The sequence below is a fragment of the Flavobacterium petrolei genome, assembly GCF_003314435.2.
GTDB classification, from domain to species: domain Bacteria; phylum Bacteroidota; class Bacteroidia; order Flavobacteriales; family Flavobacteriaceae; genus Flavobacterium; species Flavobacterium petrolei.
Genome location: NZ_QNVY02000001.1, coordinates 346,029 through 403,699 on the forward strand (window position 1 = coordinate 346,029; position 57,671 = coordinate 403,699).

The following is a 57,671-nucleotide window of genomic DNA, read 5'->3' on the forward strand; positions in this document are numbered from 1 at the left end:
ACCCTCGAACATTCCATTTTTCACAAACCTTTTTACTAATCTATCTTCTAGTGAATGGTAGGATATAACACTTAATCTTCCTCCTGGATTCAAAATTTCTAAGGATTGCTCCAAGAACTCTTTCAAAACATCCATTTCCTGATTTACTTCAATTCGGATGGCCTGATAGATTTGTGCCAATATTTTATTTCTGATCCTTTCTGGCAGGAATCTTGCCAAAACTTCTTTTAGTTCATCTGTTGTCTTGATTGGCTTTAGCTCTCTCTCTTCAATAATTGTTCTTGCTAAAACCGATGCATTTTTCAATTCTCCATAATCCAAAAACACTCTTTTCAAATTCGCCTCATCGTATTCATTAACAACTCGGTACGCATTCAAATCATTTTTTTGACTCATTCGCATATCCAAACCTGCATCAAAACGAGTAGAAAAACCTCTTTCCGGAACATCAAATTGATGTGAAGACACACCCAAATCAGCTAAAATTCCGTCCACACTTTTCACTCCGTAAAAACGTAAAAAACGTTTTATGAATCTGAAATTCTCGTTTATCAGCGTAAATCTTTCGTCTGGCAAAGCATTCGCTAAAGCATCTTCATCTTGATCAAAAGCAAACAACTTTCCATCAGGACCAAGTCTTTTCAAAATTTCTTTTGAATGACCGCCTCCACCAAAAGTTACATCTACATAAATGCCGTCAGGCTTAATATTTAAACCATCTACTGATGCGTGAAGCAAAACCGGATTATGATATTCCATTGTCGTCGTCATTTAAATTCCCCATTACTTCTTCGGCTAAATCTGCAAAATCCATGTCTTCGCCGCTTATTGATTTTTCGTATAAATCTTTGTCCCAAATCTCAACAATATTCACCGCTGAGGAGAAAACCACTTCTTTTGAAATACTAGCGAAACCCACTAAATCTTTCGGCACCAACAATCTACCTAAAGCATCAATTTCAACCACTTTAACACCAGCCGTAAAACGACGGATAAAGTCATTGTTTTTCTTTACAAATCGATTTAGTTTATTGATCTTTTGCATCATCAAATCCCATTCTTTCATCGGATATAATTCCAGACAAGGCTGAAAAACGGAACGCTTCAAAACGAATCCGTTTTGAAGTGAAGCGGCCAACTGCTTTTTTAAGGGCGCTGGCATAAGCAGCCTTCCTTTAGCATCGACTTTACACTCATATGTTCCGACAATTGTATCCAAGAAAAAATTATTAAATGATGTAGAGCAAAAATATAAAAAATATTACCACAATTTACCACTATATACCACTTTGTTAATAAGTTTAACCACTTTTAGCTAAAAACCCTTAATTTATGCACAGTCAGAACATTAGCTGATTTTTGTTTTATTTGTAAGAAACATAATGTTATATAAAAAAGGGTTTCAAACTCCAGGAAAAGTGAATTTTAAATAGTAAGAATAAATGTGAAATATTCAGAAAAAGCGTCTTTAATTTTTAAAAAAAACATAGTATTTTTTTATCAATCCCGATAATTTTACAATTAAAAATTGTTGTAAAAATTCATTTTTATATATTAAATCCTATATTTGTCAAAATTGAAATCCGGATTCAAAAAAAATGGAAAAACACTATAAAAAAGAAGGTAGATACAGCTATTATGAGGCTGGCGAAGGAACTCCAATTGTCATCTTGCACGGACTTATGGGAGGACTCAGCAACTTTGACGCTGTTGCTAGTTACTTTTCTTCAAGAGGATACAAGATAATTATTCCAGACTTACCGATCTATACTCAGAATATTTTGAAAACGAATGTAAAAAGTTTTGCAAAATATGTGAAGGATTTTATCACATTCAAAGGCTTAGAACGCGTCATACTTTTAGGAAATTCTTTAGGCGGACACATTGCTTTATACCACACTAAAATGTATCCTGAAAAAGTTGCAGGCCTAGTTATCACAGGTAGCTCAGGACTTTATGAAAGCGCCATGGGTGACAGTTACCCAAAAAGAGGTGATTATGAGTATATCAAGAAAAAAGCCGAAGATGTATTTTATGACCCTAAAGTAGCTACCAAAGAACTTATTGATGAAGTATACGAGTCCGTAAATGACCGAATAAAATTGATAAAAACACTGACAATTGCAAAAAGCGCGATTCGTCATAATATGGCAAAAGATTTGCCAAAAATGCATGTTCAAACCTGTATCATATGGGGAAAAAATGACAAAGTCACTCCTCCAGATGTAGCAGAAGAATTCCATAAATTATTACCTAATTCTACATTATACTGGATTGACAAATGTGGCCATGCAGCCATGATGGAACATCCTGATGAGTTTAACCGTTTGTTAGAAGAGTGGTTAACACATACTCATTTAGCCGTACATTAAACCTAAAAGTAGAATTTTACACCCCGAGAAAATGAAAATTAATACCGCCGAATTTGTTATCAGCAACTCTGATGTAAGCAAATGTCCAAAAGACTTTTTGCCGGAATATGCTTTTATAGGCAGATCAAATGTTGGAAAATCTTCCTTGATAAACATGCTGACCAATCATAAAAAGTTAGCTAAAACTTCCGGAAGACCAGGAAAAACACAATTGATAAACCATTTTCTGATTAATAACAATTGGTTTTTAGTCGATTTACCTGGATATGGATATGCCAAAGTTTCTAAAAAAACGAAATCTATTTTTCAGGAATTCATTACTGATTATTTCGAAACTAGAGAACAATTGGTTTGTGCTTTTGTTCTGATTGATATCCGTCATGAAGCACAAACTATAGATATTGAATTCATGTCCTACATGGGCGAAAGTGAAATTCCTTTTTGTATCGTTTTCACCAAAGCGGATAAGATAAGTAAAGTAAAGATCGATTCGCATATTGCTGCTTACAAAAAGAAAATGTTCGCCAATAATTGGGCCGAAATGCCTCATTATTTTGTAACGTCAGCAACAGAATCAACCGGGAAAGAAGAATTACTTTCTTATATAGATGAAGTAAATCAAGAAGTTTTTAAGAACAACAGCCAGTTTTAAAAGCCCCCTATTAAAGCATAAAAAATCCCAAAACTTAAAAACGTAAGTTTTGGGATTTTTTTTAGAGAGAAATCTACTCTATTTTGTTAACTCTAATTTCTCGGCAAAATAATCACAGAAATCTTTCATGGTATCAGCCATTTTTTCGTCATCTGTAGCGCGTTTGAATGTTTCGGACATTGCCACCAAAGTTTGGTGAAAGAAAATTTTCATTTCATCAACTGGCATATCTTTTGTCCATAAATCAATACGCATACTTTCTTTGGCTTTGCTGTCCCAAATAGACAACATAATTGCTTTTGCCTCTTCCTGTTCTACTCCACCGTCTTTAGCAGACCACAGTAATTTTTCCGGAACACGGTTTTCATCTAACTCAATTAGAAATTTAATTTCTGATGTATTTTTATTTGACATTACTTTTTGGGTTTGTATTTTGATTTCACAAATATTTCTTTTGCACTTGTTTTTAGCAAATCAGCGACAGGCACTTCATTATTTTTCATATAGGAACGGACCATTTGCCATCCAATCCAAGCTCCAACTTGTCCCGGGGATTCGTTATCAATTTCCAAATAAAACTTAGAAAATGGAGCCGGATTAATAAATCGCGGAATTAACTTTTGGTCGTTACTGTAGAGCATTTCTTTTTCAATAAAATAACGCCACATATAACTTTCATTTTCCTGACACCATACTATTTGTTCCGGTGTATATCCCATTTTTTCGGCATCAGTGTATTCAGGCAAAAGTAGGTCCTTTAAGTACAATTGCTTTCCGTAATAAATCATTTGACTCAGTAAATCTTTCTCTAGAACAGGAGGGATTTTACGAGCCGAAAAACTCGAAACCACATCGGGAGCAATTTGTCTTTGTTCAAAATTTTGCTTTAAATAATTGGGAAACTGATAAAACTTGTGCCCTTTTCCTAAATAAAGTTCCAGCGAAACAATCACTAAACTATCCGCATAAATAGCTTTATTATTATAATCCATTTCAGAGATTATGGTAATTACTTTTGGCGTTTTTGTTTGCGGAAAATAATATTTAATATGTTTAAAAAGTGTCTCCAATTCTAATTTGACAGGTTCAAAATCAGCATATTTTTTTTGAACTTCCGCGTATAATTCTCTCCACATCGGATCTTGCATTTTATTTAACCAAACGCTATTATCGTTTCCTGCAGGAAAAAAAAATGGGAATTCCTTTTTTACTTTTTCTAAATCCTTTGGAGGCGTTTCAAAAAATATTTTATCAAATCGCACCACTTTTAATTCCAAAGGAATTGCTGTAACGGCACTTTCAACTTTAGTTTTCTTATTACAAGAAAAAAAAACGAGACAAAAGACTACAAGAAACAGATATTTTTTCATATATATTAATTAAATTTGTTTCCAAAGAATCCTAGGAAACGAATGCATGACGAAATGATTTTGCAAATATACATTCCTGCTTTTTAAAACGTAAACTATTATGACTAAAAAAAGTGCAATCCAAGTTGAAAAAGTAAATACTCAAATTGTAAACTGGTTAAAAACATATGCTGAAAATGCAAAAGTAAATGGATTTGTAATAGGTATTTCCGGCGGAGTAGATTCGGCAGTGACCTCAACATTATGTGCACAAACAGGATTAAAAGTTTTATGTGTTGAAATGCCTATTCATCAAGCACCAAGTCATGTAACCAGAGGACGCGAACATATTGAACAGCTAAAACAAAGATTCCCTAATGTTTCCAGCACTGAAGCTGATTTGACTGGCGTTTTTGAAACGTTTAAAAAAGCAGTTCCTGATGATTCAGATACAGCAAAAGTTCACCTAGCACTTGCAAATACAAGAGCACGATTAAGAATGACCACGCTCTATTACTTTGCAGGAATCCATGGTTTACTAGTTGCAGGAACAGGCAATAAAGTAGAAGATTTTGGCGTAGGTTTTTATACAAAATACGGAGACGGCGGAGTAGATTTAAGTCCAATTGCTGATTTGATGAAATCAGAAGTCTATCTATTAGGCCGTTATTTACAAATACCGGAATCTATTTTAAAAGCTTCTCCAACAGACGGATTATTTGGTGATGACAGAACTGATGAAGATCAATTAGGAGCCAGTTATGATGAATTAGAATGGGCAATGCTTGAAAATGAAGCCGGAAAGTCAGCGGAAGACTTTTCAGGACGAGAAAAAATTGTTTTCGAAATTTATAAGCGATTAAACAATATTAATCAACATAAAATGCTAGCAATTCCAGTATGTTTTATCACAAAATGATAAAGAAGTAATATTTTATATTGATTTACAATTAATTACAGAATTTATTTATTAATTTTACATTTCCAATTACAAACAATTCTAAAAATTTAAAATTATGATTAAAGTATGTATAGCCGATAATTATCCTGTTGTGCATTTTGGAGTGAAATCTTACTTTAAAGATAATGCAGACATCTCAATAGTTGCCAATGTCGGCAATTTCTTGATGGTAAGGGATATTCTTCAAACTAAAGACATTGATGTATTAGTATTAGATTTGGAACTGGAAGGTCTTTCCAGTATTTTTGAGGTCAAAGCGATCTTAAAAAACTTTCCAAAAACAAAAATTATTATATTTAGTGGGCTTTCAGAACAGATTTATGCGCCAAATGCCATAAAAGCCGGAGTATCTGGCTTTGTGCATAAATCAGAAAAGTTAGAAACTTTAGGTATTTCGATTATCAAAGTCTCCCAAGGCAAGATAATCATGAATGAAACCGTGAAGAAAAACTTAGCCTTGATTGCAAAACAAAGTAAAAGCGAACGTTTATACCGCAAGCTTTCTAACCGTGAGGTAGAAGTTTTACGTTATTTAAGTGGAGGAAAAAAGAATCATGAAATTGCTGAAATTTTAAACCTCAACGAAAAAACGATTAGTACCTACAAATTGCGATTACTAACCAAACTAAATGTTACAAATCTGGTAGATTTAGTAGACAAAGCTAAAAAATTAGAGATTGTTTAGTAATATCTAGACATTACTCTTCCTAATTTTTTAGAAAAAGAATGGATTAATATATTGTAATCCATTACCAAAGATAAAGGCTCTGTATTATCTGAATTCGGTTCAGATGATAGAGAGCTTTTTAATTTTAATGATATCGAACCACAACTCTTCCTAATTTTTTTGAAAATTTTCCTCTCAGCTCTATATAATTCATGACTAAAGACAGTGACTCCATATTATCCGAATCTGGCTCATTAGAGACTGAATTTTTTAACTCTTCAATAATTTCACTAAGTAAAAACCATCTTAAAGTAAGTAATGTATCCGAAACATCCTGATTTAACATTTCTTCTTTAGTTTTAGGAAAAATGTTTTGTCCTACCCAATTATGCAGTACATTTTTCTCGTCCTCCATTATAATATTAGTCACTTCATCCGGAATACCCGATTGAATGTGATTTATATATTTTTCAAGTCCAGAATCCTCATTTTGCAAATAAAAATCTATTAAATTTTTATAAATATCTCTAAATATAGGACTTGCAAATTCTACTTCATCATCTTGCAAACTCAAATATATTTTTTGAAAAACTTTTAATTCTTTAATTTCAGTAACATCTATAATCTCTCCATCACTATTTAACTTTAATAAAACTTCTTCAAATTTTTCTGTTTTATTACCATACAGTAAAAGAATTTCAATTATTTTACGTTCGAAGCGATACAAAGAATCCACTTTATCCGTATCAACGGTTTCTTCATTTTTAATATAGTCAAAAGCATTTTGTAATTGCTCTTGTTTCTGCTTTTTACCAACTTCAGAAATATCTTTTTGAACTAATTGCGCTAACGTACTTTGCAAAACCTGCTCCGAAATATCCATAATTCGGGAACATTCCTGAATATAAATTTCGCGCTGAATCCTGTCCGGAATTTTCGAAATACTGACTACCATATCCCGAATCAAATCGGCTTTTTTTATTGGATCGTTCTTGGCTTCATTCATCAAAAGCGATGCTTTGAACTGAATGAAATCTTTAGCATTATCTTCAAGATATGAGACTAAATCATCATGGGATGTTTTTTTAGCAAAACTATCAGGGTCTTCCCCATCAGGAAAGGTACATACTTTTACATTCATCCCTTCTTCCAGAATCAAATCGATTCCTCTAATGGAAGCGCGCAGTCCCGCCGCGTCACCATCAAAAAGAACGGTAATATTCTTTGTCAATCTATTGACTAATCGGATTTGATCGGGCGTCAAAGCGGTTCCAGAAGAAGACACAACATTTTCAATACCGGATTGGCTGAACTGAATTACATCCGTATATCCTTCAACTAAATAGCAATTATTTAATTTTGCTATCGATTGTTTAGCCTGAAAAATACCATAAAGCACTTTGCTTTTATGATAAATTTCACTTTCGGGTGAATTCAGGTATTTGGCTGCTTTTTTATCATTGGTAAGAATCCGACCTCCAAAACCCAATACTCGTCCAGACATACTTTCTATAGGAAACATAACACGGCCTTTGAACCTGTCGAATGGTCTGTCGTCACGGGGGATTGTAAGTCCTGTACTTTCTAGAAACTCTAATTTATATCCTTTTCCTAAGGCTTCTTTAGTAAAAGCATCCCAAGTTTCAGGCGAATATCCTAAACTAAATTTGTTGATAGTCTCATTCGTAAATCCTCTTTCTTTAAAATAAGAATATCCAATTGCCTTTCCCTCTTCAGAGTTTAAAAGTGTATTATGGAAATAGCTTTTTGCAAATTCCGAAACCAAATACATACTTTCCCGAACATCAGTTATGGCCTTCTCCTGATCCGTTTGCTCCGTTTCTTCAATTTCGATATTGTATTTTTTAGCTAAATATCGAATGGCTTCCGGATAGGTAAAATGAGAATGTTCCATTAAGAATGCAACAGAGTTCCCACCTTTTCCAGAGCTAAAATCTTTCCAAATTCCCTTTGCCGGCGAAACCATGAACGATGGAGAACGCTCTTCAGAGAAAGGACTTAATCCTTTCCAATTACTTCCTGCACGCTTCAACTGCACAAAATCACCGATAACCTCCTCTACTCGAGCAGTTTCGAAAACAATATCAATAGTGGCTTTTGAGATCAAATTGTTATTTTTTTGAAGTTCAAAGTTACAACGTTTAAGCTGAAAAAATTATTGTTAGTACAAATAAAATCATCCCCTGATAAAACCCATAAATCATTCTATTTGATAATTTAAAAAGTTATAAATATTTTACAAATCAAAGAAACGGCCTAATTCATCATTTTAATTCAGTTAAAAAGCTATTAATTTTTAACATTCTTTTATATATCATAAAATAAACGTTATTTTGTAATTGATTCCCCCAATCTACATTCCAATTTATTGCTACATAAACAATTACTTTAAAAACCTCTGTCTATAATGCAGAATTTAATAAAATCATTCGATACCATAGATTTTCAGCAAGAATTCAATAGTATTCTATTATTTGTATCGGAAATATGTGAAATCCCTTGTGTTTTTATATCATTAATTGATTTAACTGGCCTAACAGTAAAAGCAAAAATAGGCTTAGATCTTCTACCTATCTTACCTAATATAATAGCGTTTAATGAAACTATTATTCAGCAAAATAAAATTAAAATCGTTTCAGATATTAATAATGACGTTTCTGATCAATCCGAAAACTTAGTAATTTTTTTCGCTGGGTTTCCAATATGTCTTAATGAAAATCTAGTTATCGGAACTATTTGTATTATGGACACTAAGGCGAAAGAGCTTTCCTCAATACAGTTAAAATATCTGGATCATGCTGTACAACAAATTCAATCTTTATTGAAATTACATATTGAAAACAAGGAATTACAAGAAACAGTCAAACAGCAAGAAAATCAATTTCAACTGTCTATTGATAATTCAAATGAAATTATCTTCGAGATCAATTTAGAAGGAATAATTAGCTATGTTTCAAATAACTGGACTAAACATCTAGGTCACGAGATTAAAGATGTTTTAGGTAAAAGCAACGCTTCCTTTTTACACCCTGAAGATTTAGAGAATTGCATTGCATTTTTAGATAATGTCATTAAAACCGGAGAAAATGAAGGTGAATTAATCTATAGAATACAACATAAACAAGGGCACTATGTTTGGCATGAAACACGTTTGAAATTAGCACAAAAAAATGGCGCTCCAATTTTTACAGGAAACTGTAGAGACATTACTGAACATATTGAGGTCGAACAGAAGCTATTGCAACAAAAAGATTTCTATGAAACCATATTAAATAATTTACCAACCGATGTTGTAGTATTTGACTCTAATCACAAGTACATCTATGTAAATCCAATAGCAATCAAAAATGAAAAGTTGCGCAAATTTATAATTGGAAAAGACGATTTTGAATACGCACAACATATGCAACGAGATCCCTCCATCGCTAAAAGTAGAAGGGGAAAATTTCTTGCAGCACTTCAAAAAGAGAAAACCTCATTTTGGGAAGAAACTTTACATTCTGAAGTTGATGGCATTACTTACCATGACCGAAAATTTACTCCAGTTTTTAATGATGATGGAAGTTTTAAAATGATGATCGGTTTTAGTGTTAACATCACTGAAAGTAAAAAAATTCAAGAGGAAATTCTCAAAAGCCGACAACTTACTGCCAGTATTCTCCAAAATGTAGCTGTTGGGATTTTAGTTCAAGGACCGCAATCAGAAATTCTAGAAAATAATATAGCAGCTTGCGAAATGTTAGGACTTACCGAAGATCAACTTCATGGTAAAACCTCTTTTGATGCGCAGTGGAAAGTAATTCATATCGATGGTTCACCTTTCCAACCAGATGAACATCCTGTACCGCAGGCGATACAAAAGTTGAAGCCAATAAACAATATTGTAATGGGCGTTCATCGGCCAACGAATAATGATTTGGTTTGGTTATTGGTTGATGCCATACCAGTATTTGGAGATCTTAATGAATTACTCTATGTAATATGCTCTTTTAATGATATAACAGCACAAAAAAATGCAGAAGATTCCTTAAAAATCAGCAATGAGCGTTTTACCTATTCCAGTAAAGCGACTTCAGATGCGCTGTGGGATTGGGATATGATTACGGATGAAATATTTGTTGGAGAAAGTTATTCTATTCTTTTTGGACATCAATTTGAGAATAACATTATAACAGGTCAAGAATGTGAGAATTATATTCATCCAGAAGACAGAGAAAACTATTTTGCATCTGCAGAAAAAGCCATAAATACAGATGTTTATAGATGGACAGAAGAATACCGTTATCTAAAATCAGATAAAACTTATGCCTTTGTAAAAGACAAGGCCGTTATTATACGAAACGATGAAGGTAAGGCAATCCGAATGATTGGAGCCATGCAAGACATCACGAAAGAGAAAAAATTAAAAGATGAATTACAGCAAAGTGAAGAACAATTTAAAGGAGCTTTTGAGAATTCCGCAGTAGGAATGGCTTTGGTTAATCTAGATGGTTATTATACAGAAACGAACGTAAGACTTTGTAAAATGCTTGGTTATTCAAATCAAGAAATGAAACACCTGAAATTCCAAGAGATAACCCATTATGAAGATTTGTCGATTGATTTAGATTATAAAGAAAAGTTAGACTCTGGAAAGATCTCTAACTTCAGTTCAGAAAAAAGGTTCATTCATAAAAATAAATCTATCATATGGGCACACATGTCTGTTTCGTCAGCAAAAAACAATAAGAATGAAATTAAGTATTATATCGTCCAGGTAATAGACATCACTGAAAGAAAAAAAATCGAAGAGGAAAACAAAGTGTTAACTGATGAAAATAACAGGAATAAAACTAGTCAGTTAAATGAGGCGAAGAGTCTTTATCGTCTATTAGCCGACAATACGGTAGATTTAATTTGTTTACATAACGCAGATACAACTTTTAAGTATATTTCACCATCAATACGAAATTTGCTAGGGTATTCTTCCGACGAATTACTAGGAAAATTCCCTTTGGATTATGCTCATCCAGAAGATAAAAATTATCTTCAAAAAAAAATGGATAAGTTCCTTACCCTGAGAATGGATGAACCAGTAATTGCAAGGTTTAAAAAAAGCAATAATGAATACATTTGGATAGAAATAAAAACAAATTTAATTTTAGAGAACAAAGTTCTAATTGGAATTCAAACAAGTTCAAGAGATGTAACTTCTAAAAAAATAGCCGAAGAAGCAATTGAGAAAGCACTTGCAAAAGAAAGAGAATTAAATGAATTACGCACCAATTTAGTATCCACAATTTCTCATGAATTCAGAACGCCTATGACTACAATTAGAACTAGTGCGGAATTAATATCTATGTATTTAGAAAATCAAAATGTAGTAAACGGAAATCGTTTACAAAAACGAGTTACGATTATTACTGAGGAGATCGATCGAATAGTTGCACTAATGAATGCTGTATTAACTATTTCTAAAGAAGATTCCGGAAAGACTAATTTCAACCCTACATTGTTTAATTTGAAAGAGTTTTGTCTTGAAATAGTTGACAACAACTATTTAAATAATATAAATCTTCCAATGGTGATTACAAATTTTAATGGCTCAACTTTCACAGTTAATGCTGATAAAAAGCTAATGGAATATGCTATTCTTAATATTTTAAATAATGCTTTTAAATATTCCGAAAAATCTGCAGAGGTAATTCTTAATCTTTCTTCAACGAGTGATACAATTGTCCTTGAAATTATTGATTTTGGTATCGGTATTCCTAAAGAAGACCACGTTAAATTATTCAATACTTTTTTCAGAGCAAGTAATACCGATGGTTTTCAAGGAACTGGTTTAGGATTATATATCGCTAAAACATTTACTGAAAAAAATACAGGAACAATTGCATTAGAAAGCGAATTAGGAAAAGGTACAAAAGTAACCATGACATTTCCTTTCAACAAATAATTAAAAATGATAGCTAAAATATTAATTATCGACGATGAACTAAGACTAAGAGAAACTATCTGCGAATTACTTTCCTAAGCCGGTTACGATGTCGTTAATGCTCAGGACGGAATTAAAGGATTAGAAAAAGTCAAGCAATTTATACCTGATCTTATCCTCTGTGACATCATGATGCTTGTTCTTGACGGATACGGATTCATGGAAAAACACAAAATTTCTGATTACTCTAATATCCCAGTGATTTTTCTTACTGCCAGAATAGAACTTAAAGATCAAAAAAAAGGTGATGCTTTAGGAATTAAAGCATATTTAAAAAAGCCATTTATTTTTAAAGAATTAAAAAGTATCATTGAATCAGAATTAGCCAACACTTCTAATTCAAACAAATAATTAATAATTTCCTATTTCATACTTGTAATTGTGCAATGTACTTTTTAAAACTCTGTTTATCAAATTAAAACCCCTGTTTAACTTTGGTTTTTAATATTATAGAGGCTGGAAATTTAGAAAGAAATATTATGGCAAAGTGAAGGTTTTCTTTACTGACAATTATTTCGTTAAAATCATAATTAGTTTTATTTATCAGTAATCTATAAGAATAATTCTTTGTGCAACTTACTGCAGAAATTAAAATTAGTGCTAAAATTAAAGATTTGAATATAGTACTTAAATATAAAGGTTGTAAATCATTATATAAAATAAAACCGAAAATACTAAAACTATAATATTGGCTGTAAAATCTCTTTTTTTTATTAATCTACTATTTAAAATTTGATTTAAGGTCATTATAGCATGATAATTTTTAAAAGTTACTTTGGAATCTGAAATTACAAAAGAGAATTCTCCTCTAAAATTTTTTCGGTTTTTGTTGTAGTTGTACAATTTGTACTCATTTACCTTTTATTAATTAATTAAAAGAATCTTACCAAAACAGCCTACCCCTACAAAAGAGTAGTTTATTGCCCCTAATAGACATTTAAGTAAGCTGCCTGGCAAGAAGATCCCCAAATCTTCTGTGAAAATAGATTCTCAAATTATATTAAACTCTATTTTTAGTAATAGCTTAAAAAAAAGTACCAATAATTTATATCCCAAAAAAAAGTCAACTATTCTTTTTAAAAACTAAACGCTCCTTTATAATAGCATTTATACACATACTCGATACTCTTAGCTAAATAGAAATTCCTACAACAAAGACAACTACGATCAATCCGATTGCAATAACAAAGAGACTTAACATAACTATGTCGTTTTCTGTTACTGTTTCCTTATTATCAGGAAACAATTCGCTTAAATCATCCCATTCCGATTGAGACGGTCTTATTTTAAGTTTCGTTAAAAGATCCTTTAAAATTATAAACATTACTTTTTTTGAAGAAAACTAATGTATTTCTTTAGAATTGATTTTTTTATTACTGCTGATTTAAAAAAAACAGTTTATAATTTAAAATCAAAAAAAAAACACTCTTTTAAAAGAGTGTTTTTTTTTGATTTTAAATTATTTATTCAGCTTGTATTTCCAAACTTTTAAAGCAACAACTGTTTTTCATTTTGGATAGATTTGATATAATCCCGAGGAGTTACATTAAGATATGATTTAAAGCTAGTAGAAAAATAAGAGAATGAGTTGAATCCCGTTTCATCAACTAAATATTGCACATTTCTTTCTCCTAAATCAATGAGTTTAATAGCATATTCTAATTTAAACTCTCTTATGTATTGGCTCGCATTTTTATTAGTGAGTTTCCTCACTCTTTTATCTAATGTTGATTTACTTATGAAAAGCTGACTTGACAATTCATTCATATCAATTTTTGCTTTTAAATGTTTAACAAGAACTTCATTTAACGAGGTTAAAAAATCTTTTTCGGATAATTTAATAGTAACTTTTGAAAACGGATCAGGAATATATTTCTTTTCTATATTTTTTTTAAGTTCAATAACATTTTTTATTTTGTAGACCAATTCCTTTACTTTAAAGGGTTTCATTATAAAATCATTTACTCCATTTTTCAACTGCCTGAATTTTATATCATCATCCATATTAGCAGTAATTATAATAAACGGAATTGTTTTAAATTTAATATCTTTCTTAATTCTTAAAAACAGTTCTTCGCCACCCATAATAGGCATCATTAAATCACTTATAATGACATCCGGAATGTTTTTTTGAAAATACAATAAAGCTTTCTCACCATCCTTTATCCATTTTACTTCAAAATCACTCAGAATCAATAATTCTAAAATTGAATTTCCAAGCGCTTTATCATCTTCAATTAATACTATTTTTATTTTTTGATTTCTCATTTTACTAATCTAATTATTTTCATTTTAACTTATTGATTTTTTTATTTAAATTATAAGTACTTGTATTACTCCAAAATTAAAATTAAAATACCTTTATTTTTTTTTATTTCTTCAAAGGAATCAGGCTTATTTATTATTTCATTTTATAAAAAACATAATTTAAGTAATTTAAACATTAGTAAATCAATGAAAAATATTTTATTGAGCATTTCAAAAGCGAATACTCATCTTTTAAAAGAGGATTCAATCGACGATGCAATAAATTTTTGTATTACTGATATTGGCAAAACCCAAGAAATTGACAGATGTTATATTTTTAAAAATCGAAATGATAATGACGGGCTGAAACTTTACTATACCTATGAATGGTGCAATAACGATATTGAACCTTACATTGATAGTCCAGATCTGAGCGGCCTTACTTATGATGCTTTCCCAGGACTTTATGAAACATTAGTAAAAAACGAACCTCTTCATGGACTTGTAAAAGATAGTAAAAATGATTATTTCCGAGAACTTATGGAAATGCAAGGCATAAAATCCTATTTATTTACTCCAATCTTTTCCAACAATATCTTTTGGGGATGGATTGGTTATGATGATTGCAAAACGGAAAGAAAATGGCTGGATGAAGAAGTATATGCCTTACATACCGTTTCTAAAAATATTGGGCTTCGACTCAATCAAGACAAAACCATTTTAAAATTAGAAGCTACTTTAGAAAAATTTGACTTCTACATGAAAGGTTCTAATCAAGCTATGTGGGAATTATTTATTCACACCAATAAAAATGTTTTTTCCTATAATTGGGTAAAAATATTAGGTTACACAAACGATGAGATCACAGATGATGTTGAATTTTGGAAAAACAGTACTCATCCTGAAGATTTCCTGCAAATCGCAATAGATTTAGAAAACTTCATATCTGAAAAATCCCTTAATTATTATGGAACAGCAAGAATGATTCATAAAGATGGACATACTGTTTGGGTAAAATATTCCGGTTTATTAAAAAAAAACAAACAAGGCAGACCCATAAAAATTATTGGAACCTATATCGACATCAGCGAAATTAAAGAAAAAGAAAAACAACTGGAGCTGTCAGAAGAAAAATTTAGATTTATTGCTGATAATACCTCTGATGTAATTTGCCAACATACTATTGATGGAAGTTATACCTATGTTTCAAATTCTATGAAGGAAATCTTAGGATATGAACCTGACGAGATGCTAAATAAAATAGCTTTTGACTTTGTCCATCCAAATGATTACGAACGGATAAGCAATGCTCAAAAAGACTTCATTAATGATTCGAAACCTAAAATATTAACTTATAGATTTAGAAAGAAAGATACCACTTATATCTGGTTAGAAACCACCGCAAGAAATATTTTAAATGAAGAGAATATTGTTATAGGAGTTCAAACTTCCAGCAGAGATGTTAGTGAACGAATTAAAGCCGAAGAAGAAATCAAAACTGCTCTTAAAAAAGAGAGAGAGTTAAATGAAATGAAATCAAGATTTGTCGCAATGGCATCACATCAATTTAGAACTCCGTTGACTGTTATCTATTCTAATGCGGAACTTATTGATCTTAAAACAAATCATTTTGATAAAAAAACAGTCAATTCCGTTGAAAATATTACTTCAAGAATAAAAAAAGAAGTAGACCGAATGACTGAATTAATGAATAATATTTTAATTTTTGGGAAGTATGAATCTAAAAAAATTAAAAAAGAAATTAAAAAAATTAACCTCAATATATATATTAAAACAGTAATTGATACCTATTTTAATAAAGCGCTTGAGAAGGGAAAGATTCAAATAAAAATAAAGGGCAAAAAACAAGTTTTTCATACTGATGAAACTTTATTGACTCATATTTTAACAAACTTAATCAGCAATGCATTTAAATACTCTGCCGGCAAACCTAATCCGCTCATAAGCATATCCTATTTAGAGAACGAAATTGAAATAGAAGTAACTGATTTTGGAATTGGAATTCCCGAAGATGAAATCCAATATCTTTTCACCTCTTTTTTTAGAGCTTCAAATACAAGTACCATAATTGGTTCCGGTCTAGGCTTAACAATTGTAAAACAATTTACAGTTTTTTTAAACGGTAAAATAGAATTGAAAAGCAAAGAAAACTTTGGAACAACAATAAAATTAAATTTCCCATATGAACAGAACTAAAATTCTCTTAGTTGATGACGAATTAAATTTAAGAGAAACTATTAGCGAACTACTTATTTATCAGAATTACAATGTCAAATCTGCCTGTAATGGGCAAGAAGCATTAAACTTATTAGAATATTGGACACCAGACTTAATTATCTGTGACATAATGATGCCAGTTATGGATGGTAGTACATTACTTGAAATAATAAAAGATATTAATTCTTTGAACTCTATACCCTTTATTTTTTTGACTGCAAAAAAAGAAAGCAATCTAATGAGAAAGTGCTTGTTGGAAGGCGCTGATGACTATATCGCTAAACCATTCAAAATAAAAGAATTAGTATCTATTATAGAATCAAAGCTAGAACGATTTGAAAAAATAAAGAATTCTCATAGTAATTTATATCTGGGTAAAAAAAAGGTTTTTTTACATGAAATCAATACACCACTAAATGGAATTTTAGGACCAATTGAGCTTCTAATTGAAAATCAAGAAAAACTAGAGAAAAAAGAAATATCCGCATTTTATGAATCGATTAAATTATCAGGTGAGCGATTAAATAGAACCATGCAAAATATAATTCTTTATCAAAATCTTAAAAATAATTCAGTTGAATTTAATGACAATTCAAGTTCTGAAATATTAAATTCATTTTTAAAAACAAAAGAAAAGATTTTTAAAATTCATGAAGATCAAGAAAAAAGAATCAGTTTTGAAATTGATAAAGCAGCGATTAAAATCAGTGAAGAGCATTTGCAGTATATATTTTTTGAATTAATAGACAATGCCTTAAAATTCTCTTCAAATAGCAAAATCATTATTGTTTCTGGAGAACGGTTCAATAATAAATATTATGAATTAGTAATTAGGGATTTTGGGATTGGCTTCAGTGAACAGGAATTAAATAAAATAGGTGCTGCTCAACAATTTAATCGGGAAGAAAGAGAGCAGCAAGGATTAGGATTAGGGCTCTTTTTAGGCAAAATTATTATAAAAAAATCAAATGGTGTTTTCACTATTGTTTCAAAAGAAAATGAAGGCACAACTATTAAAATATTGCTGCCTTTATGCACAAAAAAATGCGATTAATTTCAAAAAATATTAAAAACAACAAATGAATACTATCTAAAAACATGTAAAAGATAAGCTTGATATGTTGTATTCAACATTTTTAAATATAAAAAAACGCAAAAAGAGAAATGTGAAATTTAAAATTGCATCAAAACTTAAAACTGAACCCATTATATCCTCAAGAGAGGATTGCACATAATCTTTGAATATTTTCCTTGAAGTACTACAAAAAATTTCCAAACCTCTTAGCACTGCTAAAAAAAGAATTATGTACGATGTCGATGCTGTTAATTTGAAAATAAATAAAGACTATTATTTTTATATTTTAGATGAATTAATCGATAATGCTTTGAAATTCTCAAAGAGTTATGCGAAATTCCTTATTTCAGGAAAAAAAATTGATGATGAATATATCATTGTTATTCGAGATTTCGGAAATGGATTTATTATCAAAGCCACAAATCCAACTCATAAAAAGAAACTTCAATCTAAAAAAAAGAGAAAAAAAGGTCAAGGACTAGCTATACTTATTTGTGAAAAAATAGTAAAAACATTTAAAGGAAAATTTGAAATTAAAACGAATAAAAATGAAGGCACTGTGGTTTCTATGATTTTTCCTTTAACTAACGCAGAAATCGATTAATTATAATTTAAGGTACAGTTTTATTTAATATGAAAAAAACACTTCTTTCGAAGTGCTTCTCAAAGTATAAAACTAACTAAAACAATTTCTAATTGAAATCAAAACGCAGTCCTAAAGAAACATTGTTTTGTTTCACTGTATTGTCTTTAAATAAAGGATTCAAATCATATTTCAAGTACAAACTCGTGGATTTATATCCAATATAAGAACTCAAACCATAAATAAAATTACTGGTATTAAAATCCCCTTTGGTTCTGTCAGTAGCTTTCAAATCATTGTCATCATATTTGATAATTTGCTTTGATTTCAAATTGACTCCTGCATAACCACCTATTCCAAAACGAACACTTTCATGCGTTCTGAAAAATGGCTTGTCCTCTTTCGTTTTTTTACCCGAAAAATCAAATTCTAAATGAACTGGCGCAACTAAATATACATTTCTGAAACGAGAATCACTGACATCAATAGGATTAACAACAAGATTAGTTTGATTATTATTGATTACAAAACTGCGATTATCGGTAGGACGAAGATTATTATACATGACCGACAAGCCGTATTTAGCATGAAGCAAATTGTTGTTTTTTGCAATTCTGCTGTTATAAGAAACACCTAATTCATAAAAATGAGAACCTAAATACCTGAAGTCTGATTTTTCGACACTTTTATTAGTTACCACATTATTCAATCCTGCTGCAAAAACAAATTGTGACGTTGTTCTCCTTTCTGATTCAAATTTTTCTATCGTATCGTTTTTACTTTTTTTATCGTTAAGATAGATTTTAATAGACCTTCTTCTGTCGATTTTTAAAGTATCCACTGTTCTAATTTTATCATCCACTTTTTCCTGAACCAAGTTTTTCAATGCTTCTTGTTCAACAGCCACTCTGGCTTCGATGTTGATTGCTCTGGCTTCTGCCAATAATTTTTTTTTACTCTCCGCTTCTTCTCTTGTAATTGTACCGTTGATTAATTGATTATTAACTGCCTCGACTTCTATTTTCAGCGCAGCTTTTTCTTCTTTTGTAATGGCTTCAATTTTTGAAGCAATGGTTTTTGCTCGTTGTTCAAATGTTTCCTGCCCAAGCATTTTACTTGCAAAAAAACACAACAGTACTACTAAGTAAATGGTAAAATTTCTCATGGTAATTTGATTTTAAAGGTGATTGATGATTTTTATTCTAAGTTACGATTGGCTAAAGCTACTTTTACCGTTTGGTAATTCTTGATTACTTTACTGATTACTTTTTCTCGAAAGGAAAGCTCTAATTCTTCATCAACCTGCGAGAGTAAATTACTTGCATTTACATGTACAACTGGTTTTTGGTTTAATTGATTTTCCTTTTTTGAAGGATTTCTTGCAACTGCTAACAGTTCGTCAACTGTAATATTGCTAGCTTGTGATTTGATTAATTTTTGTTCTGTTTTTTGATTATTGATTGAAACTTCTGCTACTTGATTTTGATTTGAATTCTTGTTAACGATTATCGATTTTTTTTCTAAAACTGGAGTTTTGTTAGGTCCAGAAGTTGATTTTGACACAACATTGTCGACCAAGCCTTTCTCCTCCTCCATTAGTCTTATAGTACTCTCTGGAACAACAGTAGTTTTTGGAGCAACTGAATTCTGAATAACAACCTCATTTTCCTTGTATTCAATTGCATTTCCTTTTTGACCAAAATAAACTGTTCCAATTAATAGAAATCCAACAAAACTTGCCGCCATAAACAACCAAGGAAACTTTGTTTTTGGTTTTTGCTTCGCCTGTTCGCTATTGCTCGGGTCAGCCGCCGTAAGCATTGCATCCAGTTTACTCCAAGCCATTTCTGATGGTTTGATCTCCCTAGAATTCAATTGCTCTTTGAACAGTGTTTCTAATTTATTCGGTTCCATACTCGTAATTTTTTAAGGTATTAAGCTGTGCTTGCAACATTTTCCTGGCATGTGACAATTGTGATTTTGATGTTCCTTCCTTAATCCCTAACATACTGGCAATTTCATGATGCTTGAATCCTTCTATAGCATATAAATTGAAAACCATTTTATAACCATCTGGCAAACTGTCTATCAAAAATTGAATGTCGGCTATTGCGAATTGGCTTTCAGTATTATTGAAACTTTCTTCAAAATAAGTTTCGTCTTCAACGTATTTCAACTTTTTCTCAACTCGGATAAAAGAAATACATTCGTTGACCATTATTCTTCTAATCCAACCTTCGAAACTTCCTTTATGTTGAAAATTCTTCAGATTCGTAAACACTTTCATAAAAGCGGTAATCATAACGTCTTCGGCCTGATGAATGTCTTTTATATATTGGCGGCAAACGCTTAACATTTTTGGAGAAAACTGGGTATAAATCTGCTGTTGTGCCTGCCGATTATTTTCGACAGCCAACAGGATTAATTTATTTTCCTCTTGATGTAAGTTGATTACTTTCATAAATAAATGCAATGGCTAAATTCAATTTCAATATTTTCACTGCGATTGCAATTTATTTTTGATAGTGAATCTGACTTCTATTAGCATAGACGATTGACAATGCAAAAAGGTTGCATCTTAAAAATAAATTTTTTGATTTTAAAATTAAAAAAAACAAAAAAATCAGTAAAATCAGTTGTTAACGAGAGATAAATATTTAAAAAAAAATTATTTTTTTCTTTCAATTACATAATTTACCATCAAAATCAGCGCGTCTTTAAACTCCGAGTCTGTATAATTATCCAGCAATAAAAGTGCTTCTTGCTGAAATTCAACCATTTTTTGTTCTGCGTAAAGCAAACCGTTATTGTTTTTTACAAAAGCAATAACTTCTTTGACACGTTTTTTATCTTTATTATGGTTTTTAATGGAATTGATAAGCCATGTTTTCTCTTTTGAAGTACAGGTATTCAAGACGTGAATAAGAGGCAATGTCATTTTTTGTTCTTTGATGTCAATCCCGGTTGGTTTCCCAATAGCTTCATCGGTATAATCGAATAAATCATCTTTTATTTGAAAAGCCATTCCGATAAGCTCTCCAAATTTCCGCATGTTTTCTACCTGAACTTCATCTTCGATAACGGATTTTGCACCAAGAGCACAACAAGCAGCAATAAGAGTCGCTGTCTTTTTCCGAATGATTTCATAGTAAATCTCTTCCGTGATGTCAAGTCTTCGGGCTTTTTCAATTTGAAGTAATTCGCCTTCACTCATTTCGCGTACAGCGACAGAAATAATTCGGAGTAAATCAAAATCTCCATTATCTATAGAAAGTAACAATCCTTTGGACAATAAATAATCCCCAACCAAAACAGCAATTTTATTTTTCCAAAGTGCATTTAGCGAGAAAAAACCTCTTCTGCGGTTGCTATCATCCACTACATCATCATGAACCAAAGTCGCAGTATGAATCAGTTCGATAACACACGCTCCACGATACGTTCGTTCATTTACAATTCCGTCAGAAACCATTTTGGCCGTCAGAAAAACAAACATAGGACGCATTTGTTTCCCTTTTCTATTGACGATGTAATACGTGATTCTGTTCAGTAAAGCCACTTGCGAAGTCATCGATTCATAGAACTTTTTTTCAAAAAGTTCCATTTCATCGAAAATAGGCTGTTTTATTTGTGAAGTAACATTCATTAGAATTCAAAGATACTCTTTTAAATAAAATAGTTAAGATATATTTTAACATAGAATTTAAAACTGAAATGATTTTTTTAATTAATTTTATGTGAAAGACAACGCAAAATTGAATAACCTACAAACAATTTTTGTTTTTTAAATCTGTACAAATACTTAATATTCCCCAATTCGTTAGAAACCGTTTTATTAACTCTAAAACCTTTAAAATTATTAGAGGATCACCCCGCTGTTTTAAGCATATAATAAAATCAAATAATACAATTGGATTACCTTTAATTATTAGTATAAATTAAAAATTTTATATCATGAAAACAAAAATTTTATCAGGTATGGCATTTATAATGCTAAGTTTTTTTATCAGTTGTGATTCCAATAATAATGATGATAATGATCCTAATCCGTCTCCGGTCCTCACAACAGTGGATGTAGCGAATGAATCAAAAATTGATGTCGCAATAGATGATGTAGTATTCATTGTCGAGGATCAATACACCACTCAACAAAATTCAACCAATAAATCCAGTGCCACTTCAAAAGGTTTTTTACCCACGTGCGCAACCATAACAACAGTATTAGCAGACGGAATTTGGACTAGAACAATTGATTTTGGAACAGCAGGTTGTTTGCTCCCAAATGGAAACCTGGTAAAAGGAAAAATCATCATTAGTTTTTCTACTGATTTTACCAGTCCCATAAGAACCATTTCCTATACTTTTGTCGACTTTTATCACAACAATAAACTTCTTCAAGGAAACAAAACAATCACTTACGAATTGAAAAGCACGGCCTTACTAGCGGAGGTTCATCCCGTAATGACTTTTACTGTTGATATGAAAATCACCTTCGATGACGGTAAAATTTACACAAGAACAGGCACTAAAGTTAAAGAAGCCGTTGAGGGAAATGGAACACCGCTTATCTGGGATGACAATGTATTTTTGGTTACTGGAAACAGCACAACAACTTTACCTGAAGGAACCATCATAGTAAAAACAATAACCACTCCTTTGCGTTATGTAATGACTTGTAATTTACCATTTCCAGTAGGCGGCGTTGTTACTATAACTAAAAATGATTCTGAGGGAGTATTAAATTTTGGAAATGGAGTGTGCGACAATCTCGCAACGCTAACAATAAATGGCGTTACAACCGAAATCACTCTTCAAAAATAGCCGCTGTATTTAAACCAAAAAGCATTAAGACGTTTTATATCTTAATGCTTTTTTTTATGCTTCTTTATTGGCGAGTTGCCCGCAAGCAGCGTCAATATCTTTTCCGCGGCTACGACGAACTTTCACCACAATTCCGCTGGCTTCAAGTGCTTTTATGTATGCATTTATAGATTCTTCCGAAGCTTGTTGAAATTCTCCATCATCAATAGGATTGTACTCGATAAGATTCACTTTGCAGGGAACGTATTTGCAAAACTTCACCAAAGCATCTATGGAAGCTTTATTGTCATTGATATCTTTCCAAACGACATACTCGTAGGAGATTTTGCTTTTGGTTTTTCGGTACCAATACTCTAATGATTCACGTAAATCTGCCAAAGGAAAATTAGCACTAAACGGCATAATTCGAGAACGAATTTCATCTATTGCCGAGTGTAGTGAAACGGCAAGTTTGAATTTCACATCATCATCCGCTAATTTCTTAATCATTTTTGGCACTCCCGAAGTCGAAACCATAATACGTTTAGGTGACATTCCTAAACCTTCCGGAGAAGTAATCATTTCGATTGCTTTCAACACATTATTATAGTTCATAAGCGGTTCGCCCATTCCCATGAAAACAATATTCGATAACGGATGATTGTAATACAAACGGCTTTCTTTATCAATGGCAATTACCTGATCATAAATTTCAGCTGGTTCTAGATTACGCATTCTTTTTAATCGTGCTGTAGCGCAAAAGTTACAATCTAAACTGCAACCTACTTGACTCGAAACACAAGCTGTTGTTCTTGTATTTGTAGGAATCAAAACTGATTCGACCACCAAACCATCATGTAAACGAACCGCATTTTTCACAGTTCCGTCCTCACTGCGCTGCATCGTATCCACTTTGATGTGATTGATGACAAAGTGCGTTTCCAGCATAGTTCGTGTTCCTTTGGAAACATTAGTCATATCCTCAAAACTATGTGCGCCTTTACTCCATAACCATTCATACACTTGATTTCCACGAAAGGCTTTATCGTCATTAGCAACGAAAAAATCACGCAGTTGTTCTTTTGATAAGGCTCGTATGTCTTTTTTATCGATTTCCATGGTGCAAAGTTAGTAAGTATTTTGAGGTTTTCGTTATTTGTGAATTTGGTTATTTGTAATTTTGTGAAAAATTTAAAATAATGCATTTCATTTCCCAAGAATTAGAAGACTACATCGAGCAACATTCTGAAAAAGAACCCCCTTTATTGGCGGCTTTAAACAAAGAAACCTACCAGAAAATTCTGTTGCCGCGAATGTTGAGCGGGCATTTCCAAGGTCGGGTTTTGAGTATGTTGTCAAAATTGATTAGACCTGTGAATATTCTGGAAATTGGAACGTATACCGGATATTCAGCATTGTGCTTGTGCGAAGGTATGCAGGAGAACGGACAATTACACACGATTGACATCAAAGAAGAATTAGTTGATTTTCAGCGCAAGCATTTTGACAAATCCCCCTGGGGAAAACAAATTTTCCAACATTTAGGAGAAGCAGTTGCCATTATTCCAACACTGGACATAAAATTTGATTTGGTTTTCATTGATGCCGATAAAGAGAATTATCTCAACTATTTTGAATTGATTGTTCCAAAAATGAACAAAGGCGGAATAATATTATCCGACAATGTTTTGTGGAGCGGTAAAGTATTAGAACCGCTGAACCCTAAAGATTTGAGCACAAAAATATTATTGGAATACAATCAATTGCTGGCAAATGATCCTAGGGTAGAAACTGTTTTATTACCTATTCGCGATGGTTTGACGGTGAGTAGAGTCTTGTAAATTCAACTATTCCTTTCGAAACAACTGCCTAGCCCTGATGGGAGCGGCATCCCACGCCTTTTTGCGTGGATACAGCGTACAGAAGGAAATTGCTCCTAGTCCCTTATCCGTAACGGAAAATACTTTTGTTGGACCATTTTGTATACTTTATACATCAAAAAACCCGAGGTAAATCCAAATAAATAACCTGATAAAATGTCTAATGGATAATGCAATCCGAGATAAATTCTGCTATAAGCAAAGATGAAAGGCCATAAAAATAACAGCCAAAAATATTTGAAATACTGTCTTAAAGTAAAATATAATAATGTTGCAACAGCCATCGAATTCGAGGCGTGACCCGAGAAAAAACTAAAAGATCCTCTGAATTGAACGATGCGAATTAAGGATTTTATTTCAGGATTATTACACGGTCGCAAGCGTTGAAATCCGTTTTTGAATACATTGGTCATTTGATCTGTAAAGGTGACCAGTACCGCTACAAATAGCAGTAAGTAGAGTGTTTGTTTTGCTCCAAGTTTTTTGAAAATCACATACAGCAAAAGTAAAAAAAGAGGAATCCAGTTGCTTTGTTTAGTAATGAATGACCACAAACCATCATATTTTTCTGATCCCAAACTATTTAAAAACACAAACAATTCCGTATCTAATGAAAGTAATTTTTCTACCATTACATCTGACGTTTTATAGGCCCAGTAATATCTTCTATTACTTCTTTAGTAGTTTCAATAGGAGCGGTTGTATCTGCCAACAAACTGTCTTTGGCTTTATTAATTTCTGAAGTAATGTTGCCGGTTATATCAGTAAATTGAGATGTATCGCCCAACAAATTTTCCTTCGCTTTATTGATTTCAGAGGTAATATTCCCCCTAAAATCGGTCAATGTTTTCGCATCGAATCCGTTTGCCTCAGCGCCTTTTTGAATTTCACTTTTAATGTCATTCGTTGCGTTTTTCAATTGCGCCATTGCTTTACCCATGGTACGGGCTATTTCAGGAACTTTATCAGAACCAAAAAGCATAAGCACTATAAACATGATAAAAATTAATTCGCCTCCACCTATACCAAACATATTTTTTGTTTTTGATTGTTACAAAGATATCAAATTTTGAATCTTTGACTTTTAATTTTTTCATAAAAAAAAGACTCTTTTCAGAGTCTTTTTTACAAGTTTTATTTTTTAGTCAAATTTAGATTTCACTTCTTCTTTCGGCCAAGTATTATTGGTCACATCAATATCAGCAGTTTCTAATTTTGGATCCACTTGGATTTTTTTGATTGCTTTTTCAGTCGCATATACTTTCTTAGCGGTATCATTGTTTTTTCTCCAAATTTGAGCTGGATATTTGAATGACTCTTTTGTATCATCTTCGTACGTTAACTCAACAATAAGCGGCATTAACATTCCTCCAGGTTTATTGAACTCTACTTCGTAAAAGTATTTTGGAGATTTTATTTTTGTTTTTTCATCCGCTATAAAGTTTTTATTTACATAGTCCGCTAATAAATTTACATCCGCAATTGCTAATGCTTTCTTTTCTTTTGCAGATAATTCTTCGCTAGTTCCAGGAACTAAATATACGAAAGGTCCTTTTTCCTGTCCAAAACGTCCTCTTCTTACCGTTGCATCCTTTAGCTCTTTAGTAGCCGTTTCAGACACGTAATATTGTTTAACTTCTTTAACGCCGATATCTACAAAATCAGTGGAGTAAAACCATCCTCTGAAAAACCAGTCTAAATCTACTGCCGAAGCGTCTTCCATCGTTCTAAAAAAGTCTTCCGGAGTAGGATGCTTGAATTTCCATCTGTTGGCATATACTTTAAACGCATGGTCAAACAATTCTCTTCCCATGATCGTTTCTCTAAGAATATTCAAGCCTGTCGCTGGCTTACCATACGCATTTGCACCAAACTGAACTATTGTTTCAGAGTTAGACATAATAGGCTCCAAGAATTTTTGATCACCGCTCATGTAAGGAACAATTTTGCTCGCAGGACCACGACTTGAAGGGAAATTTGTTCCCATTTCCTGCTCAGCCATGTATTGCATGAAAGTGTTCAAACCTTCATCCATCCAAGACCACTGACGCTCATCAGAGTTTACAATCATGGGAAAGAAATTGTGTCCTACTTCATGCACTACTACCCCAACCATACCATTTTTTATGCGTTCACTAGTTACTCCTTTTTCGTCAGGACGACCGTAATTCCAGCAAATCATTGGATATTCCATACCTTGATCTTCTGCAGATACTGAAACCGCTTTTGGATAGGGATAATCAAACGTATGTGCAGAATAACTTTTTAAAGTATGTGCTACCGTTCTTGTTGAAGTTTCTCCCCATAAAGGATTACTTTCTTTAGGATAAACTGAAATTGCCATTACCGTTTTCTCACTTAATTTAACCGCCATGGCATCATAAATGAATTTTCTTGAAGTGGCAATTCCAAAATCTCTAACGTTCTTAGCGCTGAATTTCCATGTTTTCTTCTTATCAGAGAATCCTTTTTCATTTGCTTCAGCTTCCGCTTGTGTTACAATAACAACCGGATTATCATAGGATTTCATTGCAAGTTCATATCTTTTGACTTGTTCCGGAGTAAACACTTCGCTTCTGTTCATAAGCTCACCTGTTGCTTCCATAACGTGATCCGCAGGAACTGTAATATTTACATCAAAATTTCCAAAAGGCAATGTAAATTCTCCTGTTCCCCAAAACTGCATATTCTGCCATCCTTCAACATCATTATAAACCGCCATTCTAGGATAGAATTGAGCAATCACATATAATTTATTTCCGTCTTTTTCGAATAATTCATATCCTGAACGACCGCCATCTTGTCTGTAATTGTTGATATTGTAAGACCATTTGATTGCAAAAGAAAATTTCTCTCCAGGTTTCATTGGCGTTGCCAAATTGATACGCATCATCGTTTGATTAATCGTATACGACAATGTGTTTCCTTTTACATCCTTCACGAACTCAATGTTAAAACCACGCTCTTGCTCTTCTTTTAAAAATTTATTAGCAAAACCTCCCGCTGGAAAAACCTGCTCCATTCTCTGGCTTTCCGCCAATGGTGTTTGTGAGTTTTTAGCAGCTTGATTTTGATCTAACTGCACCCATAAATATTCTAAAGTGTCCGGAGAATTATTAAAATAGGTAATGGTTTCCGAACCACTTAATCTTGAATTCTTATCGTCAAGCTCAATATTTATTTTATAATCCGCTTGTTGTTGGTAGTAAGCCGGACCTGGAGCTCCTGAAGCCGTACGAAACATGTTAGGCGTGGCTAACAAATCATACATTTGACTAAATTTGTTTGTGTCGTACTTTCCGGTTTGTTTTGGTGTTACCGGCACTGTTTTTTCCTGTGCAAATAACAATGCAGGAAAAAACAATAATAAAGATAATTTTTTCATAGGTGGGAATCTGGTTGTTTCAATGGGTGAAAATAATAATTTTAAGCAGATACATCTACATTAATTAATATTTTAACATTCCCTTGGATGTGGATTCCGTAAAAAGCAATGTGTTTTTGACTCCAGAAACATTAAAATGCATGATATTTTGTTGCTCTGAATTACCTTCAGTGATTACAGCATTATAGATTTCCAAGGAATTTATTTTTTGAATTTCTTTTATGCTAAAGTAACAAATGAGTACATCACCTTCCATTTCTTTGCTCAAAAAATGTATCGATTTGGTCTGACCATTTACTTTGATATAAAATTTTTCGCTGAAGTATTTTTTCAAAAAATTTATATCATCAACAGATTCATTTTCTGAACCTAAATTGATTTTCTTGCTGTACTTTTTTCCAACTGCAATATTCAAATCATCTACAAAGATGCGAGTCGTTATCTGAAGCATTTTCTTTTCAGGAGCGTAATTCACCTGATACAAAGCCACATAAAACTTATGTACACCAAAAGAAGTTAATGTTAAAAATAGTAAACCAAAAAAAGTGATTAAGATTGTTTTTTTCATTCGAAGATTCTATTTGTTTTTTATCGGAAAATGGTATCGCCATTCTTCAATCATATTTGTATTCTGGAATCATGGCGATTTCATTTTTGCAAAGTAGTAATTCTTTTAAACTCTTCGTTCTTGGTGATTAAAAAATCAATTAGTAAAAACTCATCTTCTTCTTTCAAAAGATTTTTTGATTTCGGATCACTTTCACAATAATCCAGAAAAAGACTAATTTCTTCCGTTTTCAACTTCAAGGTATTGGTAAAAAAATAGCGATCTAACCCTTTAGAAACGACATCAGAAAAATCTGCTTGAGCATTTAACCCTGCCTTTTCATCCGAATCTTTTTTAAAGACTTTGGAAACCATTTTAAATATTCTAACAAAATCCATTCCGTTTTCAATGGTTCCATCTGAAGGCATTGTTCTGTTTATCGGTGAAGATTTCGCATCATCCGTAAATTGCGTATCCACGATTGACTGAGAATTACTGATAGCTGGCTTTATATCCATTTTACCTTTTACAATTACTTCTTTCAAAAGTGTAGTTTGCGCCTCTAAATTGATTACAAACAGCGTTTTTAAAAAATCCTTTTCTTGAAGTACGATTTTTTTAGACTTAAAAAAAGGACTTGAAACCAGCAACGTATCTTTGGCTTTCGCCAAAATATCAAAAAAACCTTGATTGCCGATGAAGGTTCTTGTTTTCGAATTCAAATTAAAAACATAGCCATTGTCTACCAAAGCGGATTCATTTACAAATTGTCCGTGGAGTGACTTTCGAGTTTCAATTTGCCCAAAAGAAAGTTGGCAAAAGAAAAGGAAGCACATTATTTTTATTTTAGTTTTCATCTGAAATTGTTTTACTGTAATTAATTTAGACATCTAACCCTCCGAGAATAAATAAAAACCTTCTCCAGCATTATTTGTTTGTGTTGTTTTTCCGTTCGTTAAATTTAAGATATTTATTCCATTTACGCCTACAGAATCTACCCTGATTTTTCCTTTTACCAGCTTTTCATCGAGAGTTTGTCCAAAAGAAATTTGGCAAATCATAAAGAACATTTCCCTTAAAATGTTATTTATTTTCAAGCGCTATAATTTCGTTATAATTCTCAGCAAGTTGCACGATTAAATACATAATCAATGTTTTGTTCTTTGCTCGCAACGCATTTGCAAACACACCATCATCAACACAATAATACTGAAATCCTTTGATATAATCCGACGGAATCCTTAAGGTTTCCGTGTAATATTTATCTTCAAAAAGCACATCAATTCTAGCCAAAAGCTGTTCTTTCTTTTCTACAATAATTTCCTTTTTCAACATAGCTTTTCTCCCGGATATCGTATTCAATAGCCCGTCAATTCCACCACCAGAAGTTGCTGTGTATAATTTCCTTTCAGAAGGTGTGTATTTCTTTTGACCGTAGGGAATAATTCCTAAACTCTCCGCAGTAATAGATGATTCATTCACTATTACTTCTTTCAAAATAATACTTTTAGGAATCATCTGAACCGTAATAACTTCCTCTACCAAATCCTGTTTAGTGATTTTCCGGCGAAGAGCCTCTAAATTAACGGCTGTGAAGAATAGAATATCGCCTTCTTTTCCGGGGATTGTAAAAAAACCATTAGCATCTGAAACCGTTGCTTTTTCCGTTGACACATTTACAACGTTAATGCGATCCACTGCAACAGAATCTGAAGTTATTTTTCCTCGAATTTCCTTCGTATTATTGGTCTGCCCAAAGGCAACCTGAACCAACAAAAGGATTACAAACTGTAGCGTATTTTTAATTTTCACCGGCAATTATTTCTTTATACTTAGTAGCTAATTCTCCTATCAAAAAAGTAGTCATTGTAACATTTTTAGATTTCAGAACCGTCACAAATCGTTCATTTTCGATACTGTAATATTCGAATCCTTTGACATATTCAGCAGGTATTTTTAATTTACTCACAAAGTAATCGGCAGTAAACAAATTCTCTAACTGTCTTAAATAGGATTCTTTCTTTTCAATCTCAACTTCTTTTTTCAACATCTTAGTTCTTCCCGAAATCCAATTTAACAATGGATCCGCCGAAACTGATCCTCCCATCATGCTACCCGCATTTGCGGAAGCATTAAGATCACTGGCCGTATACAATTTGCGTTCAGCCGGAGTATACGTTTTCTGACCTCTAGGAATAATCCCTAATGAAGATGCATTAATCCCATTTCGAACAATCACTTCCCGCAATTGATTCACTATTGGCGTGACTTTCACATAAAGAACTCCTTGTTCAAAATCATCCTGAGTCAACAGCAATAAAGTCTCTTTGAACTGCGGCGCAGTAAACAGCAATGTATCACCAGCAGCTGCCTGAATAAAAAAATTACCATCACGATCCGTAATTGATGCCTTTTCTGTTTTTTTGTTTATAACATAAATACCTTCCAAAACTGAAACATCAGCAGTTACTTTTCCGTTCAATTTTCTTCGGGACGCATCTTGTGACCAAACATTTGTTATAGTAAAAGCCAAAAATAAGTACACAATTCTAATCATCTCTTTGATAGCCATTATTGACACCTCGTAAAAGTATCTTAATGCATTCCAAATTAAGTACTAAAGACTTGGTAAAAAAATGTTAATTAAAAATTTGAAATAAAAAAGACCGATTTAATATCTTTAGCACAAATTATGCACCAAAAATGAAAAACATACTAATCGCAAGTACCTCAACACTTGCAAACGAGAATTATCTGGAGTATCTATTACCGGAATTGACAACGCATTTCCAGGATTGTGACACGATTCTTTTTATTCCTTACGCCAGACCTGGCGGTATTTCGCATCAGGAATACACTGCAATGGTTGGCTTGGCTTTCGCCAAAATAAATAAAAAGGTAATAGGAATTCACGAATTTGAAGATCCCGCAGAGGCGATAAAAAATGCCGAAGGAATTTTCACAGGAGGCGGAAATACTTTTGTTCTGGTATCCCAATTACACAAGAACAATGTGATGGAAACCCTTTCGGAAGTTGTAAAAAATGGGACTCCGTATTTAGGAACAAGCGCAGGAAGCAACATTTGCGGACTTACGATGCAAACGACAAACGACATGCCGATAGTTTATCCGCCAAGTTTTAAAACGCTTGGATTAATTCCTTTCAATTTGAATCCGCATTATTTAGATCCAGACACTTCTTCAAAACACATGGGCGAAACACGAGAAACCCGAATTAAAGAATATCATGCATTTAATACTGTTCCGGTTTTAGGACTGAGAGAAGGCAGTTGGCTAGACGTAAAAGGAGATTCAATTACTTTGAAAGGCAATTTGAAAGCACGATTGTTTCGACAAAATCAAATTCCTGAAGAATTAGAACCTGGAACTGAATTGAATTTTGTAAAATGATTTTACAAAATCTCCAAAATAAAAAAAGCCGAAACAATTAAGTTTCGGCTTTGAAGAGCGAAAGACGAGGCTTCCCGTATCTCTTCGTTGACGGGATATCCCGAAGCTTCGGGACTAGCACAACCTTAAAATAAAAAACCTCAAACAATAGTTTGAGGTTTTAGAGCGAAAGACGAGGCTCGAACTCGCGACAACCAGCTTGGAAGGCTGGAGCTCTACCAACTGAGCTACTTTCGCATTATAACAGTAAAATAAGATTTCAAAGTAAATTTGAAACTTAGAGCGAAAGACGAGGCTCGAACTCGCGACAACCAGCTTGGAAGGCTGGAGCTCTACCAACTGAGCTACTTTCGCATTAACAACGGTGCAAATATAATTAATAACTTTGCTTCAATGCAAGTTTTTTTCTTAAAAAGTCTCAATCTTACCTCTTAAACCTTTTTTAAAAAAGAGGATTCAAATCATAAAGAATTTAATATGAAAATATTATACCTTTATAGGACACAAAAAAATCTTTGAAAAAATAATGCAAAACATCAAACAAATAGTTGCTTTGGATGCATTTTCGGTACGACTTCCTACACTTCGGATGGAAGAATCGCTAGAAAGTTGTCGTCTTGACGGCCATATTTTAGCAACAGCTGTTCATTTTGGTTGATATAACTCTGAAAATCTCTTGGGAGTAGTTCCCATATTTGAAGTAAAGAACATGCATTCACCCATGAAAAAGAGTGCAGCAAAAACAAACCAAATCTAATTTGGTTCAACGCCGGAAAAGGAAGGTTTTATTTTTTTATAGTAAAAGGTCTAGGAATCGAACAATAAAGTATAACATTTAAAGGTATAAATGATGAATAGTACATTTTTGATTGTGATGCTGTTGACCTTCATTAGTTGTAAAAAAGAAGAACTAAAAAGTGAGGTAATCTTGAAAGAAGAGATTGCAAAACCTCATGTGCAACCGGAAGGAAAACCAACCACTATGGACTCCACTTTAGTACTTTCGTTCCGCAACAAAGTACTTACAGATTTTTACACGTCTACGAATTTCAGGACAGTTTGGCAATCCGAAGAAAAGAGAAAAATAATTTTAAGAGAACTTCTCAAATCAGATGAAGAAGGATTAATCCCCGAAGATTACAACGTAAAAACGTTATTTGATTTCGAAAAAAAAGCAGCCTCTCTAGATTCTGTAGATTTGGCAAAATATGATATTTTACTGACTTCCAGTTTACAAAAATACATCTCACATCTTACTAACGGAAGACTAAATCCTCGAAAATTATATAAGAACTGGGATTTGAAACCAAACGAAATAGATCTAAATACAACAGTCGCCCAATTACTTCAAACCGACTCCTTGGCTTATAAAATAGAGCAATTGAAACCCAATCACCTTATTTACAAAAGATTAAAAAAAGCACTTCAGCAAATTAATTCTTTTCCAAAAGACAACTTTAAATCCATAAAATTTACAAAAATAATAACTCCGAATGATACCAATCCTTCTTTAATCGACATCAAGAAACGATTAATTTATTGGAAAGAATTGCAACCTAAAGATAGTCTTACTACTATTTATGACGAAGAAACGGTTAATGCCTTAAAAAAATTCCAAAGTCGGCACGGTTTAGCCGCTGATGCAAAAATTGGAGCCGGAACCATTGCTTCCCTTAATTTTTCTAAAACCCAACGCACACAACAAATACTGGCTAATCTGGAACGCTGGAAATGGTATCCGAAACAAATGGGAAAGGAATATATTATCATCAACATTCCAGATTATAAGTTGTCGCTGGTAAACAATAATGATACGTTGAGAACACACCGAGTAATTGTAGGAAGAGCTAAAAGAAAAACACCAGTGCTGAGTTCTAAATTAACACAAGTCGTTTTTAATCCAACCTGGACGGTTCCGCCAACCATCCTGAGGGAAGATGTAATCCCTGCTATTTTAAGAAGTAGAAGCTACTTAACGCAATCAAATATTAAAGTTTACGATAGTAATGGAAGAATTGTAAGTCCTTACGAATGGCAATTATCTCAGGCCAAAACGTATCGATATGTACAAAGTCCGGGTACTTTCAATTCGTTGGGCATGGTGAAAATCATTTTTCCAAACCGTTTCTCCGTTTATTTACACGATACGAATCACAGGGATTATTTTGACAAAATAGATCGTTCATTAAGTTCTGGCTGCGTCAGAGTAGACAATCCATTGGAATTAACAGAATATATCCTAAACGACGGAGTCAATTGGAACCTGGAAAATATCACAGAAACTTTACAGAATGAGAGAACAAAATTTGTAAAAATCAAAAAAGAAATAGCTTTTCATCTACTATATTGGACCGCTTGGAGCGAGAACAACAAATTGATTTTCAGAGATGATATTTACAACCTTGACGCAAATTTGTACGATAAATTACGAAATTGATTTAGCTCCAAATACAGAAGCTCTCGAAGGATGATAAATAAAGAAACACGATTTGTCTTTGATTGTGCTGATAATCTCTTTAGATAATTCAGCAGGAACAGCAGGACAGCCTTGACTTCTTCCTAACCTATGGTTATTTTTAATAAATGAATTGGAAACATAATCTGCTGCGTGCATCACTACACCTCTTGCTCTTGCATTATCATTTACTCCTTTTTCTAAACCGTCTAAACGAAGTGACATTCCGTGTTTACCATTATAAATTTCACCTGTAGCGTAGAACCCTAAGCTACTTTTATAAGACTCTGAAGCATTAGAAAAATTAGAAGCGTATTCTTCACCAGTATTTCTTCCGTGGGCAACCAGAGAGTGAAACAGGACTTCACCAGTCATCAAATCAATTACCCAAAGTCTTTTGGTATTAGAAGACAAACTAAAGTCGATTAAGGTTAAAATATCTTTTTTGATCAATCCTTTATCTTTCAAGGAATAATACCCTTTCAAAGCAACAGCAAAGCTTTCCAATTTTGGCAAAGCAAATTTGTCAGAATGTAAATGATTGTAGGCTATTTCAATTTTAGTCTCAACACTAGTTTCTAACGCCTTAGCATAAATTACTGGTTTAACATTATTTGGTTCAGAGAAACTTATTTTACTTGGAGATAATGAAGCAAGCATAAACAAAACAGTAGGAAGTATCGTATAAATCATTGATTTTCTTTAAGTTATAGATTAATTCGGGATTGCAAACGTACGCCAATAATTAAGAATCAAATCGTATTTAACAAAAATTTAGTTTTACAATAACGAAAACTACGACTAATTATTGAGTGAATAATCATAAAAAAGGCAATTTGTATGTTAATTTTTCTATTTTTGTTCATATTCAATCCCAATTTATGTCAAAATTATATTCTGTAACTCTATTTTTTTTAATATTCTTTAGTCATACTGCTTTTAGTCAAAAAAAGTCACTTCAAGCAAAATCTATCACAGAAAACATTACAATAGATGGCAAGATTAATGAGCAAATCTGGGAATCTGCATCGATTGCTTCGGATTTTATCATGTTTGAACCTGACAATGGAAAACCGATAAGCAATGATAAAAAAACAGAGGTAAAAGTATTGTATGACAACAATGCCATTTACATATCGGCATTACTTTATGATAACGAACCCGATAAAATTCAAAAAGAAATAACCAATAGAGATGTTTTTGGTGTTTCGGATCATTTCTCCGTTTACCTCAATGGTTTCAATGATGGCCAACAAGATTTTAGGTTTTTTGTAAGTGCGGCAGGAGTTCAAATGGATTGTTTGGCAACAGAGGATTATGAAGATTTTACGTGGGACGCCATTTGGGACAGCGAAGTGACAATTACTGAATTTGGCTGGGTTGTAGAAATGAAAATTCCTTATGCCGCTTTGCGCTTTTCGAAGGCCGATAAACAAACTTGGGGCTTAAACTTCATGCGTGAAATAAAGCGTGATGTACAAAAATATACTTGGAACAGGATTGACACTAAAATAGGCGCTGTTATTCCACAAGCAGGAATTCTTCAAGGAATAGAAAACATTCAAACTCCTACACGACTTTTCCTAATACCCTATTCATCCGCTTATTATCAGCAAAGTGACATTGGTTCAGACACCACTTTAAAAGCTGGATTGGATATCAAATACGGTATCAACGACTCTTTTACATTAGATGCGATTTTAGTACCTGATTTTGGACAAACAAAATTTGACAACGCAATTTTAAACCTATTGCCTTTCGAACAGCAATTTGCTGAAAACAGACCTTTTTTCACGGAAGGAACGGATTTATTCAGCAAAGGCGGACTATTTTATTCCCGAAGAATTGGTGGTGCTCCAAGCACCGAACCAATCACCAATTTGAACGAAGAAATAACGGATTATCCCAGCACTGTAGATTTATTGAATGCCGTAAAAATATCCGGACGTACAGAAAAAGGCTTGGGAATTGGATTCTTGAATGCTGTTACAGAAAAAACTAAAGCTACTATTTTAAATATTGATACGGGAGAGGTAAGAAAAGAAGTAATTGAACCTTTGACAAATTACAATATGTTTGTCGTGGACCAACGCTTTAATCAAAACTCTTCGGTGACTTTTGTTAATGCAAATACTACCAGAAACGGTGGTTTTAGAGATGCAAATGTTGCGGCATTACTGTTTGATTTAAATACAAAAGCGAACACTTATAATTTATATGGTGACTTTAAATACAGCTCCATCAATACCATTGAAGACTATGATGGATTTAAAACAGAAATTGGATTTGAAAAAACAAGCGGGAAATATAGGTACGGGTTTTCTGGAAAATATCTTTCAGAAAACTACGATGTGAATGATTTAGGAATCAATTTTTATTCTAATTATCATAATGCCTATGGACATGCAAGCTATAGAATTGTGAATCCTACCAAAATTTTTAATACTTTCAGAATAAATGAATATGTGAATTTTGAAATAGACAATACTTCCGGAAAATTACAGACTGGTGCTTTTGGGACAGAAATTAAAGCAACAACATTAAATAATGACACTTTGGAATTTGTAGCTGAACTTTCACCATTCAAAACATTCGATTTTTACGAGCCTCGTGAATATGGAAGATATGTATTTCTTCCAGAAAAAATGATCGCCATACTAAATTTTACGTCAAACGATAACAATCCTTTTACACTAATTATCCAACCTACAGTTACAAAATACAATGAGAGTGGTAGAAATAATTATGGTTTTTATTTAGGTCCAAAATACCGATTCAGCGACAAATTTTCTTTATCCTTCGCAGCAGAATACACCAATATGAAAAATGATCGTGGCTGGGTTGCCTTTGATGATACAGGAATTATATTTGCAGAACGCAATCGAGAAATCCTTCAAAACGATTTTACCGGAAAATATGCACTGAACAACAAAATGACAATTAATTTAACAGCTCGCTATTATTGGTCGTATTCTAAAAATCATGAATTTTTCACCCTGCAAGACAGCGGCTATCTAACTCCAAACACAGCTTACGCACAAAACAAAGACCGGAATTTTAATTCCTGGAACTTTGATTTATCCTATTCATGGTGGTTTGCACCAGGAAGCGAAATCTCAGTTTTGTACCGTAATTATGGTTTACAAAGATCTGACATTGTTGAAAAAAGAGCATCCAAAAACCTCGACAACATCTTCAACAGCGATCTTACAAACGTGCTTTCTGTAAGCATTCGTTATTTTATTGATTACAATTCGGTAAAAAATAAATTTTAATTTTTTCAAAACAAACTGTAACATTCGATTGAAAAGGGAGTCTATTAATCCAAACTACTGTGTGGATTGGTGATTTGTCCCTTTGAAACTATTTTGGTTTTTCTAATTTTGCATCAATCAATCAATCAACAGTTTCATGAAAAATAATTTATTGCTTTGTTTCCTCTTCATAAGTGTCTTTGGTTACAGCCAAAAAAAAACATTACAAACAAAATTCATTTCCGAAAAAATCGAAATTGATGGTAATTTAAACGAACCTATTTGGCAATCTGCTGCAGTAGCAGCTGATTTCATTATGTTTGAACCTGATAATGGCAAGGCAATTCCTGAAAACAAAAGAACAGAAGTAAAAGTCTTATACGATAACGACGCCATATATATTGGAGCCATGATGTATGACGACAATCCAGATAAAATTTTAAGAGAAATCACTCAAAGAGATAATTTTGGCACTTCTGATATTTTTGGAGTTTTCATAAATGGTTTTAATGACGGGCAGCAAGATTTTCAATTTTTTGTAAATGCGGCTGACGGTCAGGCCGATTGTATTACAACCGACACCAATGGCGAGGATTATTCCTGGGACGCCGTTTGGAAAAGCAAAGCCGTAATTACAGCTAAAGGTTGGATTGTCGAAATGCGAATTCCATACGCAGCACTCCGTTTTTCTGGTGAAAACAAACAAACTTGGGGACTTAATTTTTTTAGAGAAATAAGACGAGACCGACAAAAATTTACTTGGAACTTCATCGATTCAAAATTGGGAACATTTACCCAACAAACAGGGGTCTTGGAAGGTATTGAAAACATTAAACCTCCTACCCGACTTTTTCTTTTACCGTATTCTTCTTTTTATGTTAATGCTGATTCGAGACAAAAAACATACGGAACACTTAAAGGCGGATTGGATTTAAAATATGGAATAAACGATGCTTTTACGCTGGATATGATTCTTGTTCCTGATTTTGGACAAACAAAATACGACGATCAAATCCTAAATTTAGGACCATTCGAACAACAATTTAATGAAAATAGACCTTTTTTCACGGAAGGAACGGATTTATTCAGCAAAGGAAATTTAGTTTATTCAAGACGAATTGGAGGAAATCCAATCAATTATCCTACCGCAGCTGCAAACGAAGAAATCATTGATAATCCCGCTAGTGTAAACCTTATCAATGCATTTAAAGTTTCTGGAAGAACCAAAAATGGATTGGGAGTTGGAATCTTAAATGCTGTCACCGAAAAAACAACTGCAACCATCAGAAATAACGACACACAAGAAGTCCGAAAAGAAGTTGTTGAACCGCTGGCAAATTATAATGTATTAGTTTTAGACCAGCGCTTTCGCAAAAATTCTTCTGTTGCGTTTGTTAACACAAATGTTACCAGAAACGGAAGTTTTAGAGATGGAAATGTAACCGCCTTAGTTTGGGATTTGAATACTAAAAAAAACACCTACAACCTTGCCGGTGATTTCAAATACAGTTATATCAATGGTGTAGAAGATAAAAAAGGGATTAATTCCCAATTGAATTTTTCTGAAACCAGCGGTAAATTTCGTTATGGCATGGGGGCTGACATCACAACCAAAGATTTTGACAACAATGATTTAGGAATCAATTTTGAGACTAATTATTACAGTGTATATGGTAACACCAGTTATAGAATCCTTAATCCGACGAAGTACTTTAACACTTTCAATGCCAGAATAAACGCTTATTCACAATTTCAAAAAGAAACAGGCAAATTACAAACGGGCAATATTAACTTTCAGATTAATTCGAATACCAAAAAAAATCATTACTTCGGAATAGGTTTCGATGCGAATCCGGTAGAGACCTACGATTATTACGAACCAAGAACCGCTGACAGATACGTCATAAAACCAAGTAAACTTGGAGGTTTTATTTATATTTCAACCAATTACAACAATAGTTTTGCCATTGATTTCAATCCGTCATACGCCGTTTTTGATGAAGCAGGAAGAAATTCCTATGGTTTTTCTGTGGGTCCAAGATATCGTTTTAATGATAAATTATCACTGAATTACAACTTCAACTTTTTTAGGCAAAACAATAATAAAGGCTATATTGACAGCATTAATGACGACATGAATTCGGCTACTCCAAACACGATAATTTTTGCCAATAGAAATGTAATTACCTATTCAAATACACTTTCAGGAAAGTATTCACTGAACAGTCAGATGACGTTTAATATTTCGTTACGCCATTATTGGTCCTATGCCGAGAATAAAAATACTTTATCCTTAGAACAAAACGGCAGACTTACGGATTTTACAGGATACACAGACAACAAAAACTCAAGTTTTTATTCCTGGAATGCTGATTTGTCTTATACTTGGTGGTTTGCGCCAGGAAGTCAGGTTTCTGTTTTGTATCGAAACAATGCTGGTGCTTTTGAAAGAAACATTAATAAAGAATTTAGAGAGAACTTCACCAATTTACTGAATAACGATGCATTGAGTCATGTTTTCTCGATCAGTGTGCGCTATTTTATAGATTATAATGAAGTGAAGAATAAATTCTAAATGCATAAACCTTAAAAAAGGTAACTTTCCACAACAAAATAATCATTATTTGTGATGCTTAGCCTCTGAATCTATAATAGTGATTTTGATTCACTTGAAGATTTTTAGAAATACTTTATCTTTGCTTAAAATAAATTTGCAATGAATAAAAAAGTAATTCTAATGATTTTGGACGGTTGGGGAAAATCTCCTGACCCAAAAGTTTCTGCTATCGATAATGCCAATGTTCCATTTATTAATAGTCTTTATAGAAATTATCCAAGTGCTCAACTTCGAACTGACGGATTAAACGTTGGTCTTCCTGAAGGTCAAATGGGAAACAGCGAAGTAGGTCACATGAATCTTGGTGCGGGCCGAATTGTATATCAGGATTTAGCCAAAATAAATTTAGCAGTTGCTCACGACACTTTAGCGAAGGAGCAAGTTCTAGTTGATGCCTTCACGTATGCCAAAATACACAATAAAAAAGTACACTTTTTAGGTCTGGTTTCAGATGGAGGTGTACACTCTCATACGTCTCATTTACGCGGCTTGATTGACGCCACACAACAACACGGATTGCAAAAAGTTTTTGTTCACGCCTTTACTGACGGTCGTGATGTAGACCCAAAATCCGGTAAACATTATATACAGGATTTACAGGATTATATCGCTAATACTACCGTAAAACTGGCTTCAGTTGTAGGACGTTATTATGCAATGGACCGCGACAGACGTTGGGAAAGAGTAAAACTTGCCTACGATTTATTAGTAAACGGAATTGGAACACATTCAACAAATGCAGTGGCTTCCATCGAGGATAGTTATGAAGTCAATGTAACGGATGAATTTATTCATCCAACAGTTATGGTTAATGAATACGACCAACCATTGGCCACAATTGAGGAAGATGATGTGGTTATTTTCTTTAATTTCAGAACAGACAGAGGACGAGAATTAACCGAAGTATTGACTCAGATGGATTGTCATGAACAAAACATGCACAAACTTAATTTGTATTATGTTACGCTGACTAATTATGACGAAACGTACAAAAACGTAAAAGTAGTTTACAACAAAGATAATATTACGGAAACTCTTGGAGAAGTTTTAGAAAAAGCACACAAAAAGCAAATTCGTATTGCAGAAACGGAGAAATATCCTCACGTAACTTTCTTCTTTTCCGGCGGAAGAGAACAGCCCTTTATTGGCGAAAGCCGCATCTTGAAAAACTCTCCTAAGGTCGCCACTTATGACTTGCAACCGGAAATGAGCGCCTTTGAATTGACCGATGCTTTGATTCCCGAATTGGAGAAAGAAGAAGTAGATTTTGTTTGTCTTAATTTTGCAAATGGCGATATGGTCGGACACACCGGAATTATGAGTGCTGCGATAAAAGCCTGTGAAGCAGTTGACCAATGTGTCGAAAAAGTAATCACGGCAGCATTAGCCCATAATTATACTACCATCGTAATTGCAGATCACGGGAACTGTGAGACAATGATTAATCCTGATGGAAGTCCAAATACAGCACACACTACAAATCCTGTCCCAATTATTTTAGTAGACAAAGACTTGAGAGTGATTCATGATGGAGTTCTTGGCGATATCGCTCCAACAATCTTGGAATTAATGGGTGTCGAAAAACCGGAGGTAATGACTTGTCATTCTTTACTTTAAATAAAACCAATAAGCAATATTTGAATTGAAAGCTACTCCAAACGAGTAGCTTTTTTTATAAATAAAAGTTAAATTTTCATTGTTAATAGCAATACTATTATTTTAATTTATATTTGTATTAAATTTAAATGCATCACTATAATTAATTAAAAACATGAAAAAAAGTATTCTATTTTTAATGTGTTTAAGTGTAGGTCTAAGCACTTATTCGCAAGAAAAACAAGTCAAAAAAAACAAATCAAAAAAAATTGAGATTGATTCCGTACAATGGAAAAAAGAACATTACGTCATTAATAGAGATTCCGCTTATGCAGATCCTAGGATTGGCATAAAGAAATTAATGGGCGGAAACAAACGTTTTATTGAAGGGAGAACAATCAAACCAAGGCAAGACATGAATACCATAAAAAGCCTAGAAAACGGACAGGAACCCTTTGCAACAATTGTAGGCTGTTCAGATTCAAGAGTGCCTAATGAAATGATTTTTGATCAAGGTTTAGGTGATTTATTTATCATCAGAACTGCTGGACAAGTATCTGCTGCGGCATCTTATGGCAGTATGGAATTTGCCGTATTAAAATTAAAAACAAAATTAATTGTAGTGCTGGGACACACAGAATGCGGTGCAGTAGCTGCAGCTGTAGAACGCCCCGAGGATGTACCCGGCCACATTGTAACCCTGATTAATGAAATTAAACCCGCGGTGGCAAAATGTGCACATTTACCTGGGAATCATGTTAATAATGCAGTCCGACAAAATGTTGTTGACCAAGTTAATAACCTGCGCGATTTAGACCCCATTTTACATAAAAAATACTTAAATGGTGAAATATTAATAGTAGGTGCGGTATACGATATCCACACAGGAAAAGTAGAATTCCTACCAGAAACACTAAACAACTTGCCACAGCCAAAAAAGAATACCAAATGAAAAAAATAATATTTATAACACTGTTGTCACTAATGGGCAGCAGTGTTTTTTCACAAAATACTAGATTAAATGACCACAACCAAATAGGATGGTTAGGATATTTTGGGACATTTAAAGTTTCCAATAAATTTAGCTTGCACTCCGAGTACCAGTGGCGAAGAGACAATTATATTGCTGATAAACAGCAAGGATTAATGCGTGTAGGATTGAACTACCAAACCAATCCAAAATTGCAATTACGATTAGGATATGCCTGGATTGAGACCTATCCTTATGGTGATTTTCCAATAAATGGAATGGGAAGAGATTTTACGGAACATAGAATTTTTCAGATGGCTACTCTCACAGATAAAATATCAAAATTTGATCTTTCGCATCGTTTTATGCTCGAACAGCGTTTCATAGGAAGATATACAAATCCAACAATAAGAGTAGAAGATGACTATCTATTCCTTAATCGTTTACGATATATGTTTCGAATTCAAATGCCTTTAAAAGGAAAAGAAATAACAAACAAAACAACATACATTGCCGCCTACAATGAAATACTTATAGGATTTGGAAAAAATGTAAATAAAAATATATTTGATCAAAACCGAATAGGAATTTTACTAGGTTATAAATTCAACAATAATTTTAGAGTTGAAGGCGGTTATATAAATCAAACGGTACAACTTGGAAGAGAAATAGAACAAAGAAATGTATTTCAAAACAATAATGGATTCATAGTAAACACACTAATAAACGTAGACCTTACTAAAAAAAATTAATACTAAAAAATAATTGATTCTTTAGCATTAGAAAAATATAATAAGACATATGCTATTACTTAAAATCAAATTTGTGGAATAAATTTTTGATTGCAAGAAAACCACAATTTATTGGAAATATGGATTCTTAAAACCAAGGATTAATGATGCCCTAAGCTCGATTAGAAAGAGGCTTTTATTGTTTAAATTAGGCGATTTCGAATTTCAAAGAAGAAATTTTTGAGCAATTAATCAACATTTTACCGTAAAATATCATCATATCTTGAAAATATCGTTAAGTTAAACTTTCAATTTTCAGATACTTACACGAATCTAATTTCATTATTTGCACATTTTTTTTAATGATAAATCGAGTTCAGGTTAATTACTAAACAAGAAGTAAAAGCATGCGTTTCTTAAAAAAAAGTTAAAGTCACATAATCAATAGCATTACTATTGATTATGTGATTACTTTTGTTGAATAATCTAAAAAAAATAAAATGAAAACGAACTTAATTTTGGCATTTTTAATCGTCTTTTCAAATGCATTATTTGGTCAAATTAAGCCTGATCAAAGTAAAGATTACAATAATTTAGAAGAAGCTCTGAAGAATCCTGAAATGATTTACAGACTAGATCTGAGTAATCAAAGAGTTAAACTAGATACTATAAATTGGACAAAGTTTACTAATCTTACCTATCTAAATCTTAAAAATGATCATCTGAAGGAAATACCAATTGGCATTACAACTCTAAAATCTCTAAAGACAATTGATTTAAGTGGAAATGATTTCAATATATTACCTAGTGATTTTTCTAATTTGACCGCATTAGAAGAGGTGTTTTTAAATGATGAAAAGAAAATGAATTTGCCTAAAACGCTGAACATTTTAGCAAAACTGCCCAATTTAAAATCCCTGCATTTAGAAAATGATCACTTAAAATCATTACCAAGTGAACTACTGCGTTTTAAAAATCTAGAAAAATTGTATTTGGGCAATAATGAATTGAAGCAAATCCCAGTTCTCAAAACATTAGATCATTTAAAATATTTAGATTTAAAAAATAATAATATCGAAACTGACATTAGAGATATGAAAAATTTAAACTTTGGCCTAAAAATTAATTTCTAATAATAACCAATAAAACTTATCTTTAATTAAAAATACGTTTTAAATACAAGCAGTGAAACAATAATATAAAATCCCTTTTTGTCTCTCAAGTATATCATCAAAATTTTAAAAATGAACACTATTTTAGCAAATATAACAATAACAGTCAACGATCAACTTTACGTCAAGAATCCTGAAACTTCTTCTTTAGGAAAAAAAATAATTGAGCATAGTATTTTAATGATAGATGAAATAGGTTTTGAAAATTTTACGTTCAAAAAGCTTGGTGAAAAAATTGGTTCAAATGAAAGTTCAATCTATAGATACTTTGAAAGTAAGCATAAACTATTATTATATTTATCCTCGTGGTATTGGGGCTGGATGGAGTATAAATTAGTGTTTGCAACTAATAATTTATCTATACCATTGGAGAAATTAAAAAAAGCTATTACTATTTTAACGGAAAAAATTGAAGATGATTTTACAACCGCCCATATCAACGAATCTATTCTAAACAAAATAATAATTGCCGAATTCACAAAAACATTGCTAACAAAAGACGTTGACGAGGAAAATAAAATTGGTTTTTTCTTAGTGTATAAAAGAGTAATCAATAGAGTTATAGAAATGATACAAGTGGTAAATCCTGATTATAAATATGCAAAAAGTTTAGCCTCATCAATAGTCGAAGGTGCATTACACCAGCATTTTTTAAAGGACCATTTAAAAACAATTACAAATTGTAATGAAACTATTTCACCAACCGATTTCTACATTGATTTAGTTGAACGAATTACAAAATAAGATATTATGAAAATTTCTCCATTAAAACGTTTTTACAATTTACTTGAATTAGATAAAAAAGATGTTTATCAAATATTTTTCTACGCTATTTTTGCCGGATTAATCAGTTTGTCTTTACCGCTGGGTATTCAGGCGATCATCAACTTTATACAATCCGGAAGAGTAAGCGCCTCTTGGATTGTTTTAATTATTTTGGTGATTTTTGGTGTTGCATTAGTGGGGATTTTATCCTTGATGCAATTGCGAATCACTGAAAATTTACAACAAAAAATATTTGTTCGCGCCTCATTTGAATTTGCAGCCCGTTTGCCCAAAATAAAAATGGATCAATTGTACAATTCCTATCCACCGGAATTAGCCAATCGCTTTTTTGATACAATGACCATCCAAAAAGGAACTTCCAAGCTGCTAATCGATTTTTCTGCGGCGCTGTTGCAAATTGCTTTTGGAGTAATTTTACTGTCTTTATACCATCCCTATTTTATTCTGTTTGGTGTACTACTTTTTTTCCTTTTGTATTTTATTTTCCGATTCTCTTTTAAATCCGGTCTGGAAACAAGCTTGAAAGAATCAAAATTCAAATATAAAGTAGCAGGCTGGTTACAAGAATTAGCTCGAAATAATTATAGTTTCAAAAATGATCTTCATTATAATTTTGGACTTGAAAAAAATAATAATATCGTTAGTGAGTACTTAAATTACAGGGAGAAACATTTTAGCATCATCAAAAGACAATTCACCCAATTAATTCTTTTTAAAATTTTAATAACTGGAGGATTATTATCTATTGGGGGCTTTTTGGTACTTTCAGAACAAATGAATATTGGCCAATTCGTAGCGGCAGAAATCATTATTTTATTAGTTATAACCTCTGTCGAAAAAATTATAATTGGACTCGAAACATTCTACGATGTACTGACCTCAATTGAAAAAATTGGTCAAGTGACTGACATGGAATTAGAAGAAGACACCGCTTTTAGCAGCGACACTTGCTATGCTAATATATCATTGGAAATAGAAAATCTTACTTTTAAATTTCCGGACTCCAAGAAGGAAATATTGAGTAATTTATCCCTTAAAATAGAACAAGGAGAAAAAATAGCGATTGAAGGTCCTAATGGTTCTGGAAAAACAACGCTAATTCGCATATTATCCGGATTATTACAACCTACATCGGGTACTTTTTACATCAATGACGATACCTATAGAAAAATCAACCTAAAGCAATATCGCTCTCAAATTGGCGGTATTATTCACGGTGAAACGCCATTTGAAGGTACTCTGTTAGAAAACATTACGTTCAATGACAACTCAATCACTACTGAGAATCTAAAATGGGCTATTGAGGGCGTCCAACTTTCCAGCTTTGTAAAAACGCTGCCGAAGGGTCTCGAAACACACATATTCCCGGAAGGCAAGCAATTGTCATCTTCCGATGCTGAAAAAGTACTATTGGCTAGAAGTATTATACACAAACCAAAAATCCTTTTTTATGAAGATCCCACGGACATGATGGACATTAAAGTTGCTAATGAAATTATTGATTTCCTTACATCCGAGAAGAATAACTGGACGATAATAGTTTCCTCAAAAAACCCATATTGGAAAACCAAATGCAGTCGTATTATCACTATGGAAAATGGAACTATTCAACTTGATTTAAAAAATAAATAGTAATGCTAAACATATCTGACAATAAAACAAAACTGCCGCCATTAGATCGTTTTACTACGGTAAAAAACCTGGTCAACAGACCTCACTATAAAATTTTGAATAAAATTATTGTAGGAGTTTCAATTATAGGTGTGATAGCACTTTTCCTGCCTTGGACACAAAACATTTCAGGTAGCGGAAGCGTTACCACATTAAGACCTGATCAAAGACCACAGTCCATTCAGAGTGTGATTTCTGGTCGACTTGAAAAATGGTATGTTCAGGAAGGCGATTTTGTAAAGAAAGGCGACACCATCCTATTCATTTCAGAAATAAAAGAGGATTATATGGACCCAAATTTAGTTCAGAACACTAGAAATCAAATAGATGCAAAAAAACAATCTTTGCAATCGTATGGTTCAAAAGTAAGCACTCTTACCGGCCAGATCCAAGCCATTGAAAGAGAAAAAGTTTTGAAACTGGAACAAGCGCAAAATAAAATCAAACAATCTGTTTTGAAAATTAAGAGCGACAGTATGGATTTAGTTGCAGTAAAAACTCAACTAAAGATAGCTAACACGCAATACAATCGTTCTGTTCAATTGAATAAGGAAGGACTGAAACCGCTTACTGACATTGAAGAAAAAAGACTGAAATTACAAGAAGTAGAAGCGAAAATTATCACTCAGGAAAACAAATTTTTAACGAGTAAAAACGAATTTATTAATGCCAAAGTTGAAATAAACAGAATAAGCGCAGAGTATGCAGAGAAAGTTTCGAAAGCCAATAGTGACAAATTTACAGCGCTTAGCAGTCAGTACGACACTGATGCGCAAGTGAATAAACTTGAAAATCAGTATGCAAATTACAGCATTAGAAACGGAATGTATTATATCAAAGCCTCGCAAAACGGCTACATCAACAGGGCATTGCAATCCGGTATAGGAGAAACCATAAAAGAAGGAACGCCAATTGCAACCATAATGCCATCAAAATATGATATTGCCGTAGAAACTTTTGTAAACCCAATAGACCTTCCGCTGTTAAGAAAAGGTGAAAAAGTTAGGGTTTGGTTTGATGGCTGGCCTACAATTGTATTCTCCGGATGGCCAAACATGTCATACGGTACCTTTGGTGGTGAAATTGTAGCCATTGAAAATTTCATTAGCGTCAATGGAAAATATCGGGTCTTAATATCACCTGATAAAAATGATGAAAAATGGCCTGAACAACTAAGTATTGGAGCTGGAGCACAAACTATTGCGTTGCTAAATAATGTACCTGTTTGGTTTGAATTGTGGCGATCCCTGAACGGATTCCCTCCTAATTATTACAAACCAGCGGTAAAACCAACAACAGATAAAAAATAATGAAAAAACTATTTTTAGCATTTTTATTTTTGGGTTTTGCTGCAACAGCCCAAGATATCACCTCAAAAGAATTCACTTATACAGAGTTCCTGGGGTATGTAAAAAAATACCATCCGCTGGTGAAGAATGCCAACTTAGAAATCAATAAAGCGCAAGCTAATTTGATGATGGCTCGCGGTGGTTTTGACCCAAAAATCGAAGTCGATTTCAGTGAAAAACAATTCAAAGACAAAGAATATTACTCAATATTGAACAGCAGTTTCAAAATCCCAACTTGGTATGGAATCGAGATTAAAGCGGGTTTTGACAATAGTGACGGTGTATACTTGAATCCGCAAAACACACTTCCCAATCAAGGATTAACTTCCTTAGGAGTGACCGTTCCACTTGGACAAGGACTGTTTATTAACCAAAGAATGGCTGATGTACGAAAGGCAAAAATGCAAATGCAATTGAGTCAGGCAGAACGAAAACTTCAGGCAATTGCAGTTTTGTATGATGCTTCGCAGGCCTATTTTAATTGGAAAAAAAACTTCAATGAAGTGCAGTTGTATGCAGAATATAATGAAAATGCACAAATTAGATTTAAAGGGATTCAATCTTTAATCAATCAAGGTGACAAACCCGCAATTGATAGTGTTGAGGCCGGAATTATTGTAAAAAACAGAAAACTGAGCTTGGAAGATTCGAATCTGAAATTGGCTAAAGCCAAATTAGAACTCGCTAATTTTCTTTGGTTAGAAAACAATATTCCGCTGGAATTATCCGATGAATTGATTCCTGAAACCCAATTAGAATTAACGATTCAGGAAAGTTTAAAAACGAATGATTTACTGAACACCGACTTCTCCATCACCAATCATCCAAAAATTAATGCGTTGCAAAGCAAAATTGACATGCTCAATGTGGAACAAAAATTAAAAGCCAACATGCTTTTGCCTAAAATAGATGTGGGTTACTCTTATATTTCAGAACCCAGCTATATTGATAATTATCAGTTTAAAGATTACAAAATTGGATTGGATTTTTACTTCCCTTTGTTTCTTAGAAAAGAGCGCGGAAGTTTAAAACTGGCGAAGTTCAAAGTTCAGGAAACGGAATTCACACTGGACCTTGAAAAAGTGCAATTGACCAATAAAATCAATGCCCAAAAAATGGAAATTGAGTCCTTGCTGAGACAAAAAAAGCTGATTAAAGGTTTGGTTCAGGACAATCTCACAATGTTAAACTCAGAGGAAAGATTATTTTCTTTTGGTGAAAGTTCCTTATTTCTAATCAATACACGAGAGAATAATTTAGTTAGCGCACAACTTTCGAAGATTGCTCTAGAGAATCGTTTTTACGTTTCAAATTCAGAGCTTTTTAAAATAATGGCCAATCCGGATTAAATAATTTATAAAATCGTACTTTTGCAAACTGAAAAACAAGAATTATGATTATTGTAAAATCACGTGAAGAAATAGAATTAATGCGCGAAAGTGCGTTAATCGTATCAAAAACATTAGGAATGATTGCTTCTGAAATCAAAGAAGGAGTTACTACTTTATATCTGGATAAATTAGCCGAAACATTCATTCGTGACCATGGTGCAGAACCGAGTTTCCTTGGATTATATGGTTTCCCAAATTCACTTTGTATGAGTCCGAACTCGCAAGTGGTACATGGAATTCCAAATAATAAACCATTGGAAAGCGGTGATGTAATCTCTGTGGATTGTGGTGCTTTCAAAAACGGATACCATGGTGACCATGCCTATTCTTTTGAAATAGGCGAAGTTGCTCCTGAAACTAAAAAATTATTGCAGGTTACCAAAGAATCATTATACGTAGGAATTCGCGAATTAAGACTAGGAAACCGTGTTGAAGACGTAGGAAATGCAATTCAAAAATATACCGAATCACATGGTTATGGTGTAGTTCGTGAATTAGTAGGTCATGGCGTAGGACAAAAAATGCATGAAGATCCTGAAATGCCTAATTATGGTAAAAAAGGAAGAGGAAAACTTTTTGTAGAAGGAATGGTTGTGGCTATTGAACCCATGATTAATTTGGGAACCCGAAACATCAAACAACACAAAGACGGCTGGACAATCACGACAGCTGACGGAAAACCAAGTGCCCATTTTGAGCACGACGTAGCCATTATTGATGGAAAACCGGAGATTTTATCGACTTTTGGATACATCTACAAAGCCTTAGGAATTGTGAGTAATGAGGAAGATGAGTTTAGACAAACACCTTTGGTTCTGTAATGAAAAAACTTTTTAAACTTATACTCAATACTATTCCTCGTCCTTTATTAATTAGGCTGAGTTATGTAGCTCGTCCTATTATCGCTTTTTCATTAAGAGGAACTAATTTCACCGATCCAATCGACGGAAAAAGCTTCAAATCGATGTTGCCTTATGGTTATGAAACACAACGCAACAATGTACTTTCGCCAAGTACACTTTCCTTGGAAAGACATCGCTTATTATGGTTGTATTTGAATGAAGAAACCGATTTTTTTACTTCGACAGCAAAAAAGAAAGTACTGCATTTTGCACCAGAGCAAGCTTTTTATAAATTGTTTCGAAACCAAAAAAATCTGGACTACACGACAACCGATTTGTTTTCACCTCTTGCGGATGTAAAAGCAGACATTTGTAATTTGCCTTTTGAAGACAATCAATATGATGTTATTCTTTGTAATCATGTTTTAGAACACATTCCGGATGATACAAAAGCGATGCAGGAATTGTATCGGGTTTTGAAACCGGGTGGAATGGCTATTTTACAAATTCCACAGGATTTGTCCAGAGCGATCACTTTTGCCGATGATTCCATTACCGACCAAAAAGAACGCGCTAAAATCTTTGGTCAATACGATCACGTCCGCATTTACGGTCGCGATTATTTTGATAAATTACGAAGTATCGGTTTCAAAGTAATTGAAGAAGATTACACCAATAAAATTGCACCTGAATTAGTAGAAAAATATTGTTTGGCTAAAGGGGAAATTATTCCCGTTTGTTTTAAATAGTTAGTCTTTTTTCAGGAAATAATATCTTAGGGCATAATTCGTTATATTTACATCAAAGCAACTATCACCATTATGCCCACTTCCTTTTTCCAGAAAATAATAGTATTTTTCATTTTTACTTCTGCATTTGCACAAGTAGAAAAAGAAATCGCTCCGCCATACCACATCAAGACGATTTCATTTGTACAAAATAACCAAAATACAATTCCAATTTTAAAACTGGGCGAAGGATTTCAACTACAATTTGATGATCTTTTTGGCAATGAAGCAAATTATTATTACGAAATAATCCATTGCGATTACAACTGGAATCCTACCGCAATTCCAAAAAATGAATATCTGGAAGGTTTTGACAACCAAAGAATTCAGGATTACAGTAATTCCTTCAACACACTACAAATCTATTCGCATTACAAATTAGCAATTCCGAATCAGTTTACCCAACAATTGAAGATCAGCGGGAACTATATGATTAAAGTTTTAGATGAAAATAAAGCAGTTGTATTTTCCAGAAAGTTCATTTTATACGAAGATTTGGTTACAGTTCCCATCCAAGTCAAACGAGCCAGAACAATTAATAACATCGAATTAAAGCAAAATTTAGATTTCACTATTCGATCCAATACCATTACTTTTCAAACGCCGTTGCGAAATGTCAAAGTACTGTTACTTCAAAACGGCCAAATGAATACTGGCATTAAAAATATAGTTCCGCAATACACTATTGGTAATGATTTGATTTACAAATATGATTCGGAAACTCAGTTTTGGGCGGGAAATGAGTTTTTATTTTTCGAAAATAAAGACATCCGTTCAGCAAGCAACAATGTCGCCCGAATCGATTCTAACACGCCTATTTATGGTTCATATTTGTACACCAGCGCCGCCAGAGCCAATTTCCCGTATTCCTTTACCCAAGATGTGAATGGGAATTTTGTTGTCAACAATTTAAACTCAGCTAATAACGAAATCGAGGCTGATTATGCCTGGGTTTATTTCAGTCTTTCGGCACCTACATTCCGATTGAATAAAAATATTTATGTTACTGGAATGTTTAACAATTACACGCTGTCTCCAGAATACAAAATGGAGTACAATCCCAAAAAAGCGATTTATGAAAAAGCAATTTTAATCAAACAGGGATTTACGAATTTTGAATATAAAGTCGCTGACGAAAAAGGAGCAATTGACTATGAAAATGCAATTGACGGTAATTTTTACCAAACAGAAAATGACTACACAATAGTCGTTTATTACAGAGAAAACATTGACCGATACGACAGAGTTGTAGGTAAAGGAATGGCAAATTCGATAAATATTATCAACTAAAAAACTTTTGATAAATTTGGTAAAACGACACCATTTTTTTGTAAATTTGTCAATAATAACCCCATATTCATCCATTTAACATGGTTTCTCAAATAACAAGAGGCATAAAGATTTCGGTATTGACTAGTTTTGAGGGTACTTACTTCAAAAACTATAAGATTCACTTTGCCTTTAGTTACGTAATCACAATTGAAAACCACAGTAAGGATTCCGTTCAATTGATTTCACGTCATTGGGAAATTTTTGATTCCCTAAATGACATCGAGATCGTTGATGGAGAAGGCGTAATTGGTAAAAAACCCGTCTTAAAACCAGGCGAATTTCACACCTACAGCTCAGGTTGCCTATTGTCGTCCCCTTATGGCGCCATGAAAGGCTATTTCAATATGATCAATTTCACGTCAACAAAAAACTTCAAAGTTATCGTGCCTACTTTTAGGTTATGTGCGCCGTTTGCTTTGAATTAAAATCACTTTTTATTTAAGAGCTAATCCAGCTATACATTTCAAGTTTTAGTCGCCTCCTTTATTTTTTTCTAAGCACAATAAGGAGCTTCTAAAGTCGCTCTTATTCTGCAAGAAAAAATATAACGAGACCACAAAAAGCTTTCCATTTCTAACTGGGCTATAATACGACTTCCACCCACATTGCTTTTAGTTTACACCAAAAAACATCTTTTTTCAAACAATCCTTCGTACTTTTGTGCAATATTTAAAAACACACTACAAGGATTTCTAATTTTATAATTTTACAAATATGTTAAAAGGATTTTTTCATGTACCAAAAGCGGTAAACGAACCAGTAAAAGGATACGCACCAAATTCACCAGAAAAAGCAGCTGTACAAGCAGCTTACACAAAAATGTGGAATTCTAAAATCGATGTGCCTTTATATATCGGAAGCGAAGAAATTAGAACTGGAAACACCAAAAACATGACTGCTCCTCACGATCACAAACACATCGTAGGAACCTATCATTTAGCCGAAAAAATGCATGTTGAGCAAGCAATTGCAAATGCATTAGAAGCTAAAATAGCATGGGCCAATATGGCTTGGGAACAAAGAGCAGCTATATTCCTAAAAGCAGCTGAATTGATTGCTGGTCCATACAGAGCAAGAATAAATGCAGCAACAATGATTGCGCAATCAAAAAACATACACCAAGCTGAAATTGATGCTTCTTGTGAATTCATCGATTTTTTACGTTTCAACGTAGAATTCATGACTCAAATCTACAACGATCAGCCAAAATCAAATTCGGATATGTGGAACCGTTTAGAGTACAGACCTCTTGAAGGTTTTGTGTACGCGATTACACCGTTCAACTTTACTGCTATTGCCGGAAATCTTCCTGCTAGTGCTGCCATGATGGGGAATGTTGTGATTTGGAAACCAAGCGACAGCCAAGTTTTCTCTGCACAAATCATCATTGAAGTTTTCAAAGAAGCGGGAGTTCCTGATGGTGTTATCAACGTTGTTTTTGGAGATGCTTTAATGATTACGGATACCGTTTTAGCAAGCCGTGATTTCGCCGGAATTCACTTTACAGGTTCAACTCACGTATTCAAAGATATTTGGGCAAAAATTGGAACAAACATTCACCATTACAAAACCTACCCAAGAATTGTTGGTGAAACTGGAGGTAAAGATTTTATCATCGCACATCCAAGTTCGAATCCAAAACAAGTAGCAACAGGAATTGTTCGTGGTGCATTCGAATTTCAAGGTCAAAAATGTTCTGCAGCTTCAAGATCTTATGTTCCACAAAGTTTGTGGCCAGCTATAAAAGAGCAATTAATCACCGATACAAAATCGATGAAAATGGGTTCTCCAGAAGATTTTGGTAATTTTATTACTGCAGTTATTCACGAAGGTTCTTTTGATAAATTGGCCGGTTTTATTGACCAAGCTAAAAAAGATGCTGATGCTGAAATTATCGTTGGTGGTAATTATGATAAATCTGTCGGTTATTTTATTGAACCAACGATTATCGTAACAACAAATCCACATTATTCAACCATGGAAACCGAATTGTTCGGACCTGTAATGACGATTTTCGTTTACGAAGACGACAAATGGGAAGAAACATTAGAACTAGTTGATACCACTTCAGAATATGCATTAACAGGTGCAGTTTTCAGCCAAGATCGTTATGCAATTGAGCAAGCGACTACTAAATTGCAAAATGCGGCCGGTAACTTCTACATCAATGATAAACCAACCGGAGCTGTTGTAGGAATGCAACCTTTTGGTGGCGCAAGAGCATCAGGAACGAACGACAAAGCGGGTTCAGCATTGAACTTGTTGCGTTGGGCTTCACCAAGAACCATCAAAGAAACTTTTATTACTCCGGTTGATTACAGATACCCGTTTTTAGGAGAATAAATTAGTCCTAAAGTTTGAAAGTCGAAAGTCTCAAAGAACTTTAACAATAACAGAAAAAGCCGAATCTAAAATTTTAGATTCGGCTTTTTTTTTATTTTTTATACTCAGTTCTATCTTTCGACTTTAAGACTTTCGCCCTTAAGACTACGATTGAAACTTCAACGGCAAATGCACCACTTTTTTAGTTTCAAAGAATTCATCTTCAAAGAAATCAGCTAAATTGTATTCACTTGCTTTCGGGAAATCCTTCAATTCTTCCGTTAAATCTCCTCCCTTTAAATAGAGAATTCCGTTTTTCAATTCGTGTTTGTTGTTCTTTTTGATTTTGGTTTTTACCCAAGAAACAAAATCCGGCATATTAGTTACGGCACGACTCACGATAAAGTCGAAATCACCTTTTACATTTTCGGCACGCATTTGCTCCGCTTTTACATTTTTCAATTCTAATCCTTCGGCAACAGCCTGCACTACCTTTATTTTTTTGGCAATAATATCAATCAAATAAAAACGTGTTTCTGGAAAAAGAATCGCCAATGGAATACCAGGAAAACCGCCACCTGTACCAACATCCAACACATAAGTACCCGGTTCAAAATTTATAATTTTCGCTATTCCTAATGAATGCAAAATATGTTTGGTATACAAAGCATCTATATCTTTTCTCGAAATAACATTGATTTTTTCATTCCAATCATGGTATAAAAAATCCAGCTTTTCGAACTGTTCTTTCTGAATATCAGTTAAATTAGGAAAATACTTAAGAATCTCGTCCATCTATTATTTTTTTTAACAAAAGTAATACTTTACAGTTAAAATATTTATCTCAATTTTGTATATCCAAAAATTTATAATAATTACCTTTGAACTTTATTGAAAATATATGAATAATAATGCGCCAACATTTGCTAAGCAAGATAGCCTAAAGTTTTTTAGAACACTTAACTCACGGGTTAACAATTACTTCAAAGAAAACAACATCCAAAAGACCGGGAATTGGAAACTATATTTAAAAACCATAATTCTCTTTTCAGTTTTTCTTGCGCCTTATTTTTTAATTCTGACACTTGGTATGCCATTTTGGGCACATCTTCTGTTGACCATAGTTATGGGAATTGGAATGGCTGGAGTAGGAATGAATGTGATGCACGATGGAAATCATGGTTCGTATTCTAATAAAACCTGGGTCAACAAATTCATGGGTGGAACTATTTATGTTTTGGCAGGAAATGTATACAACTGGCAAGTGCAACACAATGTTTTACACCACACCTACACAAACATTCCCGGGCATGATGAGGATTTAGATGCCGGACGTGTTATCCGTTTTACTAAAGAAGCAAAATGGTATAATTTTCACCGTTTTCAACAATATTATTCGGTATTCTTATACGGATTACTAACGTTCAACTGGGCTATCACAACTGATTTCAAACAGATGCGAAGCTACTTGAAAAGAAAATTATCGTACGGAGAAGCGAAAAGCCCAAAAATACTTTGGACGACTTTAATCATTACAAAAGTAATTTATGTTTCTATCTGGATCGTGTTGCCAATCGTTATTGGAATCACATGGTGGAAAGTTCTTATTGGTTTCTTCGTGATGCATTATACAGCTGGTTTAATTCTGAGTGTTGTGTTCCAATTGGCACACGTTGTGGAAGAAACGACTAATCCATCTCCAAATGAATTAGGCGAAATGGACAATACTTGGGCGATACACCAATTATTTACCACTACTAATTTTGCTCCAAAAAACGCAATCGTAAACTGGTACACTGGCGGATTGAATCACCAAATTGAGCACCATATTTTCCCAAATATAAGTCACGTGCATTATGGTAAAATTGCCAGTATCGTAAAAGAAACGGCTCAAGAATGCAACTTGCCGTATTACGAATACAAAACAATGCGAAGTGCTGTTATTGCTCATTTCAAGCATTTGAAAGATTTGGGAATGAAACCGGAACTTATATAATTAAACAACACCTAGAGATGCACAGTAGTGCATCTCTACTTAATAAATATACTAACTACAACCTATTACAATGAATCCATTATCCGATAGAATTAACAATCTAGCAACATCACAAACACTAGCAATGGCTGCTTTGGCCAGAGAATTAAAAGCACAAGGAAAAGACATTATCAGCTTAAGTTTAGGCGAACCTGACTTTAATACGCCTGATTTCATCAAAGAAGCAGCAAAAAA

51 protein-coding genes, 2 tRNA genes and 1 pseudogene (2 of these 54 cut by a window edge) are annotated in these 57,671 nt (G+C 33.2%); 31 read left to right on the forward strand and 23 right to left on the reverse strand.

The window, feature by feature from the left end; genetic code table 11:
* Together rsmH and mraZ are read right to left on the reverse strand one after the other, a co-directional pair.
* Positions 1-771, reverse strand: the 5' portion of a protein-coding gene (gene rsmH, locus DR871_RS01520) for a 16S rRNA (cytosine(1402)-N(4))-methyltransferase RsmH (RefSeq protein ID WP_207209791.1). 138 nt of this gene lie to the left of the window's left edge; 771 of the gene's 909 nt are visible here — the first part of the coding sequence; the start codon lies at positions 769-771; the stop codon falls past the left edge of the window.
* Complete coding sequence (mraZ, locus tag DR871_RS01525) at positions 746-1,219, reverse strand: division/cell wall cluster transcriptional repressor MraZ (RefSeq protein WP_113665162.1); 474 nt, start codon at positions 1,217-1,219, stop codon at positions 746-748. Before mraZ ends, rsmH begins: the two co-directional genes overlap by 26 nt.
* A gap of 379 nt (positions 1,220-1,598) precedes the next feature.
* Here mraZ and DR871_RS01530 point away from each other — a divergent pair, with 379 nt between their 5' ends.
* Both DR871_RS01530 and yihA read left to right on the forward strand, forming a co-directional pair.
* Positions 1,599-2,372, forward strand: coding sequence for an alpha/beta fold hydrolase (locus tag DR871_RS01530; protein WP_113665161.1), 774 nt, complete (start codon positions 1,599-1,601; stop codon positions 2,370-2,372).
* A 31-nt stretch (positions 2,373-2,403) separates the two neighbouring features.
* Positions 2,404-3,024 (forward strand): ribosome biogenesis GTP-binding protein YihA/YsxC, encoded by a 621-nt coding sequence (gene yihA, locus DR871_RS01535; protein WP_113634788.1) that lies wholly within the window; start codon positions 2,404-2,406, stop codon positions 3,022-3,024.
* Between the two features lie 78 nt (positions 3,025-3,102).
* Here yihA and gldC read toward each other — a convergent pair whose 3' ends face one another.
* The gene (gene gldC / locus DR871_RS01540) at positions 3,103-3,438 is read right to left on the reverse strand and encodes a gliding motility protein GldC (RefSeq protein WP_113665160.1); all 336 of its coding nucleotides are present in this window, start codon (positions 3,436-3,438) and stop codon (positions 3,103-3,105) included.
* On the reverse strand, positions 3,438-4,394 hold the full coding sequence (gene gldB, locus DR871_RS01545; protein WP_113665159.1) for a gliding motility lipoprotein GldB: 957 nt from the start codon (positions 4,392-4,394) through the stop codon (positions 3,438-3,440). Before gldB ends, gldC begins: the two co-directional genes overlap by 1 nt.
* Before the next feature lie 100 nt (positions 4,395-4,494).
* Between gldB and nadE the strand changes: the two genes are divergently transcribed.
* Together nadE and DR871_RS01555 are read left to right on the forward strand one after the other, a co-directional pair.
* On the forward strand, positions 4,495-5,292 hold the full coding sequence (gene nadE, locus DR871_RS01550; protein ID WP_113665158.1) for an NAD(+) synthase: 798 nt from the start codon (positions 4,495-4,497) through the stop codon (positions 5,290-5,292).
* A gap of 97 nt (positions 5,293-5,389) precedes the next feature.
* Complete coding sequence (locus DR871_RS01555) at positions 5,390-6,019, forward strand: response regulator transcription factor (protein WP_113665157.1); 630 nt, start codon at positions 5,390-5,392, stop codon at positions 6,017-6,019.
* Positions 6,020-6,146: 127 nt separating this feature from the next.
* On the opposite strand, the gene dnaG is transcribed toward DR871_RS01555, so the two are convergent.
* On the reverse strand, positions 6,147-8,129 hold the full coding sequence (gene dnaG, locus DR871_RS01560) for a DNA primase (RefSeq protein WP_113665156.1): 1,983 nt from the start codon (positions 8,127-8,129) through the stop codon (positions 6,147-6,149).
* 300 nt (positions 8,130-8,429) lie between these two features.
* Between dnaG and DR871_RS01565 the strand changes: the two genes are divergently transcribed.
* Entirely contained in the window at positions 8,430-11,960 is a 3,531-nt protein-coding gene (locus DR871_RS01565; RefSeq protein WP_113665155.1) for a PAS domain-containing sensor histidine kinase, read from the forward strand.
* Positions 11,961-12,053: 93 nt separating this feature from the next.
* Positions 12,054-12,350 (forward strand): annotated as a pseudogene (locus DR871_RS01570) (response regulator); the annotation flags it as partial.
* A 1,137-nt stretch (positions 12,351-13,487) separates the two neighbouring features.
* Here DR871_RS01570 and DR871_RS01575 read toward each other — a convergent pair.
* Positions 13,488-14,267 carry a response regulator transcription factor gene (locus tag DR871_RS01575; protein ID WP_113665152.1) on the reverse strand — a complete coding sequence of 260 codons (780 nt, stop codon included), beginning with the start codon at positions 14,265-14,267 and terminating at the stop codon, positions 13,488-13,490.
* 186 nt (positions 14,268-14,453) lie between these two features.
* On the opposite strand from DR871_RS01575, the gene DR871_RS01580 reads away from it, so the two are divergent.
* The 3 genes from DR871_RS01580 to DR871_RS01590 all read left to right on the forward strand — a co-directional run bounded on the left by DR871_RS01580 (position 14,454) and on the right by DR871_RS01590 (position 18,163).
* Positions 14,454-16,463: a sensor histidine kinase gene (locus DR871_RS01580; RefSeq protein ID WP_129752516.1), complete on the forward strand. Its 2,010-nt coding sequence runs from the start codon at positions 14,454-14,456 to the stop codon at positions 16,461-16,463.
* Positions 16,450-17,538 (forward strand): ATP-binding response regulator, encoded by a 1,089-nt coding sequence (locus DR871_RS01585; protein WP_113665150.1) that lies wholly within the window; start codon positions 16,450-16,452, stop codon positions 17,536-17,538. The genes DR871_RS01580 and DR871_RS01585 overlap by 14 nt, the downstream gene beginning before the upstream one ends.
* 184 nt (positions 17,539-17,722) lie before the next feature.
* Positions 17,723-18,163, forward strand: a complete 441-nt coding sequence (locus DR871_RS01590) for an ATP-binding protein (protein ID WP_129752517.1) — start codon at positions 17,723-17,725, stop codon at positions 18,161-18,163.
* A gap of 88 nt (positions 18,164-18,251) precedes the next feature.
* On the opposite strand, the gene DR871_RS01595 is transcribed toward DR871_RS01590, so the two are convergent.
* The 4 genes from DR871_RS01595 to DR871_RS01610 all read right to left on the reverse strand — a co-directional run bounded on the left by DR871_RS01595 (position 18,252) and on the right by DR871_RS01610 (position 21,788).
* Complete coding sequence (locus DR871_RS01595) at positions 18,252-19,307, reverse strand: hypothetical protein (protein WP_113665148.1); 1,056 nt, start codon at positions 19,305-19,307, stop codon at positions 18,252-18,254.
* A 32-nt stretch (positions 19,308-19,339) separates the two neighbouring features.
* Positions 19,340-20,056, reverse strand: a complete 717-nt coding sequence (locus DR871_RS01600) for a hypothetical protein (RefSeq protein WP_113665147.1) — start codon at positions 20,054-20,056, stop codon at positions 19,340-19,342.
* Complete coding sequence (locus DR871_RS01605) at positions 20,043-20,603, reverse strand: RNA polymerase sigma factor (RefSeq protein ID WP_113665146.1); 561 nt, start codon at positions 20,601-20,603, stop codon at positions 20,043-20,045. The genes DR871_RS01600 and DR871_RS01605 overlap by 14 nt, the downstream gene beginning before the upstream one ends.
* Positions 20,604-20,810: 207 nt before the next feature.
* Positions 20,811-21,788, reverse strand: coding sequence for a polyprenyl synthetase family protein (locus tag DR871_RS01610; RefSeq protein WP_113665145.1), 978 nt, complete (start codon positions 21,786-21,788; stop codon positions 20,811-20,813).
* A 308-nt stretch (positions 21,789-22,096) separates the two neighbouring features.
* Between DR871_RS01610 and DR871_RS01615 the strand changes: the two genes are divergently transcribed.
* Positions 22,097-22,963 carry a hypothetical protein gene (locus tag DR871_RS01615; RefSeq protein ID WP_113665144.1) on the forward strand — a complete coding sequence of 289 codons (867 nt, stop codon included), beginning with the start codon at positions 22,097-22,099 and terminating at the stop codon, positions 22,961-22,963.
* A gap of 54 nt (positions 22,964-23,017) precedes the next feature.
* On the opposite strand, the gene rlmN is transcribed toward DR871_RS01615, so the two are convergent.
* Positions 23,018-24,061, reverse strand: a complete 1,044-nt coding sequence (gene rlmN, locus DR871_RS01620; protein ID WP_113665143.1) for a 23S rRNA (adenine(2503)-C(2))-methyltransferase RlmN — start codon at positions 24,059-24,061, stop codon at positions 23,018-23,020.
* 80 nt (positions 24,062-24,141) lie between these two features.
* Here rlmN and DR871_RS01625 point away from each other — a divergent pair, with 80 nt between their 5' ends.
* On the forward strand, positions 24,142-24,783 hold the full coding sequence (locus DR871_RS01625; protein WP_113665142.1) for an O-methyltransferase: 642 nt from the start codon (positions 24,142-24,144) through the stop codon (positions 24,781-24,783).
* 95 nt (positions 24,784-24,878) lie between these two features.
* Here the strand turns inward: DR871_RS01625 and DR871_RS01630 are convergent, their stop codons facing one another.
* The 8 genes from DR871_RS01630 to DR871_RS01660 form a co-directional block, all read right to left on the reverse strand.
* The gene (locus tag DR871_RS01630; protein ID WP_113665141.1) at positions 24,879-25,454 is read right to left on the reverse strand and encodes a phosphatase PAP2 family protein; all 576 of its coding nucleotides are present in this window, start codon (positions 25,452-25,454) and stop codon (positions 24,879-24,881) included.
* On the reverse strand, positions 25,454-25,855 hold the full coding sequence (locus DR871_RS01635) for a twin-arginine translocase TatA/TatE family subunit (RefSeq protein ID WP_113665140.1): 402 nt from the start codon (positions 25,853-25,855) through the stop codon (positions 25,454-25,456). The genes DR871_RS01630 and DR871_RS01635 overlap by 1 nt, the downstream gene beginning before the upstream one ends.
* Before the next feature lie 108 nt (positions 25,856-25,963).
* Positions 25,964-28,207, reverse strand: a complete 2,244-nt coding sequence (locus DR871_RS01640) for a M1 family metallopeptidase (RefSeq protein WP_113665139.1) — start codon at positions 28,205-28,207, stop codon at positions 25,964-25,966.
* 64 nt (positions 28,208-28,271) lie between these two features.
* Positions 28,272-28,775, reverse strand: coding sequence for a DUF6702 family protein (locus DR871_RS01645; RefSeq protein WP_113665138.1), 504 nt, complete (start codon positions 28,773-28,775; stop codon positions 28,272-28,274).
* Between the two features lie 80 nt (positions 28,776-28,855).
* Positions 28,856-29,611, reverse strand: a complete 756-nt coding sequence (locus DR871_RS01650; RefSeq protein ID WP_129752518.1) for a hypothetical protein — start codon at positions 29,609-29,611, stop codon at positions 28,856-28,858.
* Positions 29,612-29,644: 33 nt separating this feature from the next.
* Positions 29,645-29,815, reverse strand: a complete 171-nt coding sequence (locus tag DR871_RS16375) for a hypothetical protein (RefSeq protein ID WP_165355294.1) — start codon at positions 29,813-29,815, stop codon at positions 29,645-29,647.
* A gap of 22 nt (positions 29,816-29,837) precedes the next feature.
* Positions 29,838-30,566: a peptidase associated/transthyretin-like domain-containing protein gene (locus DR871_RS01655; protein WP_165355295.1), complete on the reverse strand. Its 729-nt coding sequence runs from the start codon at positions 30,564-30,566 to the stop codon at positions 29,838-29,840.
* On the reverse strand, positions 30,556-31,326 hold the full coding sequence (locus tag DR871_RS01660; RefSeq protein WP_242497060.1) for a hypothetical protein: 771 nt from the start codon (positions 31,324-31,326) through the stop codon (positions 30,556-30,558). The genes DR871_RS01655 and DR871_RS01660 overlap by 11 nt, the downstream gene beginning before the upstream one ends.
* Before the next feature lie 131 nt (positions 31,327-31,457).
* On the opposite strand from DR871_RS01660, the gene pepE reads away from it, so the two are divergent.
* Complete coding sequence (gene pepE / locus DR871_RS01665) at positions 31,458-32,165, forward strand: dipeptidase PepE (protein ID WP_113665136.1); 708 nt, start codon at positions 31,458-31,460, stop codon at positions 32,163-32,165.
* A 164-nt stretch (positions 32,166-32,329) separates the two neighbouring features.
* Here pepE and DR871_RS01670 read toward each other — a convergent pair.
* Both DR871_RS01670 and DR871_RS01675 read right to left on the reverse strand, forming a co-directional pair.
* Positions 32,330-32,402 (reverse strand) — tRNA-Gly (locus DR871_RS01670).
* Between the two features lie 44 nt (positions 32,403-32,446).
* A tRNA-Gly gene (locus tag DR871_RS01675) sits at positions 32,447-32,519 on the reverse strand.
* 172 nt (positions 32,520-32,691) lie between these two features.
* Between DR871_RS01675 and DR871_RS16600 the strand changes: the two genes are divergently transcribed.
* Both DR871_RS16600 and DR871_RS01680 read left to right on the forward strand, forming a co-directional pair.
* Positions 32,692-32,823, forward strand: a complete 132-nt coding sequence (locus tag DR871_RS16600; protein ID WP_256371166.1) for a hypothetical protein — start codon at positions 32,692-32,694, stop codon at positions 32,821-32,823.
* A 189-nt stretch (positions 32,824-33,012) separates the two neighbouring features.
* Positions 33,013-34,602: a L,D-transpeptidase family protein gene (locus tag DR871_RS01680; protein WP_242497061.1), complete on the forward strand. Its 1,590-nt coding sequence runs from the start codon at positions 33,013-33,015 to the stop codon at positions 34,600-34,602.
* Here the strand turns inward: DR871_RS01680 and DR871_RS01685 are convergent.
* Complete coding sequence (locus DR871_RS01685; protein ID WP_113665134.1) at positions 34,591-35,313, reverse strand: murein L,D-transpeptidase catalytic domain family protein; 723 nt, start codon at positions 35,311-35,313, stop codon at positions 34,591-34,593. The genes DR871_RS01680 and DR871_RS01685 overlap by 12 nt on opposite strands.
* A gap of 188 nt (positions 35,314-35,501) precedes the next feature.
* Between DR871_RS01685 and DR871_RS01690 the strand changes: the two genes are divergently transcribed.
* From DR871_RS01690 to pruA, 15 genes are all read left to right on the forward strand, one after another.
* Positions 35,502-37,895 carry a DUF5916 domain-containing protein gene (locus tag DR871_RS01690; RefSeq protein ID WP_113665133.1) on the forward strand — a complete coding sequence of 798 codons (2,394 nt, stop codon included), beginning with the start codon at positions 35,502-35,504 and terminating at the stop codon, positions 37,893-37,895.
* A 136-nt stretch (positions 37,896-38,031) separates the two neighbouring features.
* The gene (locus DR871_RS01695) at positions 38,032-40,449 is read left to right on the forward strand and encodes a DUF5916 domain-containing protein (RefSeq protein ID WP_113665132.1); all 2,418 of its coding nucleotides are present in this window, start codon (positions 38,032-38,034) and stop codon (positions 40,447-40,449) included.
* Between the two features lie 141 nt (positions 40,450-40,590).
* Positions 40,591-42,108 (forward strand): 2,3-bisphosphoglycerate-independent phosphoglycerate mutase, encoded by a 1,518-nt coding sequence (gpmI, locus tag DR871_RS01700; protein WP_113665131.1) that lies wholly within the window; start codon positions 40,591-40,593, stop codon positions 42,106-42,108.
* A gap of 154 nt (positions 42,109-42,262) precedes the next feature.
* A complete protein-coding gene (locus DR871_RS01705) occupies positions 42,263-43,039 on the forward strand; it encodes a carbonic anhydrase (protein ID WP_207209792.1) in 777 nt (258 codons plus the stop codon).
* Positions 43,036-43,809: a DUF2490 domain-containing protein gene (locus DR871_RS01710; RefSeq protein ID WP_113665130.1), complete on the forward strand. Its 774-nt coding sequence runs from the start codon at positions 43,036-43,038 to the stop codon at positions 43,807-43,809. Before DR871_RS01705 ends, DR871_RS01710 begins: the two co-directional genes overlap by 4 nt.
* 479 nt (positions 43,810-44,288) lie before the next feature.
* Complete coding sequence (locus tag DR871_RS01715) at positions 44,289-44,921, forward strand: leucine-rich repeat domain-containing protein (protein ID WP_113665129.1); 633 nt, start codon at positions 44,289-44,291, stop codon at positions 44,919-44,921.
* Between the two features lie 111 nt (positions 44,922-45,032).
* Positions 45,033-45,704 (forward strand): TetR/AcrR family transcriptional regulator, encoded by a 672-nt coding sequence (locus DR871_RS01720; protein ID WP_113665128.1) that lies wholly within the window; start codon positions 45,033-45,035, stop codon positions 45,702-45,704.
* A 12-nt stretch (positions 45,705-45,716) separates the two neighbouring features.
* On the forward strand, positions 45,717-47,378 hold the full coding sequence (locus tag DR871_RS01725; protein ID WP_113665482.1) for a peptidase domain-containing ABC transporter: 1,662 nt from the start codon (positions 45,717-45,719) through the stop codon (positions 47,376-47,378).
* Positions 47,379-47,380: 2 nt separating this feature from the next.
* Positions 47,381-48,727 carry an HlyD family secretion protein gene (locus DR871_RS01730; RefSeq protein WP_113665127.1) on the forward strand — a complete coding sequence of 449 codons (1,347 nt, stop codon included), beginning with the start codon at positions 47,381-47,383 and terminating at the stop codon, positions 48,725-48,727.
* Positions 48,727-50,115: a TolC family protein gene (locus DR871_RS01735; RefSeq protein ID WP_113665126.1), complete on the forward strand. Its 1,389-nt coding sequence runs from the start codon at positions 48,727-48,729 to the stop codon at positions 50,113-50,115. The genes DR871_RS01730 and DR871_RS01735 overlap by 1 nt, the downstream gene beginning before the upstream one ends.
* A 44-nt stretch (positions 50,116-50,159) precedes the next feature.
* On the forward strand, positions 50,160-50,978 hold the full coding sequence (gene map / locus DR871_RS01740; protein ID WP_113665125.1) for a type I methionyl aminopeptidase: 819 nt from the start codon (positions 50,160-50,162) through the stop codon (positions 50,976-50,978).
* Entirely contained in the window at positions 50,978-51,748 is a 771-nt protein-coding gene (locus DR871_RS01745) for a class I SAM-dependent methyltransferase (RefSeq protein WP_113665124.1), read from the forward strand. The genes map and DR871_RS01745 overlap by 1 nt, the downstream gene beginning before the upstream one ends.
* A gap of 72 nt (positions 51,749-51,820) precedes the next feature.
* Entirely contained in the window at positions 51,821-53,077 is a 1,257-nt protein-coding gene (locus DR871_RS01750; RefSeq protein ID WP_113665123.1) for a type IX secretion system plug protein, read from the forward strand.
* A gap of 80 nt (positions 53,078-53,157) precedes the next feature.
* Positions 53,158-53,544: a Co2+/Mg2+ efflux protein ApaG gene (apaG, locus tag DR871_RS01755; protein ID WP_113665122.1), complete on the forward strand. Its 387-nt coding sequence runs from the start codon at positions 53,158-53,160 to the stop codon at positions 53,542-53,544.
* 289 nt (positions 53,545-53,833) lie between these two features.
* Entirely contained in the window at positions 53,834-55,462 is a 1,629-nt protein-coding gene (gene pruA / locus DR871_RS01760) for an L-glutamate gamma-semialdehyde dehydrogenase (RefSeq protein WP_113665121.1), read from the forward strand.
* 144 nt (positions 55,463-55,606) lie between these two features.
* Here the strand turns inward: pruA and rsmG are convergent, their stop codons facing one another.
* Complete coding sequence (rsmG, locus tag DR871_RS01765) at positions 55,607-56,236, reverse strand: 16S rRNA (guanine(527)-N(7))-methyltransferase RsmG (protein ID WP_113665120.1); 630 nt, start codon at positions 56,234-56,236, stop codon at positions 55,607-55,609.
* 106 nt (positions 56,237-56,342) lie between these two features.
* On the opposite strand from rsmG, the gene DR871_RS01770 reads away from it, so the two are divergent.
* Together DR871_RS01770 and DR871_RS01775 are read left to right on the forward strand one after the other, a co-directional pair.
* Entirely contained in the window at positions 56,343-57,437 is a 1,095-nt protein-coding gene (locus DR871_RS01770) for a fatty acid desaturase family protein (RefSeq protein WP_113665119.1), read from the forward strand.
* 70 nt (positions 57,438-57,507) lie between these two features.
* Positions 57,508-57,671, forward strand: partial view of a pyridoxal phosphate-dependent aminotransferase gene (locus DR871_RS01775; RefSeq protein WP_113665118.1) — the 5' end (the start) only. Its footprint extends 1,024 nt past the window's final position; 164 of the gene's 1,188 nt are visible here — the first part of the coding sequence; its start codon is at positions 57,508-57,510; the stop codon falls past the right edge of the window.

Bases quoted from the DNA above. Each gene is read 5' to 3' on its own strand.
- DR871_RS01530 (WP_113665161.1), top strand. From the start codon at position 1,599: ATGGAAAAACACTATAAAAAAGAAGGTAGATACAGCTATTATGAGGCT.
- yihA (WP_113634788.1), top strand. From the start codon at position 2,404: ATGAAAATTAATACCGCCGAATTTGTTATCAGCAACTCTGATGTAAGC.
- gldC (WP_113665160.1), bottom strand. From the start codon at position 3,438: ATGTCAAATAAAAATACATCAGAAATTAAATTTCTAATTGAGTTAGAT.
- gldB (WP_113665159.1), bottom strand. From the start codon at position 4,394: ATGAAAAAATATCTGTTTCTTGTAGTCTTTTGTCTCGTTTTTTTTTCT.
- nadE (WP_113665158.1), top strand. From the start codon at position 4,495: ATGACTAAAAAAAGTGCAATCCAAGTTGAAAAAGTAAATACTCAAATT.
- DR871_RS01555 (WP_113665157.1), top strand. From the start codon at position 5,390: ATGATTAAAGTATGTATAGCCGATAATTATCCTGTTGTGCATTTTGGA.
- DR871_RS01565 (WP_113665155.1), top strand. From the start codon at position 8,430: ATGCAGAATTTAATAAAATCATTCGATACCATAGATTTTCAGCAAGAA.
- DR871_RS01575 (WP_113665152.1), bottom strand. From the start codon at position 14,267: ATGAGAAATCAAAAAATAAAAATAGTATTAATTGAAGATGATAAAGCG.
- DR871_RS01580 (WP_129752516.1), top strand. From the start codon at position 14,454: ATGAAAAATATTTTATTGAGCATTTCAAAAGCGAATACTCATCTTTTA.
- DR871_RS01585 (WP_113665150.1), top strand. From the start codon at position 16,450: ATGAACAGAACTAAAATTCTCTTAGTTGATGACGAATTAAATTTAAGA.
- DR871_RS01595 (WP_113665148.1), bottom strand. From the start codon at position 19,307: ATGAGAAATTTTACCATTTACTTAGTAGTACTGTTGTGTTTTTTTGCA.
- DR871_RS01600 (WP_113665147.1), bottom strand. From the start codon at position 20,056: ATGGAACCGAATAAATTAGAAACACTGTTCAAAGAGCAATTGAATTCT.
- DR871_RS01605 (WP_113665146.1), bottom strand. From the start codon at position 20,603: ATGAAAGTAATCAACTTACATCAAGAGGAAAATAAATTAATCCTGTTG.
- DR871_RS01610 (WP_113665145.1), bottom strand. From the start codon at position 21,788: ATGAATGTTACTTCACAAATAAAACAGCCTATTTTCGATGAAATGGAA.
- DR871_RS01615 (WP_113665144.1), top strand. From the start codon at position 22,097: ATGAAAACAAAAATTTTATCAGGTATGGCATTTATAATGCTAAGTTTT.
- rlmN (WP_113665143.1), bottom strand. From the start codon at position 24,061: ATGGAAATCGATAAAAAAGACATACGAGCCTTATCAAAAGAACAACTG.
- DR871_RS01625 (WP_113665142.1), top strand. From the start codon at position 24,142: ATGCATTTCATTTCCCAAGAATTAGAAGACTACATCGAGCAACATTCT.
- DR871_RS01630 (WP_113665141.1), bottom strand. From the start codon at position 25,454: ATGGTAGAAAAATTACTTTCATTAGATACGGAATTGTTTGTGTTTTTA.
- DR871_RS01635 (WP_113665140.1), bottom strand. From the start codon at position 25,855: ATGTTTGGTATAGGTGGAGGCGAATTAATTTTTATCATGTTTATAGTG.
- DR871_RS01640 (WP_113665139.1), bottom strand. From the start codon at position 28,207: ATGAAAAAATTATCTTTATTATTGTTTTTTCCTGCATTGTTATTTGCA.
- DR871_RS01645 (WP_113665138.1), bottom strand. From the start codon at position 28,775: ATGAAAAAAACAATCTTAATCACTTTTTTTGGTTTACTATTTTTAACA.
- DR871_RS01650 (WP_129752518.1), bottom strand. From the start codon at position 29,611: ATGAAAACTAAAATAAAAATAATGTGCTTCCTTTTCTTTTGCCAACTT.
- DR871_RS16375 (WP_165355294.1), bottom strand. From the start codon at position 29,815: ATGATTTGCCAAATTTCTTTTGGACAAACTCTCGATGAAAAGCTGGTA.
- DR871_RS01660 (WP_242497060.1), bottom strand. From the start codon at position 31,326: ATGGCTATCAAAGAGATGATTAGAATTGTGTACTTATTTTTGGCTTTT.
- pepE (WP_113665136.1), top strand. From the start codon at position 31,458: ATGAAAAACATACTAATCGCAAGTACCTCAACACTTGCAAACGAGAAT.
- DR871_RS16600 (WP_256371166.1), top strand. From the start codon at position 32,692: ATGCAAAACATCAAACAAATAGTTGCTTTGGATGCATTTTCGGTACGA.
- DR871_RS01680 (WP_242497061.1), top strand. From the start codon at position 33,013: ATGATGAATAGTACATTTTTGATTGTGATGCTGTTGACCTTCATTAGT.
- DR871_RS01685 (WP_113665134.1), bottom strand. From the start codon at position 35,313: ATGATTTATACGATACTTCCTACTGTTTTGTTTATGCTTGCTTCATTA.
- DR871_RS01690 (WP_113665133.1), top strand. From the start codon at position 35,502: ATGTCAAAATTATATTCTGTAACTCTATTTTTTTTAATATTCTTTAGT.
- DR871_RS01695 (WP_113665132.1), top strand. From the start codon at position 38,032: ATGAAAAATAATTTATTGCTTTGTTTCCTCTTCATAAGTGTCTTTGGT.
- gpmI (WP_113665131.1), top strand. From the start codon at position 40,591: ATGAATAAAAAAGTAATTCTAATGATTTTGGACGGTTGGGGAAAATCT.
- DR871_RS01705 (WP_207209792.1), top strand. From the start codon at position 42,263: ATGAAAAAAAGTATTCTATTTTTAATGTGTTTAAGTGTAGGTCTAAGC.
- DR871_RS01710 (WP_113665130.1), top strand. From the start codon at position 43,036: ATGAAAAAAATAATATTTATAACACTGTTGTCACTAATGGGCAGCAGT.
- DR871_RS01715 (WP_113665129.1), top strand. From the start codon at position 44,289: ATGAAAACGAACTTAATTTTGGCATTTTTAATCGTCTTTTCAAATGCA.
- DR871_RS01720 (WP_113665128.1), top strand. From the start codon at position 45,033: ATGAACACTATTTTAGCAAATATAACAATAACAGTCAACGATCAACTT.
- DR871_RS01730 (WP_113665127.1), top strand. From the start codon at position 47,381: ATGCTAAACATATCTGACAATAAAACAAAACTGCCGCCATTAGATCGT.
- DR871_RS01735 (WP_113665126.1), top strand. From the start codon at position 48,727: ATGAAAAAACTATTTTTAGCATTTTTATTTTTGGGTTTTGCTGCAACA.
- map (WP_113665125.1), top strand. From the start codon at position 50,160: ATGATTATTGTAAAATCACGTGAAGAAATAGAATTAATGCGCGAAAGT.
- DR871_RS01745 (WP_113665124.1), top strand. From the start codon at position 50,978: ATGAAAAAACTTTTTAAACTTATACTCAATACTATTCCTCGTCCTTTA.
- DR871_RS01750 (WP_113665123.1), top strand. From the start codon at position 51,821: ATGCCCACTTCCTTTTTCCAGAAAATAATAGTATTTTTCATTTTTACT.
- apaG (WP_113665122.1), top strand. From the start codon at position 53,158: ATGGTTTCTCAAATAACAAGAGGCATAAAGATTTCGGTATTGACTAGT.
- pruA (WP_113665121.1), top strand. From the start codon at position 53,834: ATGTTAAAAGGATTTTTTCATGTACCAAAAGCGGTAAACGAACCAGTA.
- rsmG (WP_113665120.1), bottom strand. From the start codon at position 56,236: ATGGACGAGATTCTTAAGTATTTTCCTAATTTAACTGATATTCAGAAA.
- DR871_RS01770 (WP_113665119.1), top strand. From the start codon at position 56,343: ATGAATAATAATGCGCCAACATTTGCTAAGCAAGATAGCCTAAAGTTT.